51 protein-coding genes and 1 tRNA gene (2 of these 52 only partly in view) are annotated in these 57,108 nt (G+C 71.3%); 24 read left to right on the top strand and 28 right to left on the bottom strand.

All coding sequences use genetic code 11. The features are described 5' to 3' along the window. Positions 1–1,097: the 3' portion of an MFS transporter gene (locus IEY99_RS21225; protein ID WP_189205731.1), read on the top strand. Its footprint begins 343 nt before the window's first position; the window shows 1,097 of its 1,440 coding nt (coding positions 344–1,440); its start codon lies beyond the left edge, outside the window; its stop codon occupies positions 1,095–1,097. On the opposite strand, the gene IEY99_RS21220 is transcribed toward IEY99_RS21225, so the two are convergent. Both IEY99_RS21220 and IEY99_RS21215 read right to left on the bottom strand, forming a co-directional pair. Further along, positions 1,098–2,174 carry a DUF3616 domain-containing protein gene (locus IEY99_RS21220; RefSeq protein ID WP_189205730.1) on the bottom strand — a complete coding sequence of 359 codons (1,077 nt, stop codon included), beginning with the start codon at positions 2,172–2,174 and terminating at the stop codon, positions 1,098–1,100. Positions 2,175–2,237: 63 nt separating this feature from the next. Then, entirely contained in the window at positions 2,238–2,594 is a 357-nt protein-coding gene (locus IEY99_RS21215; protein WP_189205728.1) for a PRC-barrel domain-containing protein, read from the bottom strand. Between the two features lie 133 nt (positions 2,595–2,727). Between IEY99_RS21215 and IEY99_RS21210 the strand changes: the two genes are divergently transcribed. Further along, positions 2,728–3,126: an ArsC/Spx/MgsR family protein gene (locus IEY99_RS21210; protein WP_189205726.1), complete on the top strand. Its 399-nt coding sequence runs from the start codon at positions 2,728–2,730 to the stop codon at positions 3,124–3,126. A 31-nt stretch (positions 3,127–3,157) separates the two neighbouring features. Further along, the gene (locus IEY99_RS21205) at positions 3,158–5,356 is read left to right on the top strand and encodes an N-acetylmuramoyl-L-alanine amidase (protein ID WP_189205724.1); all 2,199 of its coding nucleotides are present in this window, start codon (positions 3,158–3,160) and stop codon (positions 5,354–5,356) included. 27 nt (positions 5,357–5,383) lie between these two features. Here IEY99_RS21205 and IEY99_RS21200 read toward each other — a convergent pair whose 3' ends face one another. Then, positions 5,384–6,055 carry a response regulator transcription factor gene (locus IEY99_RS21200; RefSeq protein ID WP_189205722.1) on the bottom strand — a complete coding sequence of 224 codons (672 nt, stop codon included), beginning with the start codon at positions 6,053–6,055 and terminating at the stop codon, positions 5,384–5,386. A gap of 338 nt (positions 6,056–6,393) precedes the next feature. On the opposite strand from IEY99_RS21200, the gene IEY99_RS21195 reads away from it, so the two are divergent. Beyond that, positions 6,394–9,300: an AfsR/SARP family transcriptional regulator gene (locus IEY99_RS21195; protein WP_229799017.1), complete on the top strand. Its 2,907-nt coding sequence runs from the start codon at positions 6,394–6,396 to the stop codon at positions 9,298–9,300. 11 nt (positions 9,301–9,311) lie between these two features. Here the strand turns inward: IEY99_RS21195 and IEY99_RS21190 are convergent, their stop codons facing one another. From IEY99_RS21190 to IEY99_RS21150, 10 genes are all read right to left on the bottom strand, one after another. Then, positions 9,312–9,500, bottom strand: a complete 189-nt coding sequence (locus IEY99_RS21190) for a hypothetical protein (protein ID WP_189205721.1) — start codon at positions 9,498–9,500, stop codon at positions 9,312–9,314. A gap of 59 nt (positions 9,501–9,559) precedes the next feature. Beyond that, the gene (locus IEY99_RS21185) at positions 9,560–10,483 is read right to left on the bottom strand and encodes a GNAT family N-acetyltransferase (RefSeq protein WP_189205719.1); all 924 of its coding nucleotides are present in this window, start codon (positions 10,481–10,483) and stop codon (positions 9,560–9,562) included. A 31-nt stretch (positions 10,484–10,514) separates the two neighbouring features. Continuing rightward, entirely contained in the window at positions 10,515–11,675 is a 1,161-nt protein-coding gene (locus IEY99_RS21180) for an insulinase family protein (protein ID WP_189205717.1), read from the bottom strand. Continuing rightward, positions 11,672–12,796: an insulinase family protein gene (locus tag IEY99_RS21175; protein WP_189205715.1), complete on the bottom strand. Its 1,125-nt coding sequence runs from the start codon at positions 12,794–12,796 to the stop codon at positions 11,672–11,674. The genes IEY99_RS21180 and IEY99_RS21175 overlap by 4 nt, the downstream gene beginning before the upstream one ends. Then, positions 12,793–14,049 carry an MFS transporter gene (locus tag IEY99_RS21170; protein WP_189205713.1) on the bottom strand — a complete coding sequence of 419 codons (1,257 nt, stop codon included), beginning with the start codon at positions 14,047–14,049 and terminating at the stop codon, positions 12,793–12,795. The genes IEY99_RS21175 and IEY99_RS21170 overlap by 4 nt, the downstream gene beginning before the upstream one ends. Further along, on the bottom strand, positions 14,042–14,776 hold the full coding sequence (locus IEY99_RS21165; protein ID WP_189205711.1) for a hypothetical protein: 735 nt from the start codon (positions 14,774–14,776) through the stop codon (positions 14,042–14,044). The genes IEY99_RS21170 and IEY99_RS21165 overlap by 8 nt, the downstream gene beginning before the upstream one ends. 9 nt (positions 14,777–14,785) lie before the next feature. Next, a complete protein-coding gene (locus IEY99_RS21160) occupies positions 14,786–15,544 on the bottom strand; it encodes a hypothetical protein (RefSeq protein ID WP_189205709.1) in 759 nt (252 codons plus the stop codon). A 63-nt stretch (positions 15,545–15,607) separates the two neighbouring features. Beyond that, entirely contained in the window at positions 15,608–15,742 is a 135-nt protein-coding gene (locus tag IEY99_RS34965) for a hypothetical protein (protein WP_268245135.1), read from the bottom strand. Between the two features lie 84 nt (positions 15,743–15,826). Next, positions 15,827–17,530: a peptidase M16 family protein gene (locus IEY99_RS21155; protein ID WP_189205708.1), complete on the bottom strand. Its 1,704-nt coding sequence runs from the start codon at positions 17,528–17,530 to the stop codon at positions 15,827–15,829. Continuing rightward, complete coding sequence (locus tag IEY99_RS21150) at positions 17,527–18,471, bottom strand: hypothetical protein (protein WP_229799014.1); 945 nt, start codon at positions 18,469–18,471, stop codon at positions 17,527–17,529. The genes IEY99_RS21155 and IEY99_RS21150 overlap by 4 nt, the downstream gene beginning before the upstream one ends. A 137-nt stretch (positions 18,472–18,608) precedes the next feature. Here IEY99_RS21150 and IEY99_RS21145 point away from each other — a divergent pair, with 137 nt between their 5' ends. The 9 genes from IEY99_RS21145 to IEY99_RS21105 all read left to right on the top strand — a co-directional run bounded on the left by IEY99_RS21145 (position 18,609) and on the right by IEY99_RS21105 (position 26,233). Continuing rightward, positions 18,609–19,097, top strand: a complete 489-nt coding sequence (locus tag IEY99_RS21145) for a hypothetical protein (RefSeq protein ID WP_189205706.1) — start codon at positions 18,609–18,611, stop codon at positions 19,095–19,097. Between the two features lie 173 nt (positions 19,098–19,270). Then, positions 19,271–19,624, top strand: coding sequence for a hypothetical protein (locus tag IEY99_RS21140; RefSeq protein WP_189205705.1), 354 nt, complete (start codon positions 19,271–19,273; stop codon positions 19,622–19,624). Continuing rightward, positions 19,621–20,157, top strand: coding sequence for a 3-methyl-L-tyrosine peroxygenase-related protein (locus IEY99_RS21135; protein WP_189205704.1), 537 nt, complete (start codon positions 19,621–19,623; stop codon positions 20,155–20,157). The genes IEY99_RS21140 and IEY99_RS21135 overlap by 4 nt, the downstream gene beginning before the upstream one ends. A gap of 32 nt (positions 20,158–20,189) precedes the next feature. Next, on the top strand, positions 20,190–20,552 hold the full coding sequence (locus tag IEY99_RS21130; RefSeq protein ID WP_189205703.1) for an NIPSNAP family protein: 363 nt from the start codon (positions 20,190–20,192) through the stop codon (positions 20,550–20,552). Then, positions 20,545–21,339 (top strand): SDR family NAD(P)-dependent oxidoreductase, encoded by a 795-nt coding sequence (locus tag IEY99_RS21125; RefSeq protein WP_189205701.1) that lies wholly within the window; start codon positions 20,545–20,547, stop codon positions 21,337–21,339. Before IEY99_RS21130 ends, IEY99_RS21125 begins: the two co-directional genes overlap by 8 nt. Then, positions 21,336–22,838: a pyridoxal phosphate-dependent decarboxylase family protein gene (locus IEY99_RS21120; RefSeq protein ID WP_189205699.1), complete on the top strand. Its 1,503-nt coding sequence runs from the start codon at positions 21,336–21,338 to the stop codon at positions 22,836–22,838. The genes IEY99_RS21125 and IEY99_RS21120 overlap by 4 nt, the downstream gene beginning before the upstream one ends. Then, on the top strand, positions 22,823–23,905 hold the full coding sequence (locus IEY99_RS21115) for a GNAT family N-acetyltransferase (protein ID WP_189205697.1): 1,083 nt from the start codon (positions 22,823–22,825) through the stop codon (positions 23,903–23,905). The genes IEY99_RS21120 and IEY99_RS21115 overlap by 16 nt, the downstream gene beginning before the upstream one ends. Then, complete coding sequence (locus IEY99_RS21110) at positions 23,886–25,121, top strand: MFS transporter (protein ID WP_189205695.1); 1,236 nt, start codon at positions 23,886–23,888, stop codon at positions 25,119–25,121. Before IEY99_RS21115 ends, IEY99_RS21110 begins: the two co-directional genes overlap by 20 nt. Then, on the top strand, positions 25,118–26,233 hold the full coding sequence (locus tag IEY99_RS21105) for a pyridoxal-phosphate-dependent aminotransferase family protein (protein WP_189205693.1): 1,116 nt from the start codon (positions 25,118–25,120) through the stop codon (positions 26,231–26,233). Before IEY99_RS21110 ends, IEY99_RS21105 begins: the two co-directional genes overlap by 4 nt. A gap of 14 nt (positions 26,234–26,247) precedes the next feature. Here IEY99_RS21105 and IEY99_RS21100 read toward each other — a convergent pair whose 3' ends face one another. Continuing rightward, on the bottom strand, positions 26,248–29,199 hold the full coding sequence (locus tag IEY99_RS21100) for an IPT/TIG domain-containing protein (protein ID WP_189205691.1): 2,952 nt from the start codon (positions 29,197–29,199) through the stop codon (positions 26,248–26,250). A 192-nt stretch (positions 29,200–29,391) separates the two neighbouring features. Further along, on the bottom strand, positions 29,392–32,469 hold the full coding sequence (locus IEY99_RS21095; protein ID WP_189205689.1) for an ExeM/NucH family extracellular endonuclease: 3,078 nt from the start codon (positions 32,467–32,469) through the stop codon (positions 29,392–29,394). A 597-nt stretch (positions 32,470–33,066) separates the two neighbouring features. On the opposite strand from IEY99_RS21095, the gene IEY99_RS21090 reads away from it, so the two are divergent. Both IEY99_RS21090 and IEY99_RS21085 read left to right on the top strand, forming a co-directional pair. After that, on the top strand, positions 33,067–33,504 hold the full coding sequence (locus tag IEY99_RS21090) for a hypothetical protein (RefSeq protein ID WP_189205687.1): 438 nt from the start codon (positions 33,067–33,069) through the stop codon (positions 33,502–33,504). 133 nt (positions 33,505–33,637) lie between these two features. Beyond that, complete coding sequence (locus tag IEY99_RS21085; RefSeq protein ID WP_189205685.1) at positions 33,638–34,810, top strand: hypothetical protein; 1,173 nt, start codon at positions 33,638–33,640, stop codon at positions 34,808–34,810. A gap of 30 nt (positions 34,811–34,840) precedes the next feature. Here the strand turns inward: IEY99_RS21085 and IEY99_RS21080 are convergent, their stop codons facing one another. Then, positions 34,841–35,227, bottom strand: a complete 387-nt coding sequence (locus IEY99_RS21080; RefSeq protein ID WP_189205683.1) for a winged helix-turn-helix transcriptional regulator — start codon at positions 35,225–35,227, stop codon at positions 34,841–34,843. 146 nt (positions 35,228–35,373) lie between these two features. Between IEY99_RS21080 and IEY99_RS21075 the strand changes: the two genes are divergently transcribed. Beyond that, on the top strand, positions 35,374–36,237 hold the full coding sequence (locus IEY99_RS21075) for an SDR family oxidoreductase (protein ID WP_189205681.1): 864 nt from the start codon (positions 35,374–35,376) through the stop codon (positions 36,235–36,237). Between the two features lie 13 nt (positions 36,238–36,250). Here IEY99_RS21075 and IEY99_RS21070 read toward each other — a convergent pair whose 3' ends face one another. The 5 genes from IEY99_RS21070 to IEY99_RS21050 all read right to left on the bottom strand — a co-directional run bounded on the left by IEY99_RS21070 (position 36,251) and on the right by IEY99_RS21050 (position 40,790). After that, positions 36,251–36,856: a hypothetical protein gene (locus IEY99_RS21070; RefSeq protein ID WP_189205679.1), complete on the bottom strand. Its 606-nt coding sequence runs from the start codon at positions 36,854–36,856 to the stop codon at positions 36,251–36,253. A 121-nt stretch (positions 36,857–36,977) separates the two neighbouring features. Beyond that, complete coding sequence (locus IEY99_RS21065; RefSeq protein ID WP_189205677.1) at positions 36,978–38,288, bottom strand: vWA domain-containing protein; 1,311 nt, start codon at positions 38,286–38,288, stop codon at positions 36,978–36,980. A gap of 383 nt (positions 38,289–38,671) precedes the next feature. Continuing rightward, positions 38,672–39,178: a hypothetical protein gene (locus tag IEY99_RS21060; protein WP_189205675.1), complete on the bottom strand. Its 507-nt coding sequence runs from the start codon at positions 39,176–39,178 to the stop codon at positions 38,672–38,674. Positions 39,179–39,201: 23 nt separating this feature from the next. After that, the gene (locus tag IEY99_RS21055) at positions 39,202–40,374 is read right to left on the bottom strand and encodes a calcium-binding protein (protein ID WP_229799012.1); all 1,173 of its coding nucleotides are present in this window, start codon (positions 40,372–40,374) and stop codon (positions 39,202–39,204) included. A gap of 203 nt (positions 40,375–40,577) precedes the next feature. Next, positions 40,578–40,790: a hypothetical protein gene (locus tag IEY99_RS21050; RefSeq protein ID WP_189205673.1), complete on the bottom strand. Its 213-nt coding sequence runs from the start codon at positions 40,788–40,790 to the stop codon at positions 40,578–40,580. 557 nt (positions 40,791–41,347) lie between these two features. Here IEY99_RS21050 and IEY99_RS21045 point away from each other — a divergent pair. Both IEY99_RS21045 and IEY99_RS21040 read left to right on the top strand, forming a co-directional pair. Next, entirely contained in the window at positions 41,348–44,572 is a 3,225-nt protein-coding gene (locus IEY99_RS21045; RefSeq protein ID WP_189205671.1) for an RHS repeat-associated core domain-containing protein, read from the top strand. Positions 44,573–44,608: 36 nt separating this feature from the next. After that, positions 44,609–45,118: a hypothetical protein gene (locus tag IEY99_RS21040; protein ID WP_194505966.1), complete on the top strand. Its 510-nt coding sequence runs from the start codon at positions 44,609–44,611 to the stop codon at positions 45,116–45,118. A 556-nt stretch (positions 45,119–45,674) separates the two neighbouring features. Here the strand turns inward: IEY99_RS21040 and IEY99_RS21035 are convergent. Next, positions 45,675–46,223: a hypothetical protein gene (locus IEY99_RS21035; protein ID WP_189205668.1), complete on the bottom strand. Its 549-nt coding sequence runs from the start codon at positions 46,221–46,223 to the stop codon at positions 45,675–45,677. Between the two features lie 390 nt (positions 46,224–46,613). Here IEY99_RS21035 and IEY99_RS21030 point away from each other — a divergent pair. Next, positions 46,614–46,686 (top strand) — tRNA-Arg (locus IEY99_RS21030). A gap of 457 nt (positions 46,687–47,143) precedes the next feature. Beyond that, entirely contained in the window at positions 47,144–47,572 is a 429-nt protein-coding gene (locus tag IEY99_RS21025; RefSeq protein WP_189205666.1) for a VOC family protein, read from the top strand. 215 nt (positions 47,573–47,787) lie between these two features. On the opposite strand, the gene IEY99_RS21020 is transcribed toward IEY99_RS21025, so the two are convergent. From IEY99_RS21020 to IEY99_RS21005, 4 genes are all read right to left on the bottom strand, one after another. Further along, on the bottom strand, positions 47,788–48,021 hold the full coding sequence (locus IEY99_RS21020) for a hypothetical protein (protein WP_189205664.1): 234 nt from the start codon (positions 48,019–48,021) through the stop codon (positions 47,788–47,790). Between the two features lie 316 nt (positions 48,022–48,337). Continuing rightward, positions 48,338–48,847, bottom strand: coding sequence for an RICIN domain-containing protein (locus IEY99_RS21015; RefSeq protein ID WP_189205662.1), 510 nt, complete (start codon positions 48,845–48,847; stop codon positions 48,338–48,340). Positions 48,848–48,920: 73 nt separating this feature from the next. Then, the gene (locus tag IEY99_RS21010) at positions 48,921–49,292 is read right to left on the bottom strand and encodes a response regulator (protein ID WP_268245137.1); all 372 of its coding nucleotides are present in this window, start codon (positions 49,290–49,292) and stop codon (positions 48,921–48,923) included. 381 nt (positions 49,293–49,673) lie between these two features. Continuing rightward, positions 49,674–49,877, bottom strand: coding sequence for a hypothetical protein (locus IEY99_RS21005; protein ID WP_189205660.1), 204 nt, complete (start codon positions 49,875–49,877; stop codon positions 49,674–49,676). 227 nt (positions 49,878–50,104) lie between these two features. On the opposite strand from IEY99_RS21005, the gene IEY99_RS21000 reads away from it, so the two are divergent. Next, positions 50,105–50,533, top strand: a complete 429-nt coding sequence (locus IEY99_RS21000) for a YbjQ family protein (RefSeq protein ID WP_189205659.1) — start codon at positions 50,105–50,107, stop codon at positions 50,531–50,533. Positions 50,534–50,585: 52 nt separating this feature from the next. On the opposite strand, the gene IEY99_RS20995 is transcribed toward IEY99_RS21000, so the two are convergent. Next, positions 50,586–51,341 (bottom strand): dienelactone hydrolase family protein, encoded by a 756-nt coding sequence (locus IEY99_RS20995; protein WP_189205658.1) that lies wholly within the window; start codon positions 51,339–51,341, stop codon positions 50,586–50,588. 316 nt (positions 51,342–51,657) lie between these two features. Here IEY99_RS20995 and IEY99_RS20990 point away from each other — a divergent pair, with 316 nt between their 5' ends. Beyond that, complete coding sequence (locus tag IEY99_RS20990) at positions 51,658–52,074, top strand: response regulator transcription factor (protein WP_189205657.1); 417 nt, start codon at positions 51,658–51,660, stop codon at positions 52,072–52,074. 53 nt (positions 52,075–52,127) lie between these two features. Here the strand turns inward: IEY99_RS20990 and IEY99_RS20985 are convergent, their stop codons facing one another. Continuing rightward, entirely contained in the window at positions 52,128–54,047 is a 1,920-nt protein-coding gene (locus IEY99_RS20985; RefSeq protein ID WP_189205656.1) for a hypothetical protein, read from the bottom strand. Between the two features lie 199 nt (positions 54,048–54,246). Between IEY99_RS20985 and IEY99_RS20980 the strand changes: the two genes are divergently transcribed. Both IEY99_RS20980 and IEY99_RS34960 read left to right on the top strand, forming a co-directional pair. Further along, positions 54,247–55,326, top strand: a complete 1,080-nt coding sequence (locus tag IEY99_RS20980) for a hypothetical protein (RefSeq protein WP_189205655.1) — start codon at positions 54,247–54,249, stop codon at positions 55,324–55,326. A 76-nt stretch (positions 55,327–55,402) separates the two neighbouring features. Then, positions 55,403–57,108, top strand: partial view of a polymorphic toxin-type HINT domain-containing protein gene (locus tag IEY99_RS34960; RefSeq protein WP_189205653.1) — the beginning only. 2,461 nt of this gene lie beyond the right edge of the window; the window shows 1,706 of its 4,167 coding nt (coding positions 1–1,706); it begins with the start codon at positions 55,403–55,405; the stop codon falls past the right edge of the window.

Below are 57,108 nucleotides of genomic sequence, written 5' to 3'. Positions count from 1 at the left end.
GCCTGGCCACCGCGATGGTCACGCCTTCCGGCATGGCCCTGCTCACCACCAGCTTCCCGGAGGGCCCGCTGCGCAACCGCGCGCTGGGCCTGAACGGTGCACTGCTCTCCCTCGGCTTCGCCGCCGGCGCGGTGCTGGGCGGGGTGCTCACGGACCTGCTGTCCTGGCGCTGGACCTTTCTGATCAACATCCCGGTCGGCATCGCGCTGTTCCTCGCCGCGCTGGTGCTGATCGAGGAGTCCCGGTCCGCCGACCGGCCGAAGCTGGACGTTGCCGGCGCCGTCACGGTCACTCTCGGGCTGCTGTCCCTGGTCTTCGGCGTGACCGGCGCCGAGCGCACCGGATGGACCTCGGCCGGGACCCTGGTGTCGCTCGGCGTCGCGATCGTGCTGCTGGTGGCGTTCTACGTCATCGAGCTCAGGGCCGAGGCGCCGCTGGCTCCGGTCAGGGTCCTGCACAGCAACTCGGTGCGCTGGGGCAACCTCGGCGGATTGCTCACCTTCTCCATGGAGTCGGGCATGGCGTTCCTGCTCACGCTCTATCTACAGCAGGTGCTCGACATGACCCCGTTCCAGGCGGGTGTGATGTTCGGTTTCCTGGGCATCGGCGCCTTCCTCGGCGGGAGCGCGGCCCCGAAGGTCATCGGCCGGCTGGGTGCCAAGAACACACTCGTGCTGGGGCTGATCATCCAGGCGGTCAACACCGGCATCCTGTACTGGCTCGGCGAGGGAAGGACCATCGGCGCGGCCGTGGTACTCGTGACCACCTTCGCCGGGGGGTTCGGCCACGTACTGGCGATCGTCTCGTACACGGTGGTCGCGACGTCGGGCATCGCCGACGGCGAGCAGGGCCTGGCCGCCGGGCTGGCCACCATGACGCAGCAGATCGGCTTCACGCTCGGCACCCCGGTGGTGTCGGCCATCGCCGCTACCGGGTACGGCGAGCTGCACGACGGCGCGGCCACCCGGGCGGGCGTGCTGTCGGGCACGACGTTCGGCTTCCTGATCGACGGGGTCGTCGTGCTGGCCGGCGCGGTGGCGATCGCGGCCTTTCTGCGTACGGCGACGGTCCCGGGGGCGGGAACGTGCCGGCCCTGATCAGTGAGGGGACAGGCGGACCACGTCGGCGAGGACCGTGTCCTCGTCGGCCAGGCGCGACGGGGCCGGGCTGTCGTAGACGACGAGCAGGCGGCCCTCCTCCAGCGGGCCCAGTACCGCCAGCCCCTCGGCGTGGTCGTCGCCCTCGCCGTAGGTCAGCTCGAGCTCCCGGGTGAGCTCTTCTGCCCGCGCGACCACGGGCAGCTCGACCCGGCAGGCGCCGTGCCAGCGGTAGATGCGCACCGGACCGTCGAGGTCCATCGTCGGGCCGGCGAGGACCAGCAGGTCGTCGCCGGCCGGGCACAGGTCGCGCACGCCCAGGCCGTCGAGGTCCAGCACATGCTTGCGGTACGGCAGCCCGTCGCCGAACGGGCGCAGCCGCAGCCGCTCCGGCCGGTGCGGGTCGGCGTACGGGCGCAGCTCCAGGACGAACGCCCAGCCGCGCAGCACCGGTCCGCGCAGGCCCAGGTAGACCCGGTCGTCGTGGACCGCGATGCCCTCGATGTCGAGTCCGTTGTCCTTGCCCGGGATGGGCAGGAAGGGGCCGAGATGGGGGTCGTCGCGCAGCAGTGCCCGCAGGTCGTCGCGCCCGGCGAGCACCGCGGCGCGCTGGGGCACACCGTCGGCGACGGCCTCGCGGACCGGGGTGGGCAGCCCGTCGACGTCGGTGATCGGCAGCCGTACCAGGATCTGGCGGTTGTCCTGTCCCTCGACGGTGGCCAGCCGTTTCAGGGCTTTCTTGCCGGTGTGCTGGGCCTTGATCCGCTTGCGGCGCAGGCTGTGCGAGCCGACCGCCCACAGGAACGACCCGTGGCGGGCCAGGCCCTCGATGTCGGCCTCGGAGTCGGGATCGGCGCCCGGCAGGTCCACCAGGTCGGCGAGGCGGAAGGTGGCCTGCCCGGCGTACTCGGTGGGATGGCGCTCGTCGTCGGCGACCAGCCGCTCCACCGTCGCGGTCTCGTCACCGGCGATCCACAGCACCCGGCCGTCGCTGCGCACCGCGGACAGGTTGCTGTGCGTGGCGGCGATGCGCGAGGCTTCGCCGAAGCGCAGCCGGACCGTTCGTTCCACCGTCATGGTCGCCATCGTGACATCGGCGTACCAGCGGGGACCCGCGAGTTCCAGGAATGGCCGCCGGCGTCAACGACGTCCGAGCCGCCGCTCGCCCGAGGTCCCCGGCTGGTAGGTGAGGCCGTAGTGCGCGTACACGCGCGGCTCGTCGGCGGCGGTCAGCTCGCCGTCGAGGTCGATGGACGGAGCGTCGGAGACCAGCTTCTTGCCGTGGCGGACCCGTACCGCGGAGGGGCTGACCGTCGCCCCGGCCAGCGGCACGAACACCAGCTTGTGCCGCCCGATGAAGCCGACCTTGACCGTGGCGAAGGCGGGCTCGTCGGTGGCGGTGTCGACGTACACCGCCTCGAGCTCGCCGATCTTGTCGCCGTCCGGATCGATGACCTTCTCGCCGCGCCAGTCGCGCAGGTTCTCAGCGGGAAACATACGACCCTATTCCCCGCGGTGAACGGCCGAAACAGGCCTTCGTTTCTAACGGACGCTAGCCTTGACGAAAGAAGGACGGCCTCCTAGCGTACGGTCCGTACCGGCTCTCGTCCCCGACAGGAGAACCTCCCCCGTGGAGATCTGGATCAACCCCGAGTGCTCCAAGTGCCACGCCGCGACGGACCTGCTCGACGCGGCGGGCGCCACGTACACGGTGCGCCGCTACCTGGACGAACCACCCAGCGAGGCCGAACTCGAAAGCGTCCTGGCCCGGCTGGGACTGCAGCCCTGGCACATCGCCCGGCTGGGGGAGCCGGCCGCCGTGGAGCTGGGCATGGACTCGTGGCCGCGGGACGACGACAACCGGCCCCGCTGGATCGAGGCCCTTATCCACCACCCGGCCCTCATCCAGCGCCCGATCATCACCACCGACGACGGCGCCGCAACCGTGGCCCGCACCCCCGGAGCCATCCGCGCGATCCTCCCGGCGCCCGCTGTGGACGGGGCACCCGAGGCGGCGGAAAACCGCTAGTCTCACTGCCGGTCGGGCGTGAGGGGTACGAGTGAGACTACGGTTGGTCACCGGCACGGCGGTGGTTGTCGCGGGCGGGGTCACGGCGGCGGTGCTGTATCTGCCGTCCGCTCCGCCTGCGCCGACCGTGGCGGAAAGCGGCGTCGCGGCGCCCGTGGCCGCCGACGAGCCCGTGGTGCAGCACGGTGACGGCAAGCCGGTGCGCGGGAAGCTGCACACCCTCGCCCTGCCCGTCGCCGCCGGCGCCCGCAGTGCCGAGGCCGCGCAGCGGTCGACCCGCAGGTTCAGCCTGCTCGGCGTCACGTGGACCGATGCCGCTCGGACGGTGGACGGGACGATCGAGGTGCGCACCCGTGCCGCGGGCACCAAGGCGTGGAGCAGATGGCATGCCCTGGACACCGACGCCCTGCGCGGCCCCGACAGCGGCAAGGGCCGCGGCGCGACCGAGCCGCTGTGGGTGGGCCCGTCCGACGGGGTCGCCGCCCGGATCCGCGGTGGCGCGGGCGCCAGGCCGCTGCCCCCGGGGCTGCGCCTCGACCTGATCGATCCCGGCTCGTCGTCCTCGTCCGGCGGGCAGGGCGGCGGCTTTGCACTCGAGCCCGCACCCTCGCTCCCGGCTCCCTCGCCGTCCGGGTCGGCCACGCCGGCCGTCCCGCCGTCCGCGCCCACCTCGTCCGTGCCGGCGGCCCCGGCTCCGGTCGCCCCGGCCCCGGCGGTTCGGGCCGCCGGCGGTGCGGTGACGATGCCGTCCTACGTCAGCCGCCGCGGCTGGGGTGCCGACGAGAGCATCGTGGACGGTCCGCCGGTCGTCGCTCCGGCGGTGAAGGTCGTGTTCGTGCACCACACCGCGGACGCGGCCCCGTCGGACTGCGCCAAGTCGGCCGCCCACATCCGGGCCATCCACACGTATCACACCAAGAGCCTCGACTGGGGCGACATCGGCTACAACTTCCTGGTGGACCGGTGCGGCACCCTGTTCGAGGGCCGGGCCGGTGGGGTGGACAAGGCCGTGGTCGGCGCGCAGACGTACGGGTTCAACACCGGGTCGAGCGGCGTCGCGGTGCTGGGCACGTACATCGACGGGGGCGTTCCCGAGGCGACCCGGCGGGTGCTCTCCCAGCTGGCCGCGGCGAAGCTGACCGCCTACGGCTTCGACCCGGCGGGCACGGCCACGATGACCTCCGGCGTCGACGGCGGCAAGTTCCCGCGCGGCACCGTCGTGACCTTCAACCGGATCGCCGGGCACCGCGACGGCTACGCCACCGAGTGTCCGGGCGACGCCCTGTACGCCCAGCTGCCCGCGATCCGTGCCGAGGCGTCCGGCAAGGTGCTCGGGCTCACCGCGAAGCCGCCGGCCGGCAGCGTGCGGTCGGCGCAGACCTACTACCTGCGGGGCTCCGCGGCCATGTCCTGGTCGGTGGCCACCCCGACCGCGCAGATCGCCGGGTTCGACGTGCTCGTCGACGGCGCCGTCCGCGCCTCGTTCCCGCCGGCGGCCCGCTCGGGCGCCGTCCCGGTGCCGCCCGGCCCGCACAAGGTCGCCGTCCGCGCCACCCACGTCCGCGGCGCGTCGGTGACCACGCCCGCCCTCACCGTCTTCTCCGACGTGACCGCGCCGAAGGTGACCGCGACGGGGCTCAGCCTGCGCGGCGGCACGGTGAGCACGACGGCGGTGCCGGTGACGATGACCTTCGCCGCCACCGACAACCAGAAGGTGGCCTGGGTCGGCACCACCTCACCGTCCACCGCCACCCTGGCCCCGGCCGCCCGGTCCTGGGCCACGACGGCCCGGCCCGGCGCGGCCCGGACGTTCCGCGTCTCCGCCCGGGACACCGCGGGCAACGCCGGCGCCGGCTCGCTGGTGCGCACCCCGGTGCTGATGCCCGAGACGGCGGCCCGGCGCACCGGAACGTGGAAGACGGTGAAGAAGGCCTCGCACCTCAACGGCCGGTCCCTCACGAGTTCCCGGCGCAGCACCAAGCTGTCCTGGACCTTCACCGGCCGCGCGGCGTCACTGATCGCCTCCCGCTCCGCCGGCTCCGGCCAGGTCGACGTGTACGTGGACGGCAGGAAGGTCGCCACCGTGGACACGCGCGCGAGGAAGACGGCCTACCGGCAGGCGGTCTGGACCCGGAACCTGTCCTCCGGACGGCACACGGTGACGGTCGTGGTCCGTGCCACGACCGGCCGCCCGAGCGTGACCCTGGACGGCCTGGCGTACCTGCGGTGAGCGGATGGCGGGCCCCTGCCCGCCGGCTCAGCGCGACTCCAGCGGGACGAGCCGGAAGCCCACTCCGCGCACCGAGAAGATGACCGGTGGAGGCCCGAGCCGGCGCCGTAGCCGAGCCATCACGGCGTCGACCACGTTGGAGTCGGGCTCGGCCATCTCGTCCCAGCAGCACTCGATGAGCTCGCTGCGGGTGACCACGTGATCGGCCCGCAGGGCGAGCAGCTCCAGCACCGCGAACTCCTTGGCGGAGAGCGGCACGACGGCGTCGTTCCGGCTGACCCGGCGCCGGGAGAGATCCAGAGTCAGGTCGCCCAGCCGCAGCACGGAGGGGCGGATCTCGCCGACTCGCCGGCACAGGGCCCTCACCCGGGCGACGAGCTCCGCCATGGCGAACGGTTTGCCGAGGCAGTCGTCGGCACCGGCGGCGAACCCGTCGACCCGGTCGGCGACGGCGTCGCGGCGGGTGAGGACGAGTGCCGGAGTCCGCACCCCGCCGCACCGCATGGTGTCGATCAGCGCGGTCCCGTCGCCGTCCGGAAGGGTACGGTCGACGACCAGGCAGTCGTAGGTGTTGACGGCCAGCTTGAGGTCCGCCTCGGCGAGGTCGAGGGCGCCGTCCACGGCGAAGCCCGTGGCGCGCAGTCCGCGCCTGACCAGCCCGTTGAGGTCCTTGTTGTCGTCGATGACCAGCACTCGCACGTCGGTCCCGTTGTCGTCGGCGCGGCACCGGCCGCGCGTTCCTGCAGAAGATGGGTTGCCGTAGCCGGCACCGCACCGCGCCCGGCGGTCCGACGCCGGCAGGGCCGGATCGGACGGCCAGAACTGTGCCGGAGCAACGTCAACCGGGCCTCTATGACGCATCAACGGCGACTGAACGCGCCGCACGGCCAGTCACGCCGGGATTGCGGGAGTGACATACTCTGTGGCCTTCCTTGCCGCTCCTGCGGACGCACCGGGAGGGTGGAACACGTGTGACTGACCTGCGGTTCACAGTGCTTGGACCGGTGCGGGGTCACCGCGGTACCGACGTTCTCAAGGTGGGCGGCCCACAACAGCAGGCGATGCTGAGCGTCCTATTGCTACGCCCCGGCGGCGCGGCGAGCGCCGCCGAGCTCGTCGAGGCCCTGTGGGGCGAGGACCCGCCCAGTGCGGCGACGACCACCGTGCGGACGTACGCGTGGCGGTGGCGCAAGGTGCTGGAGGACGACAGCTCCGACCCCCGCGTGCTGGTCTCCCTCGGCGACGGCTACCGCCTCGTGCTGCCGGACGGTGCGGTCGACGCCCTGTGCGCCGAGGATCTGGCGGCCCGCGCGGAACGCGCGGCAGCCGACGGTGACCGCGACGGCGCCCGGAAGCTGCTCGGGGAGGCACTCGACCTCTGGCACGGCGAACCGCTCACCGCGGTACCGGGACCCTTCGCGCAACGGCAGCGGCACCGGCTCGGCGAGCTCCGGCTGACCCTGCTGGAGGAGCGGATCAGCCTGGACCTGGAGCTCGGACGGGCGGCGCGCTGCATTCCGGAACTGACCGCGCTGACCGCCGAGCAGCCCCTCCGCGAACGGCCCTATGGACTGCTCATGCTCGCCCTGTACCGCTCTGGCCGGCAGGCCGACGCCTTCGCGGTGTTCCAGCGGGCCCGCCGGCTGCTCCTCGACGAGCTGGGCGTCGAGCCGGGGCGCGATCTGACCCTCGTCTACCAGCAGATTCTGCAGGGGGATGCGGATCCGGACCCGCCTGTGCCGGCGTCGCCGGCCCCCGCTGCTCCGAACGGCGGTTCCACCCCGTTGCCGGCCGCCGACACCGTACGCCCGCTGCCCCGCCCGGCGCAGTTGCCTCCCGAGCCGGCCGACTTCACCGGCCGGGCGTCGGTGGCCGATCGGTTCTGTGCGGCGTTGACCTGCACCGCGCGGCGTACGCTGGCCGTCGGCGCCCTGGCCGGCATGGGCGGAACCGGAAAGACCACGCTGGCCCTGCACATCGCCCACCGGGTGCGGGAAGCCTTTCCCGACGGTGCCCTCTACGCGGGCCTGCGGGGCGGTGACGCCGTGCCGGCCGATGCCTACCAGGTGCTGACCGGTTTCCTCACCGCGCTCGGCGTGGAACCCGCCGCCCTGCCGCACGACCTGGAGGCGCGCTCGGCGCTGTTCCGCTCGCTGGTGCACGAGCGGCGCCTGCTGATCCTGCTCGACGACGCCCGCGACGTGGCGCAGATTCTGCCGCTGCTGCCCGGCGCCGCCGGCTGCGCGGTCCTGGTCACCGGGCGCGCCCGGCTGGACGGCCTGCCCGTCGCCGTCCGCGCCGATCTGGACGTCTTCCCGCCCGGCGAGGCGCTCGAGCTGCTGGGCCGGGTGATCGGTGCGGACCGGGTGGCGGCCGAACGCCGCGCCGCCCGTGAGCTCGTCGCGACCTGTGGGTTCCTGCCCTTGGCGGTGCGGATCGTGGCGGCCCGCCTCGCGGCCCGGCCGCGCTGGAGCCTCGCCTCGTTCCTCGAACGGCTGGCCGACGAGCCGCGGTGCATCGACGAGCTGAGGGTAGGCCAGCTGACGGTGCAGGCGGCCTTCGAGATGAGCTATCGGCAGCTGACCGGGGAGCAGGCCCGGGCGTTCGTGCTGTTGTCGACCGTCGACCTGCCGGACATCGCGGTCACGGCCGCGGCGGCGATGCTGGACCGGGACCCGCAGCATGCCGAGGACCTCCTCGAGGCGCTCGTCGACATGCGACTGCTGGAGTCCCCGGCGCTGGGCCGGTACCGCTACCACGGCCTGCTGCGCCTGTTCGCCCGGCGGGTGTGTCAGGACGACCACGCCGGCGAGGTCGCCGGTGCGGTGACCCGGCTGCTGGAGTTCCTCCTCGCCACGGCGTGCGCTGCCTTTGCGCACGCCGTACCCGGCGACCCGGTGTCGCAGGCGCTCGGTCCCGTGGCGGGGACGGGCCTGACGTTCGCGTCCCCGGCCCAGGCGCGGGAGTGGGCGACGGCCGAGATCGGCGGTGTGGTGGGGCTGGTCGCCCAGGTCGCCCGGACCGCCGGCCCGGCGTCGCGCGCCGACCTGCGCGCCGCGATCGACCTGCTCATCGCGATCAGCCCGTACGGACCCGACCCACGCTCCGGGCAGTCGGCCGCCACCACCCGGGCGCTGGCCCGCGCGGCCGAACGGCTCGGGGATCCCCGGGCCACCGGCCGCGCCCACTTCCTGTGCGGTCACGTCGCCCTGGCCGCCACCCGGCTCGCCGAGGCGGAGGTGGATGCGCGGCGGGCGGTGGCCGTGTGCCGGCGTACGGACGACCTGGTCGTGCTGCGCCAGGCAGTCAACGACCTCGGGCTGATCACCCAGATGCTCGGCCGCCACGACGAGGCGGCCGGCCACTACGACGAGGCGATCCTCCTCGCCCGCCGGCTCGGGCACCGGTCCGGCGAGATGGCCACCACCGTCAACGCCGCGCTGGTGCGGGCACGCAGCGGGCGGGCGGACGAGGCCGTGGAGATCTGCCACCGGGTGCTGACCCAGCTGGAGACGCTGAACGACGATGCCGCCGCGGCGTACGCCCGGTACGTGCTCGGTATCGCCCACGACGCGCTGGGCCGTCACGAGGCGGCCGCCCGCTGGTATACGGCGTGCGTCGACCTCTGCGTCGGCGCGGGACTACGCGACCGTGAGTCGCACGCGCGGTACCGGCTCGCCGACGCCCTGCGCGCGCTCGGCCGGCCGGACCGGGCCGCCGACGAGGCGGCCCGCGGCCTGCGGCTGTGCGAGGAGATCGGCGACCAGCGCAACGAGGGTCACGCCCTGGTGGCCCTGGGCCGTGCCATGGCCGACCTCGGCCGTTGCGCGGAGGCCCGGGAGCACCTGCGGCGCGCGTACGTGCTCTTCGACCTGCTCGGCCTGCCCGAGGCCGAGCAGGCTTCGCGGTTGCTGGAGTCGTTCGCGGAACTGACGTCGTCCTGACCCGGCCGCGGCTACAGGTCGGGGTGACAGGCCGTCTCGCAACTCGATCCGGTGCTGTTCCACCCTTCGATGGTGTCCGAGCCGGTCGCGGTGTGCCGGACCGTGGCGCCGAGGGCGGCTACCGTGAAACCCACCACCGCGGTCACCGCGACCGCCGCCGCCGCGAACCGTGCCGAGATGCGTTTCTGGTCGTGCTTCATCTGTTCCTCCGTCGTCCGGTGTGCTCGGGTCAGGCTCACACATCCCGATCAACAGTCGATCAACGCACGAGGCGGCTCTCCGCCCGGAAGCCCGCCCGGGTCAGGAGGCGCTGCCAGTCCTGGCCGTCGGGCGGGCCGGCGGAGACCAGCCGGGCGACTCCGATCCGGAACGCCCAGTCCGTCACCAGCGCGATGCTGCGAGCCGCGAGTGCCGAGTCCGCGAGAGTGCCGCGGAGCACCGCCTCTCCGTCGCCGGGAGCCACGTAGTCCAGGGTCAGCTCGCCGATGATCTCGCCGGTGGCCGACTCGCAGGCCAGCAGCTCCGCGCCCTCGCCGGCCAGCCAGCGGGCCGCCGGGAGGGCGCAACCACCGGCCGGGCGTACGGTCACCACCCCGTCGGTGAGCGCACCGCCGGGAAGGTCGGGCAGCAGGCGTGGCGCCGGCGCGCCGTCGTCGGTGGACAGCCGGGACCAGACGACCGCGGTGTGTCGCTGGCTGCCGGGTCCCGGCAGGACGTCACGCAGTGCCGCCTCCCGCCGGAAGCCCGCGGCCAGAGCGACCCGTTGGCTGCGGACGTTCTCGTCCCGGATGAAGAGCTCCACCCGGCACAACCCGTGCGCGAAGCCGAGGTCGGTCATCGCCCGCGTGGTCGCCGTCGCCACGCCCCGCCCCCGCGCGGCCGGGCACACCCAGAAGCCGACCTCGCCGCTGGACCTCCGGCGCGTCACGTGCAGCACGGCGCCGGCCAGCAGTTCGTCCGTGACCGGGTCGGCGACCGCGTAGCTGTGCCGGTCGGGATTCCGGGTGGCCGGCAACCCGCGTACGAAGGCCTGGGCCTTCTCCGTGGTGACCTCGCCGGGAGTTCCGGACATGAAGCGCAACGTCTCCGGGTCGGAGAAGGCCGCGACCAGGTTCGGCACGTCCGCGTCCCGGTAGGGACGAAGGCGCAGACCGTGGGCCTCGAAAGTGGTGGGGTACTCCATGGCTGTTCCATCCGGTGTCGTCGTCGCGGGCCTACTGCGGCACCGCGCGGAGGGCGTGCTCGGCGAGGCGCTGGGGAGCTCCGTCGGCCACCGTCCACAGCGCGAGCCGGTGCACGTCGCTGCCCGGGCCCGGAAGGACGACCTGGCGGGCCGCATCACCGGTCCGGCCGAGCGGGGTCGCCAGGCGCCATTCGCGCGCGACGGCGCGTCGGGCGCGGAGCCGGTTCGCCGCCGCCACGACCTCCGCGCGCCAGTCGCCCGCCGCCATCCGGGCGAGCCGCCGGTCCAGCGTGGCCGGGGTTCCACCGGCCCGCCAGACGACGATGTCGACCCGCTGGGTGCGGCCTTCGACGGTGGCGCGACCGAGCGGCCGCCATCCCTGCGCGATGACGGGACCGGCGATCGGACCGTGATCGTCCAGGAGCGCGTCGAGTGCCAGCGACGGCGTGTTCCGCGGGCGCAGCAGGGTTACGGCGACAAGGGCGCCGAGACCCGGTAGGCGGCTGGGCTCCGCATCGTCCGCCGGCCTTCGCGCAACGGCAGCCGGCCGGGCGGTGTCCGGAGACGGTACGGCCGGCGCACAGCGCCCGAGGACGGTCTCCACGTCACCGATCACGGACGGCGGACCGGCCAGGAACAGCCGCGCGTCGGCGGCCGAGTAGCCGCGCGCGATCAGCTCGGCCACGTCCGCGGCGGCGACCCGGCGTACCGAGTCCGTCGTCGTGCGGCCGATGGCGTCGAGGCCCGCCTCGTCCGCGGCCGCGGCGGCGAGCAGCGGGCCGAGCCGCAGCAGGGGTTGGTGATCCATGCGGCGCGTCTCCAGGAGCACCGCATGCCGCTCACCCTCGAACACGTCGGGTCCGGCCGGCCGGCAGCGTCCCTCGCCGATGTCCAGCAGCCGGCGGATCAGCATCCCGGCATCGCCCGGATCGCCCACGCCCTGGAACAGGGTCCGGTCCACGTCGGTGACCGCCAGCAGCGGCACGCCACCGGTGCCGCCGGCCGGATCGGCGAGCACTTGCAGGTGCTCGGCCAGGTGTGCGGTGCCTTCCCGGCCCGGAGGATCGTCGCGGGAGCCGCAGCCCACCACCAGAGTGGCACCCAGCGAGTGCGCCCACGGCAGCACCTCGAGGTCGACGCGGAGGCCGTCGCAGCGGCGGAACCGATGGACCGGTTCTGCGGTCGGGTTCACCGGATCTCCTCGTACACGTCGGCGAGCTCGGCCCGGTGCCGCTCGTCGAACGGGCCGACGGCAGCGACCGCCGGCGCGAGCGGGGCGAAGGACAGACCCGGCAGCGCGTCGACGCCGGCCATCACCGCGAGGCGGTCCGGGACGCGGGGCTCGCCGCGCGCCTGCCGGCGGGCGTCGTCCACCATGCCGAAGGGACCGTCGAGGCCGGCGAGCAGCGTGGCCCGGCAGCGCCATCGGGCCAGGCCGGTCTCTCGCCGGTCCACGCCGTCGGCCAGGCGGCGCAGCGTGGCCGCGAGCACCCGCATCGCCGGCGCGGCGTGCTCGGCGGCCACCGTCGCGGTGGCTCCGATCGACGCCGCCTCGGCCGGGCCCCAGCCGGCGGCGGTGAACCCGTACGCGAGCCGGTTCCGGTGCCGCAGCTCGTGGTGGAGGCGACCGTCCGTACCGTTGCCGAGCACCTCGACGAAGAGGTCGAGCAGCTCCACGGGGATCCGGGTGACCGGCAGCCGGACGGCGACCCGCGCGTCGCTGCCGGGATGCGCGACGATGTCCAGCCCGCCTCGCCATCGAGGCGGGCGGCCCGCCGGGGTGGCGCATCCCACGCCGGGGTCCGGGGGCTGGTCGGCGTGGTACACCCGGGCCCGCGTCACCAGTTCACCCGCCTCGGCCAGGTCGGCGACGGTCACCGCGGCGACGGTCTCCGGCGTGCCGAGCAGGCGGTGCGGGGCCGTTCCCCAGGCGGCACGGTCGAGCGCGCCGCCCACCAGCGCGAGCGGCGTCGCGCGGCGGCCGTCGATCGCCGCGGTCTGCCGCGCCCGGAGGTCGGCGAGGATCGCCTCACCGGCCGGTCCGGCCGGCAGCCGGGTCTGCCGCAGGTGGTCCAGGATCGAGACCTGGTGCTCGGAACGGGACCAGGCGTACCCGAACGACGAGCATCGTTCGTCCAGGCGATGCCGGGTGCGCCAGCCCTGCGCCGCCGCCCGTGCCGGTGCTCCACCACAGCGGGGATCGTTCAGCACGGCAGCGAGCAACGCGGCGAGGCCGGACCGTTCCGGAGGATCGTCGTGGTAGCCCGCGGGAAGCTCGACGATGCAGGCGCCGCCGGGCCGGAGGGTCGTCACCGCGCCACCGCCTCGAGGGCCGCGTCCGGGGTGAGCGCGGCCGGCGTCGGTGCGGCACGACCGGCCCGCAGCGCCCGCCAGGCCCACGGCGCGGCGGCCACCGTCGCCAGCACGCCGCCGGCGGCCACCAGGACCAGCGGCGGAACCCGGCCGACGAGCAGTGCCGCGGCCCCGATGCCGGCGACCTGCCACGTCGCGTTCGAGGTTCGCCGCAGGGCGGTGATCCGGCCCCGGGAGCCGGGCGCGGAACGCTGCTGGCACTGCAGCGCCGGCCCGATGCCGATCGCGTACGCCTGTACGCCGAGCAGCAGGCCGGCGACCACCGCGCCAACCGGGTTGGTGCCCAGGCTTGCCAGCCACACGACCACGAGAGCGACCGGTGCGGTGGTCAGCACGGCGGTCATGAGCATGGTCGCGGCCGGCAGGTCCCGGCGGATCCGCGCGAGGACGGCGGTCATCGCCAGGCTGCCCAGGCCGGCGCCGAGCCCGACCAGCCCCGGGGCCTGCACCAGGCCGCCCGCGCCGAAGTGCATCAGGACGAGCTGGGTCGCCGCGCCGAAGCACAGGTTCCAGGGCGCCTCGGCAACCACCGTCGATCGCAGCACCGGATCGGCGTAGAGAGCGGCCAGGCCCTGCCGCAACTGCGCCTTCGGACGCTCGGGTACGCCCGCGGCACGCGGGGCGGCGTCCCGGCGGAGCATGCAGGCCGCCGCCACGAGGAAGGTCAGTGCGTTGATCCAGATCACGACGACGATCGAGTAGTGCGCGAGCAGCAGGCTGCCGAGCAGTGGCCCGACCGTCACCGCGACGCCGGCCGACGCATTGAGCAGGGCGTTGGCGGCCAGCAGACGACCGGCGGGCACCACGTCGGGGAGCATGCTGAGGAACGCGGGCAGGGCCAGGGCCGTCAGCGCCTGGAGGACGCCGAGGTGCAGGTAGATCCAGCCCAGCCGGTTGGGGTCGATGGTCAGCGCCAGGGACACCGCCACCGCGAAGGCGGCGAGATCGGCGGCGACGACCAGGCGGCGACGGTCGAACCGGTCGGCCAGCACGCCGGCGAACGGGGTGCAGACCACCTGGGGCAGGAAGAAGATCCCGAAGGCGAGGAGCCCGGCGACGGTCGACCCGGTGACCTGCTGGATCCACAGGGGGAGCGCCAGAAACTGCACGTACCCGCCGAGCATCGACAGCGACCGTCCGAACCAGACCGTCCGGAACGTGGATCCGAGCCGCCGGTCGCGCGGGCTATCCACCGCGCTGCCCGGAAAGGTGGTACGCCCAGGCGCGCTGCGACTTGCTGGTGCGGTCGCGGGGTACGCCGAGCCGATCGTCGAGCTGCCCGGCCAGGCGCCCCAGGCCGGCCAGCGCGGCCGGAAGCGAGGAGTTCACCTCGATCTCGAGGCATGCGTACCGGCGCTGCTCGTCGCGTACGCCGCCGGGCCGGCCGAACTCGACGCGGTCGATGCTGCAGAAGATCTCCGTGCCGTCGGCGGTGAGCCCATGGCACTTGTAGCGCCGCTGGACGGCGACGCCCGCCGGACGAAGCGGTCCGGTGACCCGGCCGAGGCTCCGGGCACGGGCGACCGGCAGCGTTGCGGGGTCGTCGAGACGGGCGCCGACCTGGCGGTGCGGGACCCGTTGCCGCACCTCCAGGCCGTCCCGCCAGCCCCGGTGGTGCACGGTCTGCTTGAAGGCGATGACACAGGTGCCGGAGGGGGCGCCACTGTTCACCACGATGCTCAAGGAGTGCCCGGCGCCGGCGAGGCTGCCTTCGGCATCATCCAGGTACAGCACCGACTGCAGATAGTCCCGGGCGCGCCCGCCCGTGCTCAGCAGGTCGGTGAAGAGCGTCGCCGCGGCGACGGCGCCGGGGTCCGAGGTGCCGGACCAGGGAAGCTCCCACTTGCATTCGTGCTCGACCCCGATGTGCAGGTCTTCGATGCGAATGTCCGGGGACGTCGTGCCGGATGTCGGCGTCATCGGTGCGCCTCACGCTTCGGGTATCGGGTCGGCCGTGGCCGGCTGCGGCATGGTGAACACGTCGACGTCGGCGGGCTCCGGCAGCTCCAGGGCACTCACCACGGCTCGGCGGACCTCGGCCGCGCAGTCCGGCGGTGGCCGGAAGTGACCGGACTTGAGGTTGGCGACGACGGAGACGCACGTGGGCGATCCGGCAACCACCAGCTCGCCGGCGGCCCGCACCCGGAGCCGCTCCGGAACGAGCATGGGGTGTACGACGCGGCGGTGGTCCTGCCGGCCCGGCGCCCAGCCGAACACGAGGTCGGCAAGCCTGAAGGACTGCGGCCAGACCCGCAGAGCGCCGGCGTCGTCCACTGCGTAGAGGTAGGACGCTCCGATGTCGAGCACCGCCAGCGCGTGCTCGCGGCCGTGCAGGTGAACGGCCCGCGGTCCCAAGTCGTCCAGCGGACCCCGGTACCGGTGCTCGAAGCAGGCGCGATCGAACTCGATGACCGTCGGCCTCGCCGCCACCGTACGGTGGAAGGCCTGTGCCGGTGTCTGCACCCCGCCGGAGTCGAACCAGCGTTGGATCGCGGGCACCAGGTGCTCGGCGCGGCTGCGCAGGGACGTCGAGGAGCGGTCCGCGGCGAGCAACGTCCGTACCGAGATCAGCTCTTCGTAGAGCAGAAAGCTCACGGCCTGCGAGCCGGGCCCGTAGCGGGCCGCCGCGGCGTGGCGCACCCGGGCGAAGCGCTCGACCAGCGGATGGAGTTCGGACCGGACCGGCATCTGCCGCCCACCTTCCTGGAAGCCGGGCGGCGGCGGGGCACCCCGCCGCCGCCCGGGCCCGACTCAGAGCGCGATGTCCGAGAAGGTGGCCTGCGTCATCGACAGCGCCTCGGTGCCGTACTCGGTGGCGTCGAGGTCCTGCAGGTCCTGCACGATCGCGTCGACGCGCAGCAGCTCGTTGGTGGTGATCTCGCTCATGATGTCTCCTTTGGAAGGTCGTCATCGCTGACGGGAGTCACCATGCCAAGGCCTCTATGACAATTCCGTGACAGCTCCGGCGGGTCAGTCCCGGAAGGCCCGGAAGGCGGCGTACGCGCGCCGGGCGTACCGCACCGCGTACGTGCCGCAGAAGGCGATCGGGATCACCGAGAGGATGCGCGGCCGCTGCTGGTAGACCTGCGCTCCGATCACGCCCGCCACGACCGCGACGTTCAGCAGAGCGAGCGCGGCGTACGGCAGGACGAGCCGCGTCTTCGCCGCCCGGGCGGTGTGCCACCAGGCGAACGTCCGCCGCCAGCGGGCGCGGGCGGTGAGCTGCGGCGGCTGCGGGATGTCCTCCGGGTCGCGGGGTGGCAGGTCGACCCGCAGGCCGTCGGGGATCCGTGCGTCGATACCGGGCACCGCCGCGGCGCCGTTGCGGTACATGGTGGGCTCGACGGTGACCACGACGCCGTCGTGGCCGAAGAGCCGCCGGCCGCCGTCCGGCCAGGCCAGGACGGCCGCGCAGGCGTCGTAGCGAACCGTCGCGATGTCGTCGCGGGCGATCGCGCTGACGCCGTCCTCGCCGGTGACGACGGCGTATTCCGGCCGGTGTGCGGCGGGATACCGGGTGCCCTGGACGGCATGCTCGGAGCCGGCCGGCGCCGGGGCGTAGCCGGCCCAGTCGGCGCCGGTGCCGCCGGGCGTCATGAGCAGGCCCGCGTCGTACGCCTGGGAGGCGACCGCGGCCACGTCGTCGCGGGTGACCGCGCGGATCTGCGCCACGGTCTCCTCGACGTCCAGGACCGGGCGTCCGGCGAGCAGGCGGAAGACCTGGCCCGGCAGCCGGGCGCCGGTCGCGTCGGCCTCGCGCGACGCCTCGCAGGCCTGGTGCACCACGGAGGCCACCTCGTCCTGGTCGATCCGGCCGACCCGCAGCGCGGCCAGCAGGTCGACGAAGCCGCCGAGCACGGCGCCCTGCTTCGCGGGCAGGGCGTCGGCGACGGCCGAGATCACCGCGGTGCCGTCGCTGCGCAGGTCGTAGTCGGTGTGGGCCGAGTACGACAACCCGGCCTGCTGGCGCAGCTCCCGGAACATGCGCCGCTCGAGAACCTTGGTGAAGGACGCGGCGGCGGCGCTGTGCGGCACCACGGCGTCCCACGCCACGACCGGGGAGGAGCCGGGGAACCAGGCCGGGGTGACGGGCAGTGCGGACGACGCCCGGGGCGCCTGCCGCCGTACGCCTGCGGGCAGGTCGAGCCGCAGTCCCGCGGGGATCTCGTCGCCGGCGATCCAGAGCGCGGCGTTGTCCCGGGTGAAGTAGCCGGCCACCCACTCCCGCAGGTCCTCGGCCGTGAGGGCGGGCAGCCCCCATTCGGGATAGGCCGGCAGGCCGAAGTCGCGGGCGCCGTGCCGCCACACCATGAGCGGCTCGGCGACGCCGCTGCCGCGGCTGTTCCGCTCGGTCCGCAGGATCTCCTTCTCGACCTCCAGGCGTTGCACGGGCAGCGAGCGCAGCGTGGCGCACACGCCGGTGAGGAAGCCGGTGATCTCCTCGGCGCTTCCGCGCATGTGGAAGTAGGTGTGCTCGACGCCGGTGACGCCGTTGTAGTGGTAGTCGGCCGTGCCGATGGAGTGCAGCGCCAGGTGCTCCACCAGGTGCGTGACGCCCTTGCGGGCCAGCGTCTCGTCGGCCTGTCCGACCCGGAACACCAGGCCGGCGTGCATCGGGCCGGTGGTCGGCGCGAGCAGCGTGGGTACGCCGTCGACGTCCAGCTGCTTGATCATCGCACTCCTCGCGATCCGGTGGCGTAGTAGCGGCGTTCCCGGAGCACCTCCGCCGGATCGCCGAGGTAGTGCCACGGCGACTCCGACGCCAGGACGCCCGTCATGGCGAACAGCGAGGCGACCGCCCGCTGGTCGCCCAGCTCGCTGAAGAGCAGCGCGAACTCGCTGACCACGCGGACCCAGCCGAGGGTGCGCGGGAAGCCCGGATGCCACACCGAGTGCCCGGCCGCCTGGTAGATCTCGTCGCGCACCCGGGGCGTCCTGAGGTAGGTCCGGTCCGCGCCGCTGTCGAGGGCCATCCACCGTTCGATGTGCGCCAGGGCGACCAGCACGGCGTTGTGCGAGCCGGGCGGCGAGCTGTCCATCGCCTCCCGGGCGAACGTGTGCACCTCGTCCCACGAGCCACCCCACTTGGGGCAGAGCTGTTGCAGCAGGTGCTGCTGGCCGGGCAGATGGTGCGGGTCGATCGCGGCCAGGCGGTCGTACCGGCGGCGGGCCTCGGCCTGGCCCAGCTCCAGGCCGCGCGCGGTCAGCAACCTGGCCACCCACACGGCGGGATCCGCCGGGTTGCGCGCCGCGGCGTCGACGAGTACCCGCTCGGCCTTGGTGAGCCAGTCGTGGAACCCGGCGAACTGCTCGCGGCTGACGAACTTGGCCTGGGCGCTGCTGCGCACCTTCCAGCCGACGGTGGTGAGGTGGCTGCCGAGCACGGCGGCGGCCGCGCTGTCGTCCGGGTCGCCGGCCAGCACCGTACGGAGGAAGTCCGCGAGATCGGGCTCCTCGCCGGCCACGACGGTCAGGCGCGTGCGGGTCTCCGGAGCGGCAGCGTCGAGCATCGCCCGGCAGGCCGGCCAGTCCCGGGCGGCCAGCGCCGACCGGAGCCAGGCGACCTCGGGATGGGCCGCCGCCGGGTCGAACACGACGTCGCTGTGCGAAGACATGGCGGGCAGCATAGATGGTCTTGATCCGCTCGGTGACCCCGCGAGCGGCCGTTGTGGGGCAGCAAACCGGGATTCGCCATACTGTCGGCTGCCCGGCCTGTGTGCGCCGGTCGGGGCGGCGCGGAGGAGGAGTGGCGATGTTCGGACGGCGGCGCCGGACGGCGGAGCTCACCGCTCGCCTGGACCGGATGGAGGAGCAGCTCCGGCGCGTTCTGGACCAGACCGCCGGGGCGCGGCCGCTGCTGGCCGACGCGCAGCGGTTGGCGAAGCTGGCCGCAGAGGCGCGGGCGCTCAGCGATGCCACGGCCACGACCGTCGAGGGCTTGCAGGCGCTGCTCGCGGGCACCGGCATCGACCGGCCCCGGCTGCACGCCCGGGTCAACCGGGTCTACCGCGCCGAGTCGCTCGGCTACGTGGCCGTCTTCTTCCGCGGCGGCCGTACGGACGACGTGCGGCTGCTGGTGGGCCGGGACAAGCCGCCGCAGGAGTGCATCGGCGAGGCGAACACGAGGAACGAGCTCAATTCGTACGTCGGTGGCGTCATCCGGGCCGGCGAATACTGGACGGTCGAGGCGAAGTTCGCGACGACGTCGTCGTACGGCTGCGTGTTCACCCCACTGCTCTGACCCGGATCCTCGACGGCGCTCACCGCCCACTGTCCACATCGTCCCACTTATTGCCGATGCTGATTACCGCCACCTCCCGGTCGGTCTTGTGACAGCGCCCGTGATCGGGCGCGATTAATCTCTGCCGAGACCAATGATCGTTCGAGTGCAGTTGGCACATCATCGGGGGAACGATGACCGCACACGAGGATGGTCCCTGTCCTGACTTCGATCTGGTAGCGCCGATTGCGATCCCGTCGGGCTCCAGGGTTCCCGATCACATCACCGGTCAGTCCACGAGCATGGAGTACGACCGCTATTTCCGCCTCCGCCGCGACCGGATCGGGTTGCGGGAGTGGTCGATGACCTGTCTCGAGGTGCAGCGCAAGGTCCTGGCCGATCTGACGGACGTCGGCTTGACGGCGGAGGAACGCCAGAGCCTGCTGCACGGATTGTTGCTGATGGGCAACGAGGCCCTTCAGCAGTGGATCGACATCAGCGCCGAGCAGGATCGGCGGATTCCCGCGGATGCGGGACGGCCGACATGAGATGGCGGCCCGGGCAGGCCGGCGAGCTGGATCCGGAGACCGAGCGGGCGATCCGCCGATGGAAGCTCGGCCACCACCTGTTCCACCTGTACCTGGTCACGATGAACAGCGGAATGCACCGTGCCCGGGCCAGCCTCCGCGTCGCGGAGTGGGGCGCGCTGGAGAGCGAGATCGCCGACCTCGCAGTGCTCTACGACGCCGCCACCGCGGCGATGAAATACGCCGCCGGCTTCCGGCCGGAAACCTACGAGCGGATCATCCGGCCGTCGATGAGCCCGCCGATGCTGAGCCCCGGCTTCTCCGGTCAGCTCAACCGGGACCATGAGATGACGCTGCTTCTGCTGCGGTCGCTGAAGGCCGACTTCAGAAAAGTCCGCGCGGAGGGGAAGTTGCCGGAAAGCCTGCTGTCGGCCTGGCGCCGGCTGATGTCCGCGCAGTCCCGGAATCGTCGGGAACACGTCCTGATCTGCTCGAAGTTCGTGCCCGACGGCACCTCGCTGCTGAATCGGTATTTCGCCGACAACCCCGTCTGATCTTTTCCACCGAAAAGCCTGGAGGTAGCGCAATGGTAACCGTCTGCGAGACATGGCATCTGAAGGCCGAGCACGCCGATCGGGCGCTGGAGCTCATGCAGGAGATGGACGAGCTGGTCGGGCCGCAGGCGCACGCGGACCCGGGATGGGCGGGTCACGCCTCCTTCTTCCAGAGCCAGGCGGATCCCTGCACCGTGCTGATGATGTACGCGTGGCGCAGCGTGCCGGAACACCGGGCGCTGGCCGCGTCCGAACAGGACCTGCTGGCCGAGTTCTCCGCCGAGTACTGCGCCGCGCCGCGCGACATCGCCTACTACACCGAGCTGCCGGTCGACGTGGACCACGACGACGAGCACGACCACCACCACGAGCCGGCGCGGAGTACCCATGGGTGACCTCGTGGCGCTGGTGACCGGCGGTAGCCGGGGCATCGGCCGGGCGATCTCCCGCAAGTTGGCCGGGACCGGGATGACCGTGGCGGTGAACTACCGCAGCGATCGGGCGGCGGCGGCCGAGCTCGTCGAGGCCATCGTCGCGGGCGGCGGCGCGGCGTCGGCCCACCGGGCCGACGTGCGCGGCCCCGAGGGCGTCGGCGCGCTCGTGCGGCAGGTCGAGGACGCGTACGGGCACATCGACGTGCTGGTCAGCAACGTGGGCGAGTTCAGCCTGAGCGCGGTGGCCGCCACCTCCGACCAGCTCTGGCACGACGTGCTCGAGAGCAACCTCGGGTCGGCTTTCTACGCCTGCAAGGCGGTGCTGCCCGGGATGCGCCGGCGCGGCTTCGGCCGCATCGTCACCATCGGGCTCAGCCCGGTACACCAGGTGCGGGGAGCGCCGAACCTGGCTCCGTACGCGATCGCCAAGACCGGCGTCGTCATCCTCACCAAGTCGCTCGCGGTCGAGGAGGCCGCGCGCGGCATCACGGTCAACTGCGTCTCGCCGGGTCTGATCGACAACGGGTTCCTGCCGCCGGAGCAGGAGGAGTGGATGCGCAAGCGGGTGCCCTCCGGCCGGCTCGGGCGCCCGGAGGAGGTCGCCGACGCGGTGGAGTTCCTGGTCTCCGAGCGGGCCGGCTACATCTCCGGCGCCAACCTGGCCGTCTCCGGTGCGTGGGACTGGGAGGACCGGCCGACCGGCCACGACGCCGAGGTCACCGGCCTGTTCCCAGGGAGTGCGTCATGACCAGGCAGAAGGAGACGACCAGGTACGGCGACTGGGAGCCGGAGGAGTTCGTCGGCAACGGCGAGGCGGTGCTGGCGTTCCTCGGCGACTACTTCGCCGGCATCCGTGACCTGCCGGTCAGCCCCACGGTCGACGCGAGGACGCTGTCCGCCAAGCTCGACGTCGAGATGCCGCAGGTCGGTGAGGATTTCACCACCATCCTCAACGACACGCGCTCCCTGATCGTGCCGTACCTGACCCACTGGAACCACCCGCGGTTCCATGCGTACTTCAGCAACACCGCAAGCCTGCCCGGGGTGCTGGCGGACACGGTCAGCTCGGCGCTCAACGTCAACGCGATGCTCTGGAAGTCGTCGCCGGCCGCGTCGGCCCTGGAGAAGACGGTGCTCAGGTGGATGGCCGGCATGCTGGGCATCGCCCCGGACGGCGACGGCGTGCTGGTCAACGGCGCCTCGCTGGCGACCCTCTACGCGCTCACCGCCGCCCGCGAGGCGGTGAGCGGTCTCGACGTCCGCGAGCGGGGCCTGACCGGCTACGGCCGCCGGCTGCGCCTCTACACGTCGGACCAGGCGCACAGCTCGGTCGACAAGGCGGCGATCGTCCTGGGCATCGGTCTGGAGAACGTGGTCCGCGTGCCCGCCGACGACGGCTACGCGCTGCGGGGGGCGGCCCTCGCCGCGGCCGTCCGGGCCGACCTTGCCGCCGGTCACCAGCCGTTCGCCGTGGTGGCCACGGCCGGAACCACCGCGGTCGCCGCGGACGACGAGATCGACGCGATCGCCGACGTGTGCCGGCGGTACTCGCTCTGGCTGCATGTCGACGCGGCGTACGGTGGATTCTGGCGGCTGGCCGGCAGCGGGGCGGAGGCCGCCGCCGACCTGGCCCGGGCGGATTCGGTGGTGGCCAACCCGCACAAGGTGCTCTACGCGCCGATGGAGGTGACCGCCCTCTACTGCCGCCACCGCGATGCGCTGCCCAACGTCTTCCGCCTGGTGCCGGAATACCTGAAGACCTCTCCGGACGACGGCGTGGTCGACTACATGAACTACTCGCCGCAGCTCGGCCGGTCCTTCCGGGCGCTCAAGCTGTGGTGGATCATCCGCAGCTTCGGGGTCCAGGGGTTGGCGGACCGGCTGCAGCGGTCGATCGACATGGCCCGGTGGCTGCGGTCCGCGGCCCGGGCCGACCCGGACTGGCAGGTGCCGGTGGACTCCACCTACCCGCTGGTGTGCCTGCGGTACGTGCCCCGCGACCTGCGCCGGCGGTACGGGCGCGAGCCGGTGCCGCTGCCGCAGATCGCGAGCCTCAACGCCGGCATCCTCGACGCGGTCAACGCCTCCGGATCGGCGTTCCTGTCCCATGCGGTCCTGCGCGACGGATACGTCCTGCGGGTGTCGATCGGCAACATCAGGACGGAACCGTCGGACGTCGAGGCACTGTGGACGACGCTGCGCAGCTCCGCCGAGCAGGTTCGGGACGGTCGATGGGCACCCCGGTGACGGCACGCTGGCTCCGCACGGCCGCCGGGGTGCCGGAGGGCGCGGTAGACGGCCGGCACTTCTCGACGACCGTCGGCTGGAGCCACGGGTGGGAGGGTGTCCGCACCGAGCACGTCGCGGACCATCGTCATCTGCTGCTCGACGGCGGGCCGGTGGCCGAGCTGGTGCCGTACTACCTCGTCGGCCACTCGCCGCTGTGGGACGCGTACGAGTCCGACGCGGGAATCGGCCCGATCTGGTCCGGCCCGGTCGTCTACTCGTCGAGCCTCTACGGCGAGTACGGCGGGGCCGGCGGCAGCACATCCGAGTACATCGCCACGTGCGTCGACCTCGGGCTGGAGCAGACCGCCCGGTGGGAGGCCGAGGCGCTGGTCTTCGGCAACCTGACGCCCGCCGAGGTCGGCGCGTGGTCGGCGGTCCGTCCGGGCGGTACGCCGGTGCTGGTGGATCGGGCGTACGCGGCGCGGATCGACGGCGAGGACGCTCCGCTGCCTGCCATGCGCGGCAAGGTCCGGCGGGAGCTGGTCCGTCAGTGGCGCCGGGCGAGGGACGGCGGCATCCGGCTGGGGGTGCTGGCCGGCGCGGAGATGCTGCCGGTGCTCGACGAGTTCACCGATCTCGCGATGGCGGCCGCCGAGAAGCACGGGATCAACATCTACGGCAAGGACATCTTCGAGAACCTGGTCGGCGTGCCCGGGGCCAGGTTGCTGGTCGCCGAGCACGACGGACGGATGGCGGCGGCGTTCCTGTGCTTCCTGCACCGCCGTCGGTTCAGCATGTGGACCGGGGGGATCAACTACCTGCATCTGCGCGAGCTGAAGACGTACGCGTTCCTCATGTACGAGTCCATGGCGTACGCGGCCGCCCATGGCGCCGAGATCGTCGATCCCGGGCGCGGCAACTTCGTGTACAAGGAGCGCCACGGCTTCCAGGGCACCGATCTGTGGGCGCTCGTCTACCCGACCTCGCCTAGGCCGGCGCTGTGCGAGGCGCTGCGGCGGATGAGCGAGGGCATCCACGACCACATCACGAGGAGCCTGCGGCGCGATGAGCTTGCTGAGCTCTGAACCGGCGTCGTCGTCGGCGTACACCGTCCGGATGGCCACCGTGCTGTCCACGGTGGTCGGCGTCAACATCGGCTACATGGCGGTCCTGCCGTTCCTGCCCCGGCTCGCCGCGGACCTGAGCCTGGACCGGACCGGTCTGCTGATCTTCGTGGCCGGCTTCGGGATCGCCAAGGTGCTGGCCCAGCCGGTCGGCGGCTGGGCGGCCGACCGGTGGGGCCAGCGCGTCATCGGGGTGACCGGCCTGGTGGTCGCCGCCGCGGGCATGGTGCTGGTCGCCGTCGCGAACGACGGCGGCGTGGCGCTGGCCGGGCGGCTGCTCTGGGGTGCCGGCGACGGGCTGGTCAGCCCGGCGATCTACGGCGCGGTCGGCACGATCTCGGCCCGCTACGGCAAGGACTCCTCGCGCGGTTATGCGCGGCTCGGCGTGGCCGCGGTGCTGAGCTTCGGCGCCGGGCCGTTGATCATCGGGCTGGTGCATGCGTACGCCGGATATCCCGTGATCCTCTCCGCGGCCGCCGGGCTGACGTTGCTGACCGCGCTGGTGGCGTGGTGGGCCCTGCCCGGCCGTGCCCGGGGCGCGTCCGCGGGTGACCCCGCCGCGGCGGACGAGCTCGCGCCCGAACCGGTCCGGTCCTCGCGCATGCTGCGGGCCGCGGTGTTCTTCGGTGCCGTCGATCTGTGCTGCAACCTGGTGTGGGCGGCGATGGAACCGCTGGTGCCGCTGTATCTGGATCGCGCGGTCGCCGATGCGGTGGGCCGGTCGGCGTGGGTGCTCGCGTTCGGCATGGCGGTGTTCGCGGCTCTCAGCCCGCTCATCGCGCGGCTGCCGGGCCGCCTGCGTCGGCCGCCGGCCGCGGCTGCCGGGCTCCTGCTGCTGGCGGCGGCGTGCGTCGCGTTGGGCGGCGTCGACCGTACGGTGGTCGCGCTGGTGGGCATGGCCGCCTTCATGGCCGCGCAGGCGTTCGTCTACCTGGTGGCCCGCGACGGTATCCAGCGGCACTGCGGTGGCACCGGCCGGGCCTGGGGCGTCTTCGGGATGTTGTCCGACGTCGGGTTCATGGTCGGGCCGGGAATCGGCGTCCTGCTGTTCCAGATGTCCGGTTCGGCGGCCTTTCCGCTCCTCGGCGTGAGCTCGGCCGTCAGCGCCGTCCTGATCCTCGTGCTCCTGCGCAGCACCCGCATCCTGACGGTGGGCAAGGAGGAGATCCTCCGATGACGGCGCCGCACCCGGCCGGGCGGCCGGCGGACCCCGCCACCCCGCGCCTGATGATCCCGGGACCGTGCCAGCCGCGACCCGAGGTCCTCGCGGCGTTCCAGCGTCCGGTGGCCGCGCACTACGGGCCGTCGTGGGCCCGTACGCACGAGGAGGCCCTGACGCTGCTGCGGCAGGTGCTCGGGGCGAACCGGGCCTACCTGCTTCCGGGCAGCGGCAGCCTGGCCGTCGAGGCGGCGGTGGTCAACACGTTCCGGCCCGGCCAGCGGGTGGTGATCCCGCACACCGGCTACTTCGGCCGGCGTCTGATCGAGGTCGCCCGGGCGTACGGGCTGGCGGTCCACGACCTGGCCGTCGAGCCGGGCCGGGCGGTCGAGCCGCGCCGGGTCGCCGATCTGCTGCCCGGCGCGGACGGGGTCGTCCTCGTGCACGTGGAGACGTCGACGGGCATCCGGCATCCGGTGGCGGACATCGCCGCGGTGGCCCGGCAGGCGGGGGCCGCCGTCGTCGTGGACGCCGTCTCCAGCGTCGCGGGCGAGGAGCTCGACGTGCAGGGCTGGGGCGCCGACGCGGTCGCCGCCAGTACGCAGAAGGGCCTGGGCTGTCCCCCCGGCCTGGGTGTCGTCGCGCTGAGCGAGCGCGGTCACGCCCGGATCCTGGACGACCATCCGCGCCCGTGGTACCTGGACCTGAGGCGGTGGGACCGGGAGCGCGAGGAGAGCTTCGACTGGGAGCCGCACCCGGTCACGATGCCGACCAACCTGGTGTTCGCGCTCATCGCGAGCCTGCGCGCCATCGTGGACCGCGGCCTGCCGGAGTGGCGCCGGGAACGGACGTACGTCGCCGATCACTGCCGCGAACGCCTCACCGAGCGCGGGTTCACCCTCGTCGGGGCGCCCGCGCACCGTGCCGCCCTCGTGGTGGTCGCCCGGTGCGGCCGGCCGGCCGATGCCCGGCTCCGCGTGCTGCGCGAAGCCGGGATCGCGATCGCCGGCGGCCTGGACCCGGTGCGTGACGCCATCCGGATCGGCCTCATGGGCCGCCACGGCACCTTCGAGATGGTCGACGAGTGCACCGCGGCACTCGGCACCAACCGCTGGCCCTGCGGTTCCTAGGGAGGGGGTGTCCGCTACAGGGCCGCCACCCAGGTGAAGGTGCTGGCGCCACCCGTGGCGCTCGTTCCGCCCGGCGTCGTCACCTGCACGTTCGCGGTGCCTACGGAGCGGGTGGGCAGCACCAGGTCGATCTCGGTGTCCGACCGGAGGTTGAAGGGGACGGAGCTGCCGCCGACGGTCACGCGCGATGCCGCGGTGAAGCCGGTCCCGGTGACCACCACGGAGGTCCGGACGGTCGTCAGGCCGCGGGTGACCGACAGCTCCGTGACCACCGGGCGGGCGGGTGCCACGTACGTGAAGGCGTTGCCCGCACCGACCGCGCTGACGCCGCCCGGCGTGGTCACCTGGATGTTCACCGTGCCGGCGGCTCGGGCTGGCAGGGTGGCGCCGAGCTGGGTCTCGGAGATCTGGGTGAAAGGCACCGTCCGTCCGCCGACCGTCACCCGGCTCGCCCACCGCAGCTGGCTTCCGTTGATCAGCACGGTCGTCGCGGTATAGGTCGGACCGCGGCTGACCGACAGGCTCGTGACCGACGGCGCCCCGACGGTGATGTAGCGGAAGTCGGTGTTGCTGTGCGCCTCGCTGGTGCCGCCCGGCGTGGTGACGTGCACGTTGACCCAGACGCCCGGCTGCGGCGGGAACACGGCCCGGATCTGGCTGTCGGACAGCACGGTGAACCGAGCCGGCTGGCCACCGATGGTCACCTGGGAAGCACCTCGCAGATACGACCCGTTGACCAGTACGGTGCTGGCGACCTGGGACGGTCCGGCGTCGGCCGACAGCCCCGAGACGACCGGGCGCGGGGGGAGCACGTAGGAGAGCCGGCCGGCCGGCACCACCGTGCTGGTGCCGTACCTGGTGGTGACGGTGACGTCCACGCCGCCGATGGTCGGCCGGGCGGGCGCCACGAACTGCAGTGAGGTCGGCGACAGCACCCGCAGCGACTGGGCGTAGACCGTGCCGAGCCGCACCGCGGTCGCCCCGGTGAGCGCCGTACCGGTCAGCGTCACCAGGGTGCCGCCGATGGTCAGCGCCGTAGGGGTGCTCAGCCCGGTGACCGTCGGCGGTGGGTGGTAGGTGAACTGGGCCGCCAGGCTCGGCACGCTCGTCCCGGCCGGGTTGGTCACCGTCACGTCGACGACACCGGATTCGTTGCTCCGGGGCGTGGTGACCGCCAGCTGGGTGGGGCCGACCACGCGGAACGGCGCGTTGGTGCCGCCGAACCGTACGGTGCTGGTGCTGGCCAGGTTGGTGCCGGTGAGAGTCAGCACGGCACCGCCGGCGACCACACCGGTACGCAGCGAGAGGTTGGTGACGGTCGGCTGGGCCTCCCGCAGCGGCAGCTGCCCGCGTGCCTGGAGGAACTCGTCGGCCGCGCGTGCCTTCGGTGCGGCGGACAGCGGCTGGTCCTGGTATTCACGCAGTCCCCAGGCACCCCACTTGTCCATCCGGTCGGCGCTCAGGAACAGGGCGATGGTGCCGCCGCCCAGCTCACGCCACTGCTCCAGGTAGCGGGCGTACAGGTCGCGCATGCGCTGGTGCCGGTTCGCGGTGTGGAAGAGGGTCATCAGCGCGCTGTCGTTCTCGGTGCCGAGGACCCCGGACAGGTGCTGGCCGGCCTCGTAGGCCACGAGCGACAGCCCGTACCGGTCGGCCAGCTCCTTGTGCCGGATGATCTGGCTGCGCACGGTGACGTCGATCGACTCCTGGCAGGCGTCGAGCAGGCGGGTCACGCCGGCGGCCTTCACCCGGGCCGCCACGGTCGGATGGCCCGGCGCGAAGGTGCGGCTGTCGCCCGCGATCCACTGGGCCGAGCAGTCGAAGTACGGGGCGATCGCGAGAGCGTCGGCCTCCCGGTAGGCGTCCTGCCAGGAGGCCACGTTCTCCGCGACGGCGATGTTGCCGGCCTGCGCCCCGAGCACCCGTACGAGCCGGGTGTCGGCGTCGGCGCCGAAGACCTCGCGCCAGATGCGGAAGATCTCCACCGAGCGCCGCGCGGTGAAGCGCAGACCCGCCTGGTAGTCGTTGTCGGCCAGGCCGAGCTCGCGGCCGGCCGCCTGGGCCCATGGCGTCTGCCGGAAGGCGTACGCGGTGTTCCACAGCTCGTTGGAGTACTCGACGTACACCTTGAGCTCGGGGTTCATGGTGGCGCGGACCGTCTGCGCGAAGGCGCGGACCCACTCGTCGGTGGCCTCGTGCGGGATGTTGACCCACGGATCGGCGCCGACCCGGTTGGCGAGCTGGATCATGAGCTCGGGGGCGACGCTGCGGGTCTGCGTCGACCACTCGGGCCGCGGGTAGCCGGCCCAGTCGCGGTGCCGCGAGGCGTTGGTCTGCATCCAGTCCATGAAGCGCAGCGTCTTCATGCCCCGCAGCCGCTCCAGGTAGTTCGGGTGGAACACCTGCGCGGCTCCGGTGTGCTCGAAGCCGGGCATCCAGACATGGATGTTGCGCACGTAGTTGGCCGGGTCGGTGCTCGTGATGCGCAGGAACCGGCCGCCCACACCCGGCTCGTACTCGAACCGGTTGCGGGTCCGGTTGGTGATCGTGCCGCCGCCGTGGATCGTCACGTCGCCGTCGCCGTCCCAGGTCACCACGTACCGGCCTGGTGCGTGCGGACCCTCCGTGAAGATCGGGGCGTCGACGAACTGGCCGGGCTCCAGGCGGGTGACCCAGCCCTGTGCGTCGACGGACAGCGCGGGCCCCTGCGCCCAGGCCGCGCCGACCTCCTGGCTGACCCAGTACCGGGAGCTGCGGAACGCGTCCACGAACTGCCACTCGGTGGAGTAGTCCCGCACCGGCGCGACGTTGACCCCGAGGGTGGTCTGCGCGGCCTCCGCGGCGGCGGGAGTGATGACGGTGGCCGCCCGGGCTGGAGCGGGTGCCAGCACTCCGGTGGTCGCCGCCAGCAGCACCACCATCCATCCGGCGGTACGGCGCCCCCTGGCGCGGCGATCAGTTCGCATGACGGCTCCTCAACGCTCCGGTCCGCCGCTGAACTTCGGCGCTCGGCGCGGGCGCTTGAGCGTCGCCACGGCGATCCCGATGACCGGGTGGCCCGAGCAGGTGGCCGATCGCCGATGGCAGCTGACCGTTCGGAGGAGTGGAACGGGCCGCCCTCGGCGAAGCGAAGGCGGCCCGGACGGTTACCTGGTGCGTCAGGCGGCGGGCTTCCAGGGGCCCGAGACCGCGGAGGTCGTCGGCTTCTGGTTGCGGGTCCACCACTTGGCGACGTACTTCTTGCCCTGGTAGACGGCGGTGTCCCCGGCCTTGAAGATGCGCGAGGGCGTCCAGACCGCGGTGCCGTCGAAGGTGGATGCGATCTCCTCCCAGGCGCCGTACGGTGAGCCGGGCGGCAGCAGGGCCGTCCACCACAGGGCGCGCCACGTCGCACCCTGGTAGCTGACGAGGTCGCCGGTGTTGTAGATCTTCTTGGCGTTCCACGCCGGGGTCGACGGCAGGTTCAGGCCGACGATCTCCGGGTTGTGGTCGGACGCGGCGAACGGGTCGTCGCCGTTGAACAGCAGCGTCGCGTTGTAGTTGTAGCGGCTGTAGTTGAACGCCACCGCCTCCTGCGCGTTGATCTCCCACACGTCCACGCCGGTGACCATGGCCTTGGCGGCCGGGCTGGCGAGCACGTGGTCTAGCGAACCCGCCAGGCCGTTGTACATGTACGTGTGGTCGTCCGGGGCGAAGGTGCTGCCGAGGTCGGTGTAGCCGGCCGCGTACAGCTTCTCCATCGGGTCCTCGTGGGTGTAGGCGTTGAAGTCGCCGAGCAGGAAGATCCGGTTGGTGCGCAGGGTGTCCGCCGTCTGCGCGGCGAACGTGATCACGGCCTCGGCCTCGCGTACCCGGGTCTCGTTGAAGGCGCCCTGGTTGGCCGCCGGGGACGACTTGTCCTCCTCGTCGCCGGGGTACAGCGGGGTGCCGGGGCTCTTCGACTTCCAGTGGTTGGCCACGACGAGGAAGGCGTCGTTGTCGCCGGCTCCGGCCTTCTTGAAGCCCTGGGCCATCGGCTGGCGCGCGATCGAGAACGGCTCACCCGGGTCCGACTCGGTGGTCAGCACCACCGACGAACCGACCGGCGCGATCTCCGCCTTCTTGTAGATGAACGCGGTACGGATGACGTCCTGCTGGCTCAGCGGCGGCAGCTGCTCGGCGGCCGGCGACGGCACGTACGCCCACACCGCCGAGCCGGCGGCCGCGTTGAGCGCGTCGACCAGGCCGGCGAGCGCGGTGTCGCGCGGCTCGCCGAACTTCACCGAGTTCTCGACCTCCTCCAGCAGGACGATGCTCGCGCCGAGCCGGTTGATACCGGTGACGATCTTCGACTGCTGGCGCGCGAAGCTGGCCGCGTCCGCCGCGCCGCGCGGGCCGGGGCTGTTGTCGGGGCCGGAGCAGCGGTTCACGGTGATGTGGTTGCCGGCCCGGTCGTTGTAGTAGGTGCAGGTGCCGAGCCCGGCGCCGACGTACCGCTCGCCGGTCATCGGGAAGTAGTTCTGCACGTTGAAGGTGGCCAGGCGCCCGGTGCCGCCGAGCGCGGCCGGCTGCTGCTTGCCGCCGCGCATGTCGCTGAACGTCGCCACGGCCGAGCCGTCGCCGGTGACCTGTGCGGTCGGCTGGAAGTTCCACAGCGAGAACCGGTAGTCGAGCACGACCGGCTGGTGGAACGTCACCTTCGACCCGACGCTGACCGGGTTGTCCGGGGTGAGCCACGGCAGCGGGCGGCCGCTGTTGGCGCTCGTGCTGTAGTTCGTGGTCGACGCGTCGTCGAGGGTGATCGTGCGGGCGGCATTGTCGGCGACCGCGGCGTGCGCCTCGGCACTGCCGGCGCGCCCGACGTCGGTCGGCTGGTGCAGCGGCTTGTCGCCGGCGGCCAGCGTGAACGAGCCGTGGTAGTTGGCGTCGTAGTTGTCGGTCACGGTGAAGGTGCCCTGCGGCGCGAGGAGCTCGCCCTCGTGGGCCTCCTTCTGCGCGTCGGTGGTGAGCTGCGCCCACGGCAGCGCGGCCGGCCGCACGGCCGGCAGCGGCGTGTCGAGCTTGGTCACGACCGGACCGGTGATCTCGGTCAGGCCCTGGAACTCGGTCACCTTGCCGGTCACCCGCACCGAGTCGCCGACGGCCACCTGCGCGGCCGACTGCGAGCCGAACACGAACACGGCGTCCGAGGCGCCCGGCGTGGCGTCGTCGCCGCCCGCCCCGCCGGTCTCGACGAAGAAGCCGTTGAAGCCGCCGGTCGGGTAGGTGGCGGTCACGACGCCCTCGGTGGTGACGGCCCGGCCCGCGTACGGGGAGGTGTCGGTGTCGGTGCCCTGGACCTGGGCGATCGTCACGACCGCCGGCGGCGCACCCACCTGGAAGTCGAACGTCGCGGAGCCGCTCTCCCCGGCCGAGTCCGTCGCGGTCACGGTCACCTTCGAGGTGCCCGCCGTGGTCGGGGTGCCCGAGACGACACCCGCGTCCGAGATCGTGAGGCCGGCCGGAAGATCAACCGCCGTCCAGGTGTACGGGGTGCTCCCGCCCGTCGCCTTCAGCGTGAGCGGCGTGATCTCCGTGCCGGTCGTCGCGTTCTGCGTGCCGGGGTTGGTCACCGTCACGGACGCCGGCGTCGTCGTGCCGCCGTCCGAGGAGTTCTGCGGCGTAGGCGCGGCCGTCGTGAAGTCGGTGGCGTTGTTGTCGGTGTCCGCACCGCCGGAGGCGCGCTGGTAGCTCAGGACGATCGAGTTACCGGTCGCCGCCGTGCCCTCCGGTGCGTTGCTGGTGCCCCAGCCGATCCGGTCGATGACCGCGGCATCGGTGGGCGGCACGCCCGTGGCGCCCGCGACCAGGTAGAGGGTGCCACCGGCGCCGCCCGGGTTGAGGCCGGCGCCGGCGTTCAGGTCGGGCGTGGGCAGCGCCGCGCCCGGGTTCGTGCTCGCGCCGTTACCGGGCAGCTGGACCAGGAAGCGGCCGTTCGCGGCCACCGACCCCGACAGCGCGAACACCTGCGAGCCGCTCGGCGTGCCGGTGCTTGTCGCGGACCGGTACTGCAGAGTGTTCCCCGCCAGGGGGATCGCGCTCGCGGTGGGGTTGAAGAGCTCGACGAACTTGTTGCTGTAGGTGGCCCCGGAGGAGCCTCCGTTGACGTAGACCTCACTGATGACCAGGCCGGTCCCGGCCGGGTTGGCGAACGCCGGAGCGGCGGTCCCGGCGATGGACAAGGACAGTGCAACGGTCCCGATGATTGAACGCCTCATGAGCGCAGGGGACAACGGACCCGACCTCCAATATGAATGACGCGACCCCCGCGAGTGCGGGCCGGCTCCCGGCCCCGATCGAGGGAGGACAGAATTCGAATGTCGGATGACACTAGAGCACCGTCATCGATATGACGAGATCGACCTCGGTAAACGGGGCGTGTCGTCCCGGTGGCGGCCTGGTTCGACGCCCCGGCGGCACGCGCCGAGGCGATGTCGCTCGCTCGCGGTACACCGCGACTGGACACCCTGAGCTACCCTTCAACCACTCGCCGTCACGAATATGGACCGCGGTAGCTGTCCTGGGATCGGTGCGGCAACGGGGTCGATGGGAGCTCGTCCATGACGAAAGCAGCCTCTTCGGGACATCCGCGCCGGTGGGGAGTGTTCTTCGCCGGCCTTGTCGCCGGTGTCCTGCTCGCCGCCTGCGGCCAGTCCACGGATGCGTCGACGTCGCCACCGGGTGCGGCGCCGGCCCCATCGGGCAGGAGCACGGACGCCGGTGGCCGAGAGGCGCGGCCTCCGCAGAGCGGGACGAAGACATCGGACGGTGCGGGGCGCCGGGGCACCATGCCGAAAACCCCGTACCGGGGCACGATGCCGGATGACGACAAAGGCATCACGCCTCCACGCGAGCGGAATGCCATCACAAAGCCCGACAAGGACGTCATTAAAAAGGAATCAGAAAACACGGACGGCGGAGGCTCGAACGACGGTTCCGGCGCCACCGAGCGGGACACCGGCGAGCAGATGGTGAACCGGGGCGACGCCACACGGCGGGACGCCGTCTGCCGGACGATGCCGGGTGGTCCGGTCGGAGGTATGCAGGACGCCGGTGGCGCGACGATGCCGGGTGATCCCGCCGGGGGCATGCAGGACGCCGGTGGCGCGACGATGCCGGGTGATCCCGCCGGAGGTATGCAGGACGCCGGTGGCGCGACGATGCCGGGTGATCCCGCCGGAGGTATGCAGGACGCCGGTGGCGCGACGATGCCGGGTGATCCGGCCGGCGGCATGCAGAACACCGGCTGTTAGCCGCCGGCAGCTGACGGGAACTCCGTTGCCTTCGCCGCGAAACGGTAGGACCGCCGGTTCTCCGGTCAAACTTCCGGCAGGTCGCCGCCCCAAGCCGCCTCCTCGTTCCCGGCTCGAGCGCCTCAGGCGGCGGTTGCCCGACTGGAGCCTGGAGAAGTGGATCGCCGCGGCCGGGTTCGCCATCACGGTGGCCGGCTTCGTGGCGGGCGGTGTGGCCTGGTTGATAGACCAGACGAGCGCCGGCATGGCCGCCCGGCGCCCGGTCTGCGGCATGTCGACGACGGCCGAGCCCGATCTGCTGGTCGGTGGCTACGTCGTGATCGACACCCCGGAGGCCGCCAAGACCCGGCCGTCGGTCGCGCGCGCCTGCAACTCCCGCGATGCCGACAACCGGGTGACCCGGCGCGGCCCCGGTCGCTACGACGTACGCCTGGAGAACCTCGGGGTCGACGGGGGAACCGTCGAGGTCACCGCGGTCAGCGACGGCGCGCGGGTCTGCGGTACCGACGGATGGGGCATGGCCGAGAACGGCAAGGACCTCGACGCCCGGGTGGTCTGCTCCGACCAGCGCGGGACGCCCCGGGACTCGGGCTTCACCCTGCGCTTCCTGCAGGCCCGGGCGGGCACCGGTGCCCTCGCCTATCTGCGCTATGACGCCGGATCCGCGTCACCGTTCGTGCCCGACCCCAACTACTCCTTCAACTCCTTCAGCTCCTCCGTCTCGGTGGAACGCGAGGCGGTCGGCGAGTACGAGATCTTCCTCGAGGACATTCAGCAATCCGTGGACAACGGAGCGCCGGGCGTGGTCAAGGTGACCTCCCTGGGGCCCGTGCCAAGGGTGTGCAATCCGAGGATGTGGAACTCCTGGCGGAACAAGGAGACCGGCAAGCGCTTCCTCATGGCCAAAGTGCACTGTACGGACGCGGCAGGCGTCGCAGTGGACACGGGCTTCACCGCGACGTACACCGTGGAGCTGGCGTCCCGGCCGGACCTCAGAGTGCCCGGCGCTCAGCTCTGGGCCGACGACGAGCATGCGCCGCGGTACACGCCCATGATGAGCTATCAGTACAACTCCACCGGACACGACATCATGGTGCAACGTACGGGACCGGGCAGCTACCGGGTGGAACTGGCCGGCTTCAGCGCGAGCCGAGGCCAGGCGCAGGTCTCCGGGTACGGCGGCTCCGCCTACTGCGCCGTGGCGCATTCGGTCGAGCAACTCGGCGACTCCACCACCGTGGGCGTGCGCTGCTGGCGCAACGGCCGGCCCGCCGACGCGAGATTCGTGCTCCTCCACCAGCCGTAGCGGCTGGGAGCGTGTCTGCTGTCCGTGCCGTCAGTCGCTGCTCGTCTGTTGTTCGTGACGGTGCTGTGCGGCGAGGACCTCGGGCATGTGGGTTTCCAGGTGGCGGATCAGGTCGAGCAGTTTGGTCGTGGTGGTGCTGCCGAGGTCGGTCAGGCTGTACTGCACCCGCGGCGGCATGACGGCGTGGACCTCCCGGTGGACGAAGCCGTCGCGTTCCAGGGCCTGCACGGTCTGGGCCAGCATCTTCTCGCTGATCCCGTCGACGCGCCGGCGCAGCGCGTTGAACCGCGCCGGCCCCTCGGACAGCGCCGCGAGGACCAGGACTCCCCAGCGGCCCGTGAGGTGCTCGAGCACGGGCCGGGACGGGCAGCCCCGGGCGAAGACGTCGAAGGCCGAGGTGGTGGTTGCCGTGTCCATTCCCCCATGCTACCTACCTCACAGCACTGCGGAAAAGTTTGCGCTTTCAAAAAGTTAGCGTACGGTGAGTGAGGAGCAAGGGGCCGCACTGCGACCCCGTGACCGGGACCGGCCCGGCACTCCTGGATGTGATGTGGGAGCAAACGATGATCGTTGTCACCGGAGCCACCGGGCAGTTCGGCCGCCTGGCGATCGAGCACCTGATCAAGCAGGGTGTGCCCGCGCAGCAGATCGCGGCGGCGGTGCGCACTCCGCAGAAGGCCGCCGACCTGGCCGCCCGCGGTGTGCAGGTCCGCGAGGCCGACTACGACCGGCCCGAGACCCTGACGGCCGCCTTCCAGGGCGCCGGCAAGCTGCTGTTCGTCTCGGCCAACGGACCGGACGACCTGCGCATCGTCCAGCACCGGGCGGTCGTGCACGCGGCGCAGTCCGCCGGTGTGGGCCTGATCGCGTACACCTCGATCGCCGGCGCCGACACCAACCCGATCAACCTCGCGCGGGTCCACCGCGACACCGAACGGGCGCTCGCCGCGTCGGGCCTGCCCACGGTGCTGCTCCGCAACGGCTGGTACACCGAGAACTACACCGCGGGGCTGGCCGGCGCTGTCGACCGCGGCGCGATCGTGGGTGCCGCCGGCGACGGCCGCATCGCCTCGGCCACCCGCGCCGACCTGGCCGAGGCCGCCGCCGTCGTGCTGGCCGCCGAGCAGCCCCAGGCCGGCCGCGTGTACGAGCTCACCGGCGACACCGCATGGACGCTGGGCGAACTCGCCGCCGAGGCCGCCGCGGTCTCCGGCAAGCCCGTCGTCTACACCGACCTGCCCGCCCCGCAGTACGCCGACATCCTCACCGGCGCCGGGCTGCCCGGCTTCCTGGTCGACCTGCTGGTCGACGCGGACGTGAAGGTCGCCCAGGGTGCGCTGCAAACCGTGACGGGTGACCTCGCCGCCCTGCTCGGCCGCCCCACCACCGGCCTCCGCGAAGCCGTCACCGCCGCCCTGCACCACTGACCCGTCAGGGTCGTCATGCGGGACCGGCGACGTCCAGGTCGACGAGGAAGCCGCGGGCCTGCCACTGCTCTGCGGGCAGCTGGTCGCGGACCAGTGCGTAGTACTGCTCGGGACTGAAGATCCGTAGCTTCTCGGGGTCGGGTTCCCAGTCGGAGGGCGTCGGTTCGCACAGGTCCGGGTCGTCGCGGAGGTGGTCCGGGTCGGCATCGGGGACGTCGATCAGGCGCACGCCTCCGGGGCGGCGGACCCAGTATTCGGCGCCTTGCTCGTGCAGGTCCTGCACCACCCGGACCCGCCGCACGACGCCGGCCGTGAGGGGCAAGTCGCCGGTGAGCACGGGGTAGGCGTCGACCATCAGGCACCCGTCCAGCACCAGGTCGCCGGCCCGGTGGTCGCCCTGCCGGAGCGCGCGGAGGTCACCGGCCTCGATCATTTGCGCCCAGGGCTTCCGGTCGGCGTCGAGCCACGTTCCGGCGCGCACGCCGACCTGGTGCAGCACCAGCTCGGCGGGGAGATCCGGGTCGTCGACCCAGTGCAGCCGGGTCTCCACCCGCTCGCCCGGACACCAGATGGTGTCGGGATGACAACAACCGCCGAGGAGAAGGACCGGCCAGAGCATCGGCCCATTGTGTCAGCCACCGTCCCTGCCGCGTTCAGGCCCGGCTCGCGATGCGGCGATCCGGCCGGTACGCGACACAGGGGTGGCTCGTCGGAGCCACCCCTGCGGTCGTGCAGTCGTGTTACTTCTTCGGCGGGACCGTGCAGGTCACTGCGGCCGAGGAGTTGTGCGCGTCATCGATGCCGACGATGCTGGCGTCACCCTTCAGCGTGACCTTGTAATCCACGGTTCCGGTGCCCGGCTTGACGTTCGGGGTGGCCCCGGGCGCCTGGACCAGCTTGATCCGGGTGCCGCTCGGGTACGGGCCGAACTCCGCCGAGCTGGCGGTGTCCCGGATGTACACGTCCACGGTGGAGTCGATCGCGTCGGTGGCGCCGATGGTGTAGAAGCCGTCCGGGTTGGTGGAGGCGGGCGTACCGCCGGCCGGATTCGTGCCCGGCACGCAGGTCGCGACCGGCGGCGTGGTGTCGTTCACCGTGACCGAGACGTGCTGGACGAAGGCGTCGCCCGCCGGGGCGCCGTTGAGCAGGAAGGTCACCGTGCAGTGCAGGGTGGCGCCCTGGGTGGCTGTGGCCGCCACCGTCAGAGTTTCGGCGAAGGAGGCGTCGGTGCCGCTGGTCACGGTGACCTCCGGCTTGTCGAACGTCGCCGTCAGGCCGCTGTCGCACACGGCCTTGGGGGTGACCGTGACGTCCAGGTCGCGCAGGCCGGCGAGGATGGCCGCGCTCACGCCGTCAGCGCTGACCGGCACCAGCGAACCGCCGGTCGCGTTCACCACCGCGGTGGCCTGGCCCTCCGAGTCGAGGGCGCCGACGTTCACCGCCACCACCCGCGCGTGATCGGCGGTCAGCTCGGCGATGGCGTCGGTGAGGTGGTGCCCGACGCTCGGGTCGTGGCTGGGCGCGTCGCCGACCAGGACCACGATCCGGCTGCTGCCGGCACGGTAGTCGATCGCTCCGGTGCTGACCTGGAAGAGGCCGTTCACCCAGGCCTCGGGCAGGTCGCCGCCGCCGTCCGCGACGAGGGAGTCGACCCCGGCCTGCACGGCGGCCTCATCGGCGGTCAGGTTCTGCCGCACCCGGAACAGTTCGGCGCCGTCGCTGTCGTCGCGGTACGACGCCACGGCGAACTGGGCCGACGGCTGGCTGGCCCGTACGGTGGTGATGACCGAGTGCAAGTTGTCCCGTACGTTGGCGATCGCCCCGCCCATCGAGCCGGTGGTGTCGACCAGGAGGACGACGTCGGGCTTCGGGGGGATGGCCGGGGTGTGCACCGTCTTGTTGACCGTGAACTCGGTGCCCGCGTTCACGGTCCGGGTGACGGTGGCCGGCTCGACGCCGGGCTCGGCGGCGGCGGCCGGTGCGGCGAGCGTTGCCGCCAGGGCGAAGGCGGCACCGAGCGCTACTGCGCTTCGGCGTGCGACAGTGTTCAAGATGGGCTCCTACGTGGACGATGTCTTGGTCGGTCGCGACGGCGTCATCGTAGGAGCCCAAACGCCCTCGGAGAGGGGCACTGAAGAGGGAAAACGCCGGACATCGCACCCGTGCGGCGCGAACGGCCCGAACGGCCGACCCCGGCGAGGGGAAGCCGTTCGGCCGCCGTGCCGCGCCGTTCGGCGCCGACCATCCCGGTCGCCGAAGCGGCGAGCCGTGCCGGCACTGACCGAGTCCTGAGTCTCCCCCTGCGCGTGATCAGCCCGGAGGTGCTCCCGGGCTGATCAGACGCGGGGGCCCCACTGGGCGCACGCCGCGCAGCTGCCGCAGACCGCCTGCGTCACTCCTCCGGAAGTGCAGCTCTGACGTCGCTGTCGGTGCGTTACCTCCGGCCCGTGGTGCCGGAGAACAGCTGGCCACGGACGAGCACCGCATGGACCACCAGTAGCAGGATCGCAAGGGTGACACCGATCGGCCCGGGAGCCGGGTAAGGCCACCGGTCGGCCGCCGCGGTCCATGCGGCGACGTGCTCGACGGACGGCCGCGCGTCGGCGTTGACCAGGACATAGCCGCCGGCACCATGATTCGCCACGGCTTGCGTCCAGCGGTAACCGACGGACACGACGAAACTGCCGGCAAGCACGATCCATAGCTGCCACCCTTCCCGCGACCGGACGACGGGGCGCAGGGCCGTGGCCGCGGTCGCGAGCGAAATGAGTGACGCGACCAGCAGGACCAGGCATGCCTTCTTGTAGCTGTCGAGCGTTGCGCCAAGCTCCGTGTAGGTGGCTGCTCTGGCAGTGCAGGAAGGCAGTAGCTGGTGCTGCCGAGCATGCCAGGCGGTGGCGGCCGCAAACGCCGCGGCCGCGGCCAGCCCGACCGTCGGCAACCTCCGGGGTGGTCGATGGTGTGTCACCAGGGCTGGAAGTTCTCGCAGGAGATCAGGGTGACGGTCTCGTATCGGCCGCTGCACACGTCGTTGTCCGCGCCGCCATCGAGGAAGCTGGCGCCGGTGTAGACCGAGAGGATGTCGTCCCCGTCCTCGCCGTAGAGCTTGTTGTCGCCGTCGTCGCCGCGCAAGTCGTCGTTGCCGCCGGCGCCGAGGATGGCGTCGTTGCCGTCGAGGCCGCTGATCTCGTTGGCCGCCGCGTTGCCGGCAAGGCGGTCGTTGCCCGAGCCGCCGTTGAGGAGTTCCACGTCGGCGCCGACGGTATCGTGCTCGCCGGCCACACCGTCGTCACGGGACACGCCGTTCAGGGAGACGGCGAGGGGCTTCCGGTAGCCCTGGTAGTCGACCAGGTCCCGACCGGTGCCACCGAGCAGCACGTCGGCGTAGACCTTGCGGTCGTCGGGGTCGCCGTACAGCTGGTCGTTGCCGGCGCCACCCTCGATGCGGTCCGCGCCGTACCAGGCGTTGAGGAAGTCGTTGCCGTTGCCGCCGTACAGCTGGTCGTTGCCGTTGTCGCCGAAGAGGTCGTCGACGCCGTTGCCGCCGTGGATCACATCGTTGCCGGCGCGGTCGCGCGCGTCGATGCAGTCGCTGTCGCCGAGGACCCGGTCGTCGCCGTCACCCGCGGAGACGTAGTCGGACCCGTCGCCGGCGTAGATCAGGTCGCTGCCGCCCTTGCCGTAGATCTTGTCGTTGCCGGCCGCCGGTTCGCAGAGGTCCTCGCCGTGCAGGACATCGGCCTTCGGGCCGCCGATGAGCTTGTCGTTGCCCGCGCCGCCGTACGCCTCCATCCTGAGGTCGCTCTTGTTGTCCACCGAGTCGTCCCTGTCGTAGAGCCTGACGACCACCTTGGCGGGTGTCCTCGTCGTCCTGCAACGGACCCGGGTCTTGTCGCCCCTGACCTGCTTGCAGTTCCTGCCGGGTTTGACAGCCACCCGATCGTCGATCGTGACAGTCCGCCCGGAGCGGGTGATCACGACCTTGTTCCTGGCCTTGGTGTCGGCCGAGAACGAGACCGTGGAGGCGCCCGCGGTCACCCACCCGTAGCTCGCCGCCGCAGCGGGACCAGCGACGGCCGTGGCAGCGATGATGGTGGCGGCCGAGAGAAGCAGGGCCGCCCAGAATCTACGTGACATCGAAATCCCCCGCTGTAGATATCGACGGCATCCTACCTGTCCTGACCTTCCGTTTCGCCCGGACCGGTATCCCCACCCTGGACCTGCGGTCTTCAGGGATCAGAACGGCACCCCAGGCCTAGTGCGTGACAGTCCTGCTCGATGGGTGCGAAGACGGTTGCATGCCTGAACAAGCACGTAGAGATGATCGGTGCCGAGCGTGGTCAGCTCAGCCGCGTCGATGGTGTCGGAGGAAAGGAGCGGGGTGGTGCCGGCGTGCCGGTGAGGGCGCCGGGTGTGCAGCTCATCAGTTCGATGTCGCCGGGCCAGTCGGTCGCCACCCAGTACCGGCCGGCCGGGACATCCAATGATCGGTAGTGGTTCTCGGTGACGAGCACCGTCCAGCCGATCGAGGTCGGGTTCTTGTGCGGGTCCACCAGGGGTGGGGTGTCGACAGGGCCGATGTAGACGGTGGCCTGGCGACGCCTTGGGCAAGGGAAGAGTGGGATTTCGGTGGAGGTCGTGCACGCTCACGTACAGGGCGCCGCCGGTGGTGGTGAACGACGCGACGTCGGGCGCGAAGTCATAGTTCGACTTGCCGACTTCGGTACGGCTGGCGGGGATGCCTCCGCAGGGCACGTCGGGTGACCCGCCGCCGGGGGCGGCGCAGCCGGTGACCGCCGCGAGGGCGATTCCGGCCGCGCCGAGTCCCGGCCGTCTCAGTGACGGATGCATGCCTCGTCGACCTCCACGTGGCTCTCCGCCCCGCTGATCTTGATGGTCTGCGCGAACATCCCACATCGCACCACGCTCTGGGCGCCGCTGACGGCGATTTCACCGTCGGGGGCGTGGACCGTACCGCGGATCTGCACACACCCTGGAGACCTGCACTGCCGCTCCGGCGGCGGCCGGCAGCAGGGCGGCACCGACGAAGCTCACCGACCAGAACGGCCGGATCAACGAGGCCGTCTACGACCCGCTCGGCCGCACCTCCATGGTCTGGGACCAGGGATGGCCGCGTGCGGAGTTCCCGAACAAGCCGGCACTGCGCTACACCTACGGGTTCGACGCCAACCGCCGGAACTATCCGTACGTCAAGACCGAGACGTTCAACTCCGCCGGCGGCACCGAGGTGTCCTACGCCATCTACGACGGAATGCTCCGCCCGCGGCAGACCCAGAAGGCCGCCGTCGGCGGTGGCAGAGTCGTCACGGACACCCTCTACGACGGCCATGGCCGCGCCGAGATGACCTTCGGCGCGCACGCCGAGCCCGGGGAGCCCTCCAGCACCCTGTGGTGGGAACCCGAGTGGTCCGTGCCGTCGCAAGGCCTCACCCTCTACGACCGCGCCGGGCGGCCCACCAACGCCATCTTCCGATCCGGGGACGGCGTCACCAACATCGTGGAGAAGTGGCGCACCACCACCTCCTACGAGGGCGACCGGACCACCGTCGTACCGCCCAAGGGAGGCACGACGACCACCTCCATCACCGACGCCCTCGGGCGGAAGGTGGAACTGCGGCAGTACACCACCGCATCCGGGGTCAACGGCGCCTACGACTCCACCAAGTACGGCTACAACGGCAAGGACCAGCTCACCACGGTGACGGATACTGCCGGCAACCAGTGGACCTACAAGTACGACATGCGCGGCCACACGATCGAGTCCCGTGACCCGGACAAGGGCACCACGACCTCGGCCTACAACGACGCCGGCGACTTGGTCAGAACCACCGACGCCCGTAACGAGGTCCTCGCCTACACCTACGACGCGCTGGGCCGCAAGACCGCCGTCTACGACGACGCCGTGGCCGACGCCAACAAGCGAGCGGAGTGGAAGTACGACCGCTACTACGACGGCGAACCGATCAAGGGCCAGATGACCGAGGCGATCCGCTACGACAACGGCAACGCCTACAAATGGCAGGCCCGCCGCTACAACTTCCGGTACCAAATCTCGGGCGAGCACTGGATCATTCCGGCGGTGGAGACCGGTCTCGCCGGTACCTACGTCTACGGCCACGGATACTCGTCCTATACCGGTGCGCCCACGGAACTCACCTATCCGGGGGGCGGCGACCAAACCACCGAGACGATAACCACCACCTATGACCGGACGTCCGGACTACCTGGCAGCCTGGAAACGAATCTTCCGACCATCGCGGCCTACGTCGCGAGACAGCAGTACAGCAGCTACGGCGAACCGACCGTCACCACAATGAAGATCGGTGGCGGTGTCTACGCGGAGCAGAGCTTCGACTACGAGCTGGACACCCGCCGCATCCACAAGGTCAGGGTCAAGCCCGAGACCGCGACCGGCACCGTGGCCGAGCGCACCTACACCTACGAGAACGCCGGCGCTCCGCTGTCCATCGCCGACACCCCACAGGTCGGGCAGGCCGACACCCAGTGCTTCGCGTACGACCACCTGCAGCGGCTCACCTCGGCGTGGACGCCGAAGACCGGCGTGGACTGTAAGGCGGAACGGTCGACGGCGAACCTCGGCGGCCCGGCCCCGTACTGGCTCGACTGGACCATCGACCGGATCGGCAACCGCACCAAGGAGGTCTCCCACACCGCCGCCGGTGACACCGCCCGCGCCTACGCGGTACCCACCCCCGGAGCCAGCGTCGTGCGACCGCACGCGGTGACGTCGATGACGACCACCCAGCCGGGGCAGACCACCGGCACCACCGTCGCGTACGGCTACGACAGCGCCGGCAACATGACCACACGCCCCGGCCCCACCGCGGGTCAGACCCTGACCTGGGATGCCGAGGGAAAGCCGGTCAAGGTCGTAGAAGGCGGCAAGACCACCACCAACCTGTACGACGCGGGCGGCACCCGGCTGATCCGCCGTGACGCCGACGGCACCACGCTCTACCTGCCCGGCATGGAGCTCCGCCGTACCGGCTCCGGCAGCAGCATGTCCGTGACCGGCACCCGCTACTACAGCTTCAACGGCGCCACCGTCGCCTCCCGTACCGGCGGTCACCAGAGCCTGACCTGGCTTTTCAACGACCACCAGGGCACCCAGCAGACAGCCGTCAACGCGTACACCCAAAAAGTCACCATCCGGCGGCAGCAGCCCTACGGCAGTCCCCGCGGCGACAACCCTGTCTGGCCCAACAACAAGGGCTTCGTCGGCGGAGACGTCGATCCCACCGGTCTGACCCACATCGGCGCCCGCGAGTACGACCCGGTGCTGGGCCGTTTCATCTCCGTCGACCCCGTCCAGGACCTCAACGACCCGCAACAGTGGAACGCCTACTCGTACTCCGGCAACGACCCGATCGGTCACAGCGACCCCACCGGCCTGCGCGACGACACCCACTTCTACGGAAACCGCGGCGCCCAGCTCAAGGAAACCGCCGGCGCCGGCGGCGGGGGAGGCGGTTCCGGCAGTAGCGGGACCAGCTCCGGTGGCGGCGGCTTCATCGGGACCGTGCAGGGTGTGCTCAGGGGCAACGCCAGGTTGTCGTACGACTCGACAGTAGGCGTCGTCAAAGGCATCTACTCGTTCGCCCAGGACGGCATCAATCGAGCCAACGAGAACGCCGCTGCCTATCAGCGCGGCGAAATGACCTACGGGGACATCCTCTGGGACCAGGCCAAATGGACCTTCTCGGGACCCGGCATGCCCGGTGGGGCCTGGAACATGCTGAAGGGTCTTTGGGAAGAAGGCGAAGCCGCAGTCACCGCGGACACCGCCGAAGAGAGAGCCGACCACGGCACGTACGTGCTCGGGGCCATCGCGCTCCTGTTCGCCGGTGGCAAGGGCGCTAAGCTGCCCGGCGTTAAGGGAATCAAGACCGCTCCTCCGCGTGACCCGCTTCTCGATTACGCCGATAGCGTTAAAGGGAAGAAGGCCGCGAACGGACATGCCATCAAAGTGGCCACCGAGATGACCACTCCGAGTGGCCGCAAAATTTATGGACATAACGGGCAGCCGAACGAGAACATCCGGGGCCTGGTAAATGACTATAAATCCGCCACGGGTAATCAGCGGCACATGAAATGCGCGGAGCTGAATTGTATTTCTCAGGCGGTCGACGAGGGTCTTGAGTTTCGGGGTTCAACAATGAGGTCAGTGACCGTTGATGGCGCTTTCGGGAAGCCGCACGGGACGCCCATGGCACCGTGTGAGAGGCACTGCAAAGCATTTCTTCCGTGGCTTGACATCACGGCCAATCCGAGTACTTTTCCTGAAGACTGGTAACGTAGCCACGGGCGGATCAAGATTCTGGATGGAGATATGGGCGACGTTCGAGAAGTTGTTTGGTCCTACGGGTCGGCGTTCGACACGGCAGTCGATCGTGTCGCCAAAGCTATGGCCGCCAATGGGCACGTCTCTAGGCACGCTCCCGCCTCTCGTTCCAGCGCAGATGCGAGTGAATCCGAGTTGAGGAGTGCAGTCGTAGGCCTTGCGATGCTGTGCGAGGGAATTGATAACGCTCTGCGCGGGGCGATTCAAGCGAGCCGTTCGCCGACTGTAAACACGGTCAATTTCCTGACGGTGTATGGTTCTGCCAAGCGACTCATAAAACTTATTAGGATGGCGCAGCAGGCGCATCAACTCCAAGGCCGCGCTGCCGCAGAGGTTGATGGCGATGTAGATAATCTGGAGGAATTGCTCCTGCGCCTAGACGAGCCGGATGAGATTGTTGAGGCGTCAAGATCTCTGATCATCGCCGCCCGGCCATTCAGTGCAGAAATTCCGTTGGCAATCAGGGACGGCCTGCTTGAATTGGAATCTCTCCTGTGATCTGATGCCAGAAAGCCCTGTCGCGAAGAAGCCTCCATCCGTTCATGGTGGCCTCTGCGAGGGAACAGTCGAAAAGCGCTAGGGGCGGTCGTGTAGGAACCACTCATCGCCTCGGGTGAAGGCGATAGCGAGCCGCCCACTGTTCGCACTGGAGGCTTCTCCCATGGCCATCTGTTGCCCGGCAAGCTTCCACGCCTGCGTGCCGGGCTCGGGTCGACGTCTGGTGGTGAACTGTAGGGCGGTACCCCGCAGGGCAGCCGCGAGGTCCCTTGCTCGGTCCATGGGGACAGCCATAGGAACACGCTAATGGCGACCACCGACATTCCTTCCACAGCCGGGGAGGCAGGCGACGTCTCAGGCGCCGCCGTGCGGCCAGAGTTCAGCAGCGAGCACGCTGGTCAAAGCCAAGCAGGCGACACGCAAGAGGCCCGCTGCAGTGCAATTCAAGGCGAAACGACCATATGCCGTCACGGCGAACTGGATAGCCGTCACCAGGTCCATCGTTGCTGGCGCAAGAGTTCATCAGCGTTGATGCAAGACCGCCTGGGCGTCGAGATCACGAGTGCGCCGGCGTCAGGAACGGTCGAGGCATAAGCCAGGAGGCTAGACAAAGAGCAACAATGATCATGAGTGCGGTGCCGATATAGAAGCCGCAGCTCACGTTCAGCTCTCGTGCGGTGAGAGCGTCGCGGGTTACGTGTCCAAGGTAGGTGCCGGAGGCGGGGAGCGGCTGGAACGCGAGTGGGCCGCTGGCGGCCTCCGCCGCCGACGGGATTTCAAGCCATGCCTTGGCGGTGACGACCGGGGCGGCGAGGGCGGCGACGAGGCAGGCTACTTGTGCTGCGCGGCGCAGCGACGGACTGCGGCGGCAGAGCAGCCAGCCGGTAGCGGCGGCGACGGTCAACAGGACGCCGATCGACCAGCCCGTTGAACTCGACCATGCGGATGCAGTCACGGCGTGCTGAGTGGTGCGTCCCGTCGCAAGGTGCTGGGTCGACCACCGCTGCGTGTACCAGGGCAGGAAGCTGTCAATGGTCAGCAGGACGGTAGCGCCCGCGAGAACAATCTCCCGCCAGGCAGGGCGAAGCACCAGCGCTCCGGTCATGTCGGGGCACTTTAGCAATTAATGCCCCATCGGTGAACCTCGCACCCCGGTGCGGATCATCGCGCTGTAACGGGGTGGAAATCCACCTTCTCGACAACTGCCCGCACCAGCTCACACCCGTCCGCGGGTGTCGCCGGAGGCGGCAGCGCAAGGCGCAGCTTGCCCCTCTGTCGCCATACGAATGCTCGGTATTTGCTCGGTGAGACGTTGGCACGGGTTGGTAGCCGGTGGTACTGCCTGGCACGGGTTGGCATGTGACCGGTCAGGCGGTGATCCGTGTGCTCCCTATCTGCTCCATGGGTCGCAGCAGCGGCGCCTCAGACTCGTCGGCAGTGGTTGGTACGCCCTGGTACGCGTTGGTATCCGCTGGCAGGTAAGCTGACAACTCGCGCCCTCGTAGCTCAGGGGATAGAGCAACGGTTTCCTAAACCGCAGGTCGCAGGTTCGATTCCTGCCGGGGGCACCCAGGTCACAGCCTTGATCGACAACATCACGCCGTTCGCGTCGTTCGCTTCGTGGCACAAATCGGATACCGGCGGATCGCCGCAGCGTTGCCGCGGCTGTCGTTCCGGCTCCAGGACGCGCCGGCCCTGCACGCCGCCGTCGCGGCGATCGAGACAGTGCGGGTAGCAGCCGCGCTGCCACCGATCAGCCCGAGGACACAGGGTAGTCGCCCGACGAGGAGCAGCAGTCGGCCGGGCGCGGCCCGGTCCTGTTCTAAAGGGAGAAGGTCATCAAGGTCCGACGTAGGTCACCACACGTGATCAAGCTACGGCATTGGCGCTCACCGACCCGATGGCACTGGTAACGGCGCTGTCCGCCGCCCGGCTCGCCGCAGGGCTACCGGTGGCCCACTGGGAGCACGACCAGGTCGACCGGCGGGCGATCGCCGAAACCCGCTTCGCTTCTACGATGGGCCGATGGCATCGATCAAGCAGTTCCAGGTCACCTTCGACTGCAAGGAACCGGAGCGTCTCGCTCGTTTCTGGTGTGAGGTGTTGGGGTACGTCGTACCTCCGCCACCAGAGGGGTTTGCAACTTGGGACGATTTCAAGCGCTCGTTGCCACCTGAGCGGCAGGACGCATGGTTCGCCTGCGTTGATCCCTCAGGCGTGGGCCCGCGACTGTACTTCCAACGCGTCCCTGAAGGAAAGATCGCCAAGAACCGGATGCATCTTGACGTGCGGGTCGGCACCGGACTCGTGGGTGAAGAGCGCCTCGCCGCGCTTGAGGCCGAGTGCGCACGACTGGTTCCGCTCGGCGCGGTACACGTGCAAACGCTGTATGACGGCAATGATTCGTGCATCACGATGCAGGACATCGAGGGGAACGAGTTCTGTCTCGACTGACGCGGCCGGCGGGCGTCTTCGCGTGATCGAGGTCGTCGGTGAAGGCCAGTACTTCTGCAGAGGTGACCCACAGATCCGCAAGGTGGTACGGCCGCGTCCCGGCACTCACGTCTCATAGAGGTGAGCCTTTGACTTGGCCTCAGCCAGCTTTCGGCTCGGACTCGGGACGCCGAGCACGCCCCTTCGCCCACGCCGGGATCGACGGGGCGACAGGATCAAAGAACGGCGGACGCGATCGTACGCAGGTCGACGACGTCTCGCGGCAGCACCACATTGCCGGTCTGGATGAGCACGGTCGTGTCGACGGGCCGGAGGCCGCGACCGCGGCCGGCCAGATCCTCCGAGTCGGCAGGTGCCGCACCGGCGCCGGCCAGAGCGATGCCTGCCGCGGCTGCGGCGGCGAGAAGGATCATGGCGGAACGCCGCCCGGTGGACCGCATACCAGTCATCGGATGTGCCTTTCGAGGTGCAGAAACGTGCGGTCGACCATTCCGGGCGACCGCCGGTGAAGAAGTCTACGAAACAGTGATTGGCGACGATCTTGAGGCTCAGGTCAGGGCCTCCGGCCGGGCGCGACCGGCGGGCTGGCGCGAGCGGCGGGCTGGCGCGGCCGGCGGGCTGGCGCGGCCGGCGGGCTGGCGCGGCCGTCCTACCATCGTTGCGTCGTCGTTGCCGCACCGCCATGCGGGAACGACGACACCGCCAGTGCGCGGCGGGCAGCCCGCCCCACATAAGTTGTCCGCCGCGCCGGCGTTGGCAGGCCGGCTAGTAGGTGAACGACCGCTCGTAGCGCCACTTCTGGAACGCGCCGCCGTTGCAGTCGTACTGCAATGCGCCGGTGTTGCGGATGACGTCGATCTCCAGGCACTTGCCGCTGTGCACGTTCTGCCACAGGAACGTGTTGTCCTGCTTCCACAGGCGCCGCCACTGCTGGTTGCGCGCGCCGTGGCAGTCGTACTGGATGACAGGAACGTCGCTGCTCGTGCTTCCGTACCTGGGGTCCAGGCACTTGCCGCTGTGCCAGGCCCGCAGCAGGTAGGTGTCCGGAGCCACCCACTGTTCCTGGAACTGCTGGTTCGTGCCGCCGTAGCAGTCCCACTGGTTGACAGGACCGAAGTTGTCCCGGTTCGCCCAGCTGACGTCGAGGCACTTTCCGGTGTACGCATTCGCGTAGGTGAACGTGACGATGCGGCGATCCGCCTGCGCGGGCGTCGCCATCGTCAGCACGGTGAGCGCCGCGACGACGGAGGCGAACATGATTCGGAGTCTGGTCATCGGATGATGATCGCCCAGGACATCGATGGATGATCATCCGGCCTGATCGTCGAGGTAGCCACCCGGAAGCGGCTCAGGACTCTCGTTGCGTCACCGCGGCCTGCACGGCGTCTCGCAGTTCCGCCGGCTGGACCGGCTTGCGCAGGAGCTGATCGCCGTCCTGCAACGTCTCGGCCGCTTCTTGCGAAGTGACGGAGCCGGTGGCCATGACGACCGGAATGTCGGCGGTTTCCGGCGTCGAAAGGAGCTCGGCGCGCGCCTGGAGGCCCGTCATCACCGGCATCTCGTTGTCGGTCACCACGACGTCCGGGTGCTTCGCCCGGACCTCGTCGACCAATTCGCGGCCGTCGCTGCACATGTCGACCGTGTGGCCGGCTCGGGACAGCACCCGCTCCACCACGGCGCGCACGTTGGGGTCGTCATCTGCCGCTACGATACGACTCATAGTGGGCATCACTTTCCACTCGAATCCGCTGCCGGATCTTTGCTGCTGTGCAGGGGGCGTTGTGGGGTTCACAGCGTGCTTGCCGGGGCTAGCGATGCTTCTGCGACCGGCTTTCCGCCCCGGCGGGAAAGCGCGCAGCAGCAGCGTCCGGCCTGCCCGGCGGCGCATGCCGGCGGTGGTCGGTGCGCGCCTGCCCCGCTCGAACGCGCGGCACCACGATCGCTGCGTACGCGACCATGACGATCATGCTGCTCAGCAAGACGGTCTGGTCTGGCATGCCCCTCAGTTCGGACAGCCATTCGACAATCTGAGGGCTCGCAACTTTGGTTGCGCGCGTTGCCGCGCCTGCCGCAACAGGCATACGACCGAAGCGGCTTGCCTTCAGGACTTCGGGCCGCCGTGGGTCGCGAAGTAGAAGATCCCGAAGAGGAGCGCCAGTGCGCCGCCGAAGGAGGTGCCGCCGGCGCGCACCGCGGCGAAGGAGCTTTCGCCGTCGGCCCAGGTCAATAGCCCTGCCGCCGCGCCGACCAGCAGACCGAACAAGATCATGAACGCGAGCCAGAGCGCGCGAGTCGAAGTGTTCACCGGGGGAGCCTTTCTCGGTCGCAGACCTCTCCATTTGAGAGGTCACCGAAGCGACTCCGCCCTGCTCCGCAGGATCGCGCACCCCACCGGACCGCGCAAGAGGGCCCGGTGAAAAATCTTGGGCGTCTTTGTAACGCTGTGTACTGCGTCACGCCGCCCGGGAAACGCGTTCTCCGAGTCGACACGCCGGCCGGGGGTTCTCGACACCGCTGAGTACGATCTCCGCCATGCTCGTGGTCAGCTCCAACGACGTACCCGGCTATCAGGTGCAGGCCGTCCTCGGTGAGGTCTTCGGCGTCACCGTGCGGTCCCGTAACTTCGGTGCCGGTATGACCGCGGCCCTCCGGTCGCTCGGCGGCGGCGAACTGCCCGAGATGACCCAGCTGATGGTGCAGGGCCGCAACGAGGCGATGGGCCGCATGATCTGGCAGGCCCGCCACCGTCAGGCGAACGCCGTCGTCGCGTTCCGCTTCGACTGCAGCGAGGTCGCCCAGGGATACACCGAGGTGTGCGCGTACGGTACGGCCGTCTGGGTCTCTCCGGTCACCGAGCACGCTCAGCAGCAGTACGAGGCGATGACCCGGGCCGGGGGACTGCCGCACCAGCTGCAGTACGCGACGAACGTCAACGAGCACGGGCCGCACCCGACGCACTAGGGCGGCCGCAGCGCGGGCGCCCCCACGACGGAGGGCACCCGCCGCGGCGAGGCTAGCTGCCGAGGTGACGGGGCAGGAACGTGTCGTCCACCCCGATCCACCGGACGCTGCGGTGGTCGCCCGGGTTGGCGTGCAACGTCTTCTCCGCGGACGCGAACGCGTCGAACAGCGCGAGCCCGTCGGAACGGTCGACGTGCTCGTCGTCCCACGGCAGCAGGAACTGGACCGGCACGGTGATCTGCCGCGCGGCCGCGATCACCGGCTCGTCCACGAAGAACCCGCCGCCGAAGATCGCGGCGGTGATCCGGGGCTCGGCCGCGGTCAGCCGTACGCCGATCGCCGTGCCCATCGAGATGCCCCCGCCGTAGCCGACCGGCGCGTCCGGGCCGATCTGCGGCAAGGCCTGCAGGGCGTCCAGCGTCGCCCGCCATTCCGGTACGGCCCGTTCCGCGAGCGAGGCCATGAAGCGGAGGCTGGCCGCCGCGAACCGGGGTGTGTCACCCGCCGTCATGGCGTGCCGGATCTCGGTACGGGCCCGCTCGTCCTCGTCCGTCCGCGGGCGGCCGCCGTGTCCCGGCGCGTCGATCGCGACCACATGGAACCCCCAGGTGGCCGCGGCGTGCAGGGCGCGGGCCCGGAGCCCCGGCGCCTTCTTGTGCATGCCGCCGTTGTGCCCCACGAGCACGATCGGGGCATGGTCGGCGCCGGATACGGGTGCCCAGAGCACACCCGGGATCTCGCCCACGAGGAAGTCGCGCTCGACGACGCCGTCGGACGTGGTCTCGGCGGTGAAACGTACAGAATGCATGGTGGTGCCTTTCGGGAGTGCCATCCTGATCGGCGCTCCCGGCGGCGGTTACGTCAGCCGCCCGTCCGTGACGGGAGGGAGCACCACGTGCGAACTGCGTTCACGGGTCTCACCTCCTCGGTCGGGTCACGGAGCTGGAGGCACGCTATCAACCCCGCGCACCCCCGGCCAGCCGATTACCCGTCGGGAGCCTCGCGGCGAAGCGAGCCTGGGCGGCACCGGAAATGCACCGGTCCTGCCCCGTGACGGCACCGGACGGCCGGCACGGTGGAAAGGCGCTCCGCCTTCGGGAGCCTGACCGCCGGGACGGAAGCCGTTGCGCCACGTACTGATTGCCGAGAATGACCCGCGGCACCGCGACCTGATCGCCTTTCAACTGCGGCAGCACGGCTTTTCCGTACGTCTGTGTGCCGACGGGCGGCAGGTCCTGGCGGGCGTCGGCGACGGCAATGTGGCGGCCGTGGTGCTGAAGGAGCATCCCGCCGCCGGTATGACCGGGCTGCAGACCTGCCGGCAGCTGCGCGCCGACCCGCGTACCGCCGACGTGCCGATTCTGATGGTGTCGGACGTGACCACCGAGGACGAGTCGGTCGAGGCGTTCGACGCCGGGGCCGACGACTGGCTTGCCGAGCCGGTGCATCCCCACGAGCTGGTCATCCGCCTGTCCGGGCTGCTGGCTCGGGTCCGCCGGCACCCGGGGCGCTACCACGAGGTGCGACTGCCGCCGGGCTAGAGCTTGACGAGCGCCTGGGATGCCGAACTGTCCAGAACGGCATCCCAGGAGGGTCATGCCTGGGGACCGACCTCGGTCCGTACGACGATCCAGCCGGCGCTGAGGCCGCCTTCCTTGACCCGGGCCGTGCCGTCGGTGGTGAGCACGCCGATCCGGTTGCCGGCGAGAACGAGCTGCTGGACCCCGCCGAACTCGTTGACCCAGGGGGTGCTGAGGCCGCCTTCCTTCACCAGGGCGGTGCCGTCGTTGGTGAGCACGCCGATCCGGTTGCTGGTGAGGGCGAGCTGCCGGACGCCTTCGTACTCGGTGACCCACTGGGCGCTGAGGCCGCCCTCCTTGACCAGGGCGGTGCCACCGGTGGTGAGCACGCCGACGCGGTTCTCCGCGAGGGCCAGCTGCTGGACACCTCCGTACTCGGTGACCCACTGGGCGCTGAGGCCGCCCTCCTTGACCAGGGCGACGCCGTCGGTGCCGAGGACGCCGATCCGGTTGCCGGCCAGGACCAGCTGCTTGACGTACTCGTACTCGGTGACCCACTGGGCGCCGAGGCCGCCCTCCTTCACCAGGGCGACGCCCTCGGTGGTGAGGACGCCGATGCGGTTGCCGGCAAGGGCGAGCTGCTTGACGTTGTCGTACATGCGGACCCAGCCGGCGCCGAGGCCGCCCTCCTTGACCCACGCGGTGCCGTCGCCGGCGAGGACGCCGATGCGGTCACCGCTGAGGACGAGCTGCCGGATGCCGTCGTGCTGAGTGACCCACTCGGTGCTGAGACCGCCCTGCTTGACGTGGGCCCTGCCGTCGGCGGTGAGCACACCGACGCGGTCGCCGGTCAGGGCCAGCGGGACGGCCGCGATCGGGTCGGGGCGGACCTGGTACTGACCGACGTGGACGAAGTCGGCGACGGCCTGCGCGGTGCCGGCGAGGGCGGCGCGGGCCGCGGCGGCCAGGTTGTGGTGCCCGATCCGCTCGGCGCGGCTGAGGATCTCCCGGGTCAGGCGGCGGTCCTCGGCCTCCTGCTTGTCCAGCGCGATCTTGATGTCGCGGTCCCGGGCCTGGTGGATGCCGGTGTCGATGAACGCCTTCCAGACGGCCGGGTCGTTGCTGCGGGCGGCGGCGATGGCGGCGCGCTGCACCTCGCTGCCGTCGGCGGTGTGGTTCCACACCACGGTGATGAAGTCGCGGTCCGGCATCTTGAGCAGCTGCTCGGTGACGGGCAGGCCGACCCGGTTGGCGGCGAACTGCTTCGCCGCGCGGGCCAGGGCCTCGGCCTTCTCCGCCGCGGTCCGGGCCTCGTCGGCGGCGATGCGGTCGTCGGTGTCCTGCTTGGCGGCGGCGGCCAGGCCCGCGGCGATGAACTCGCGCTGCTGCTCGGGCGTGCCCTTGCGGGCGTTGCGGGCCGCGGCCTTGACCTTCGGCCACCTGGCGTCCTCGTCGACCCGCTGCCAGATCAGCTCGATGAACTTGGTGTCGGTGCCGTCGAGCATGGCCGCGTCGGCGACGACGTCGATGCTGGCCGCGGCGGCGGCGCGGGCGTCGTCGCTGCGGCGCTTCTCGTCGGTCTCGGCCTTCTCACGGGCGACGTCGCGGTCGAACGCCGCGAAGACGTCGACGAGGATGAACTGCCGGCAGGCCGCCTCCACGTCCTCCGGAGCGGCGGCGTAGGCCGCCTCGGCGGCCACGCGTACCTCGAGGTGGTCGGGGTTGTTCTTGAGGTGGGTCCAGAGCGCGATGACGAAGTCGCGGTCGGTCCGTTCGGCCACGTTCAGCTGGTCGGCGAGACCGAACTTGACCAGGACCTTCATCTTCTCTTCGTAGAGATGCGGGCTCGGGTCGCGGAGTACGGCGGTCCGGGTGGCCGCGGAGTGCGCCGGAGCGGCCTGGGCGGTGGCCGGCAGCATCGTGGTGAGGGTGGCCGTGGCCAGCCCAGCGCTGAGCAGACCCCGCGTGAGCAGGGCACCGATGGAAGGTGTCATGTGAGAGTTCTGTCCCCGTGGCAGTGAAGTCTGACGGTGCCGCATGGACGGCGGCGAACGCTAACCGTCGGCCGCGCGCCGTCGCAACACCGGTACCTGTGAATATCGACTCACGGCGGCGATCGGGATGCGGCTATGGATGTGTCGGTGCCCCGTGCTTCAATGTCGCCCGACTTTGCTGAAATACGGGGGACATGTGATGCGTGGGCGGAGCCTGGTCGTAGCGGTCGCGGTGGCGATGAGCGCGGTGACGGTGTCGGGGCCGGCGTTGGCCGCCGGCCTGCCGGCCGTCGTGATGATGGACGCCAGGTCGGACCAGGCCGAGGCGGACCGGGCCTTCGTTCGGTGGTTGTCCACGGACGACTACCGTCCGGAGGTGCGTAGCGCGGCGCGTGCGGCGCTGCTGTCCAGCGGCGGTGATGCGGCGATCGCGACGTTCCTGGCGACCGGCTACGACGCGGCGGTGGCCCGCGCGGAGCGGACCCGGCAGCGCAACGTCGACTTCGCGAACCGGATGGTGCTGACGCACCCGGCGGACCGCTACCCGTGGGTCAACGCGGCCGGGCGGTGGGCGCTGCAGGGCACGGACGCGGAGCTGGCCGAGTTCGCGAAGACCGGATACGCCGCCGCGCTCGAGCGCGACAAGAAGAACATCGAGTTCGAGGCCGGCCAGGCGGCGAAGATCCGCCAGGAGGACCGGGATTTCGTGGTCCGGCTGCGCGACGGTGACCCGGGCGCGCAGGTCCGCGCGTGGGCCGGCCGCGCGGTCGCCGAGGGGTCGACGGACGCCGACGTCGCGGAGTTCCTCACCCACGGCTGGGTGAGCGCGGCCGGGCTGGACCTGCAGATGCACCGCAAGCGGTGCGCCGACGAGGACGCGCGCTGGCGCGCGACGACGAATCGTCTGGTGACCGAGGCGCAGGCCGCCGAGAAGGCGGCCCGGGAGACCGTGGGCGAGGCGCAGGAGCAGGCGCGCGCCGCCGCCGCGCGGGCGTGGGCGGCGGTGGGAGCGCAGACCGGCGCGCCGCGGCTCGCGTGGGCGCAGGCGGAGCAGGTCGCGCAGAAGCAGGCCGACACGTGGCTTCAGGTGTCCCAGGCCGCCGGCAGTGCGACCAGCCCGAACTGGCAGGCCATCGCCGACACGGCGCAGGGCACCCGGGAGCAGTGGCTGGAGGAGCAGAAGAACGCCGCTGCCCAGGCCGCCGCGTGGACCGCCCTCTACGAGCAGGCCCTCGCCGCCGAGCAGGCGCTGCACACCCCCGCCACGCCGACCGCCTGATTCGTCCGGATCGCACGCCCGTCCTCTGCGGAGGGCGGGCGTCTCCGCATGCTCTTTCCGAATGGATGTCCTTGTCATGAATGTTTCCCTGCGCACCCGGCTGCGTGCACTGGCGACGGCGTCAGTGGCCGCGTCTGTGCTCGCCGGCTTCGTGTACGTCCCCCCGGCATCGGCCGCCCCGTCCGCCGGATCCGCCCGGCGCGCCGCGGTGACGGAGGTGCCGAACAGCACGCCGGTGCCGGTGCCGGCCCTGGTGACGGAGTCGTGGAACGGCTCGACCGGTGTGGACCTCAACGCCGAGCGGTGGCGTAAGGCCGTCGCGGATGTGGCGCAGCTCGCCCCGGAGGCGCGGGTGCGGGATGCGGCGCTGGCGGCGCTGGCGTCGGCGGATCCGGCGGCGATTCAGAAGTTCGCGACGGTGGAGAAGCGGGCGCTGGAGACGCAGGTCGCGGCGGAGAAGCGGAAGACCGCGGCCGACAACCTGACGAAGATCAAAGCCTTGGCGGGTACGGGCGGTCCGGCGTTCAACGCCGAGGTGCAGCGCGTGCTGGCGGGCACCGACGGTGACCGGGAGGCGTTCCTGGCCTACGGCGCGGACATCGCCCGGGCGCAGGACGAGAAGGTCGCCGCGACCGCCAAGGAGCGGGCGGAGCAGCTGCGCCAGCGGCTGAAGACGTTCGCGGCGGCGGCGCCGGCGGAGTCGCAGCTTCGCCGGGCGGCCGAGCAGGCTCTGTCGGGTGACGACGCGGCGGTGGCCGCGTTCTGGGACACCGGTTATGCGGTGGCGGCGAAGGCCGACGCGGAGGCCCGCGAGCAGTATCTGCGGGACCTGGAGGCGCGCAACAAGGCGGCCGAGGACCTGTCCGAGCTGGCGCAGCGGGCGAAGAAGGCGTCCGAGGCGCGCACCCGGCTGTTGAAGGCGCACGGCGAGGGCGTGCGCGCGTTGCAGCGCGCGGCGAACGCGATGGCCGGCGCCGCGAACGCGGCGCGGCACAGTCAGCGGGTGCTGGCGGGTTCGGCGACGGCGCAGGCGAAGGCCACCGAGCTGACCGCGGCGAAGGCGCAGACCGCCAACGAATTGAAGGCGGCCCAGCAGGCGGCGGAGCAGGCGAGCGCGGCGGCGGCGATCGCGACCTCGGCGGCGGACACGCTGGTCGAGACGGGGCTGACCTACGGTGCGGAGTGGTCGCTGATCGCCCGCGGTATGTCGGAGGCAGCCACGGCCGCGGTGGGTGCGACCACGACGGCGGCCCATGCGATCGATGCCACCATCGCGACGAACAACGCCCAGAATGCGCAGGCGAAGGCCGAGGCGCACGCCCGGCAGGCCGAGCAGTGGCGCAAGCACGCGCAGGAGCACGCGGCGTCGGCGGCGAAGCTGGCCGCGGCGGCGAAGAAGCAGGCGGACGCGGCCAAGACCGCCGCGGCGCGGACCAAGGCGGCGCGCGAGCAGGCGCAGGCCGCGGAGGCCAAGGCGTGGGCGGCGGCGGAGAAGGCACGTCGGCAGCGTCAGATCGCCGAGGCGCAGGCGGCGGAGGCCAAGCGGCAGCGGCAGATCGCCGAGGCCGAGCGGGCCAACGCGGCCCGGCACCGCGCCGAGGCCGAACGCCAGGCCGCCGTTGCGCAGTCGGCGCGAGCCAACGCCGATGCGCAGGCCGCCATCGCCAAGGGCGCCCGCGAGCGTGCCGAGGCAGCGGACGGCGCCGCCGGGGCTGCCCGGGACAGGGCCTGGAGTGAGGAAGGCAACGCCCGTCGAGCACGGGACGCCGCGGTACAGGCGGA

Origin of the sequence: Couchioplanes azureus, from assembly GCF_014648355.1 — a bacterium.
Classification (GTDB): Bacteria; Actinomycetota; Actinomycetes; order Mycobacteriales; family Micromonosporaceae; genus Actinoplanes; species Actinoplanes azureus.
Note: the sequence above shows the minus strand (reverse complement) of the source record. Positions and strands in the feature narration are given on the sequence as shown.

Bases quoted from the DNA above. Each gene is read 5' to 3' on its own strand.
- IEY99_RS21220 (WP_189205730.1), bottom strand. From the start codon at position 2,174: ATGACGGTGGAACGAACGGTCCGGCTGCGCTTCGGCGAAGCCTCGCGC.
- IEY99_RS21215 (WP_189205728.1), bottom strand. From the start codon at position 2,594: ATGTTTCCCGCTGAGAACCTGCGCGACTGGCGCGGCGAGAAGGTCATC.
- IEY99_RS21190 (WP_189205721.1), bottom strand. From the start codon at position 9,500: ATGAAGCACGACCAGAAACGCATCTCGGCACGGTTCGCGGCGGCGGCG.
- IEY99_RS21185 (WP_189205719.1), bottom strand. From the start codon at position 10,483: ATGGAGTACCCCACCACTTTCGAGGCCCACGGTCTGCGCCTTCGTCCC.
- IEY99_RS21165 (WP_189205711.1), bottom strand. From the start codon at position 14,776: ATGACGCCGACATCCGGCACGACGTCCCCGGACATTCGCATCGAAGAC.
- IEY99_RS21160 (WP_189205709.1), bottom strand. From the start codon at position 15,544: ATGCCGGTCCGGTCCGAACTCCATCCGCTGGTCGAGCGCTTCGCCCGG.
- IEY99_RS34965 (WP_268245135.1), bottom strand. From the start codon at position 15,742: ATGAGCGAGATCACCACCAACGAGCTGCTGCGCGTCGACGCGATCGTG.
- IEY99_RS21155 (WP_189205708.1), bottom strand. From the start codon at position 17,530: ATGATCAAGCAGCTGGACGTCGACGGCGTACCCACGCTGCTCGCGCCG.
- IEY99_RS21150 (WP_229799014.1), bottom strand. From the start codon at position 18,471: ATGTCTTCGCACAGCGACGTCGTGTTCGACCCGGCGGCGGCCCATCCC.
- IEY99_RS21145 (WP_189205706.1), top strand. From the start codon at position 18,609: ATGTTCGGACGGCGGCGCCGGACGGCGGAGCTCACCGCTCGCCTGGAC.
- IEY99_RS21140 (WP_189205705.1), top strand. From the start codon at position 19,271: ATGACCGCACACGAGGATGGTCCCTGTCCTGACTTCGATCTGGTAGCG.
- IEY99_RS21135 (WP_189205704.1), top strand. From the start codon at position 19,621: ATGAGATGGCGGCCCGGGCAGGCCGGCGAGCTGGATCCGGAGACCGAG.
- IEY99_RS21130 (WP_189205703.1), top strand. From the start codon at position 20,190: ATGGTAACCGTCTGCGAGACATGGCATCTGAAGGCCGAGCACGCCGAT.
- IEY99_RS21125 (WP_189205701.1), top strand. From the start codon at position 20,545: ATGGGTGACCTCGTGGCGCTGGTGACCGGCGGTAGCCGGGGCATCGGC.
- IEY99_RS21120 (WP_189205699.1), top strand. From the start codon at position 21,336: ATGACCAGGCAGAAGGAGACGACCAGGTACGGCGACTGGGAGCCGGAG.
- IEY99_RS21115 (WP_189205697.1), top strand. From the start codon at position 22,823: ATGGGCACCCCGGTGACGGCACGCTGGCTCCGCACGGCCGCCGGGGTG.
- IEY99_RS21110 (WP_189205695.1), top strand. From the start codon at position 23,886: ATGAGCTTGCTGAGCTCTGAACCGGCGTCGTCGTCGGCGTACACCGTC.
- IEY99_RS21105 (WP_189205693.1), top strand. From the start codon at position 25,118: ATGACGGCGCCGCACCCGGCCGGGCGGCCGGCGGACCCCGCCACCCCG.
- IEY99_RS21100 (WP_189205691.1), bottom strand. From the start codon at position 29,199: ATGCGAACTGATCGCCGCGCCAGGGGGCGCCGTACCGCCGGATGGATG.
- IEY99_RS21095 (WP_189205689.1), bottom strand. From the start codon at position 32,469: ATGAGGCGTTCAATCATCGGGACCGTTGCACTGTCCTTGTCCATCGCC.
- IEY99_RS21090 (WP_189205687.1), top strand. From the start codon at position 33,067: ATGCCGGATGACGACAAAGGCATCACGCCTCCACGCGAGCGGAATGCC.
- IEY99_RS21080 (WP_189205683.1), bottom strand. From the start codon at position 35,227: ATGGACACGGCAACCACCACCTCGGCCTTCGACGTCTTCGCCCGGGGC.
- IEY99_RS21075 (WP_189205681.1), top strand. From the start codon at position 35,374: ATGATCGTTGTCACCGGAGCCACCGGGCAGTTCGGCCGCCTGGCGATC.
- IEY99_RS21070 (WP_189205679.1), bottom strand. From the start codon at position 36,856: ATGCTCTGGCCGGTCCTTCTCCTCGGCGGTTGTTGTCATCCCGACACC.
- IEY99_RS21055 (WP_229799012.1), bottom strand. From the start codon at position 40,374: ATGTCACGTAGATTCTGGGCGGCCCTGCTTCTCTCGGCCGCCACCATC.
- IEY99_RS21045 (WP_189205671.1), top strand. From the start codon at position 41,348: ATGGTCTGGGACCAGGGATGGCCGCGTGCGGAGTTCCCGAACAAGCCG.
- IEY99_RS21040 (WP_194505966.1), top strand. From the start codon at position 44,609: ATGGGCGACGTTCGAGAAGTTGTTTGGTCCTACGGGTCGGCGTTCGAC.
- IEY99_RS21035 (WP_189205668.1), bottom strand. From the start codon at position 46,223: ATGACCGGAGCGCTGGTGCTTCGCCCTGCCTGGCGGGAGATTGTTCTC.
- IEY99_RS21025 (WP_189205666.1), top strand. From the start codon at position 47,144: ATGGCATCGATCAAGCAGTTCCAGGTCACCTTCGACTGCAAGGAACCG.
- IEY99_RS21020 (WP_189205664.1), bottom strand. From the start codon at position 48,021: ATGACTGGTATGCGGTCCACCGGGCGGCGTTCCGCCATGATCCTTCTC.
- IEY99_RS21015 (WP_189205662.1), bottom strand. From the start codon at position 48,847: ATGACCAGACTCCGAATCATGTTCGCCTCCGTCGTCGCGGCGCTCACC.
- IEY99_RS21010 (WP_268245137.1), bottom strand. From the start codon at position 49,292: ATGAGTCGTATCGTAGCGGCAGATGACGACCCCAACGTGCGCGCCGTG.
- IEY99_RS21000 (WP_189205659.1), top strand. From the start codon at position 50,105: ATGCTCGTGGTCAGCTCCAACGACGTACCCGGCTATCAGGTGCAGGCC.
- IEY99_RS20995 (WP_189205658.1), bottom strand. From the start codon at position 51,341: ATGCATTCTGTACGTTTCACCGCCGAGACCACGTCCGACGGCGTCGTC.
- IEY99_RS20985 (WP_189205656.1), bottom strand. From the start codon at position 54,047: ATGACACCTTCCATCGGTGCCCTGCTCACGCGGGGTCTGCTCAGCGCT.
- IEY99_RS20980 (WP_189205655.1), top strand. From the start codon at position 54,247: ATGCGTGGGCGGAGCCTGGTCGTAGCGGTCGCGGTGGCGATGAGCGCG.